The organism is Actinomycetospora sp. 2LY8.5, from assembly GCF_057180585.1.
In genome coordinates this window covers 1-49086 of record NZ_JBXUHE010000045.1, presented here as the reverse complement: position 1 = coordinate 49086, position 49086 = coordinate 1, and the positions used below count along the sequence as shown (strand labels likewise).

General features: G+C 75.1%; 48 protein-coding genes. 38 read left to right on the top strand and 10 right to left on the bottom strand.

Annotated features, from left to right (window positions below; translation table 11 throughout):
• Window positions 1-252: 252 nt before the first annotated feature.
• Complete coding sequence (locus AC2A1K_RS30600; protein ID WP_483900125.1) at window positions 253-1188, top strand: ROK family protein; 936 nt, start codon at window positions 253-255, stop codon at window positions 1186-1188.
• Window positions 1189-1201: 13 nt separating this feature from the next.
• Here AC2A1K_RS30600 and AC2A1K_RS30595 read toward each other — a convergent pair whose 3' ends face one another.
• Together AC2A1K_RS30595 and AC2A1K_RS30590 are read right to left on the bottom strand one after the other, a co-directional pair.
• Window positions 1202-1828, bottom strand: coding sequence for a hypothetical protein (locus tag AC2A1K_RS30595; protein ID WP_483900124.1), 627 nt, complete (start codon window positions 1826-1828; stop codon window positions 1202-1204).
• Complete coding sequence (locus tag AC2A1K_RS30590; protein ID WP_483900123.1) at window positions 1825-2628, bottom strand: alpha/beta hydrolase; 804 nt, start codon at window positions 2626-2628, stop codon at window positions 1825-1827. The genes AC2A1K_RS30595 and AC2A1K_RS30590 overlap by 4 nt, the downstream gene beginning before the upstream one ends.
• Window positions 2629-2876: 248 nt before the next feature.
• On the opposite strand from AC2A1K_RS30590, the gene AC2A1K_RS30585 reads away from it, so the two are divergent.
• The 3 genes from AC2A1K_RS30585 (at window position 2877) to AC2A1K_RS30575 (ending at window position 5582) form a co-directional block, all read left to right on the top strand.
• A complete protein-coding gene (locus AC2A1K_RS30585) occupies window positions 2877-3569 on the top strand; it encodes a lysophospholipid acyltransferase family protein (protein WP_483900122.1) in 693 nt (230 codons plus the stop codon).
• A gap of 24 nt (window positions 3570-3593) precedes the next feature.
• Window positions 3594-4106: a polyadenylate-specific 3'-exoribonuclease AS gene (locus AC2A1K_RS30580; RefSeq protein WP_483900121.1), complete on the top strand. Its 513-nt coding sequence runs from the start codon at window positions 3594-3596 to the stop codon at window positions 4104-4106.
• Between the two features lie 75 nt (window positions 4107-4181).
• Complete coding sequence (locus AC2A1K_RS30575; protein ID WP_483900120.1) at window positions 4182-5582, top strand: class II 3-deoxy-7-phosphoheptulonate synthase; 1401 nt, start codon at window positions 4182-4184, stop codon at window positions 5580-5582.
• Here AC2A1K_RS30575 and AC2A1K_RS30570 read toward each other — a convergent pair whose 3' ends face one another.
• Window positions 5583-6827, bottom strand: a complete 1245-nt coding sequence (locus AC2A1K_RS30570; protein WP_483900119.1) for a protein kinase domain-containing protein — start codon at window positions 6825-6827, stop codon at window positions 5583-5585.
• Between the two features lie 149 nt (window positions 6828-6976).
• Between AC2A1K_RS30570 and AC2A1K_RS30565 the strand changes: the two genes are divergently transcribed.
• Window positions 6977-7228 (top strand): hypothetical protein, encoded by a 252-nt coding sequence (locus AC2A1K_RS30565; RefSeq protein ID WP_483900118.1) that lies wholly within the window; start codon window positions 6977-6979, stop codon window positions 7226-7228.
• Between the two features lie 85 nt (window positions 7229-7313).
• Complete coding sequence (locus AC2A1K_RS30560) at window positions 7314-7676, top strand: Rv2175c family DNA-binding protein (RefSeq protein ID WP_483900117.1); 363 nt, start codon at window positions 7314-7316, stop codon at window positions 7674-7676.
• Here the strand turns inward: AC2A1K_RS30560 and AC2A1K_RS30555 are convergent.
• The 4 genes from AC2A1K_RS30555 to AC2A1K_RS30540 are packed head-to-tail and all read right to left on the bottom strand — an operon-like array spanning window position 7645 to window position 11643.
• Window positions 7645-8016: a hypothetical protein gene (locus tag AC2A1K_RS30555; protein WP_483900116.1), complete on the bottom strand. Its 372-nt coding sequence runs from the start codon at window positions 8014-8016 to the stop codon at window positions 7645-7647. The two genes, AC2A1K_RS30560 and AC2A1K_RS30555, sit on opposite strands and share 32 nt — an antisense overlap.
• The gene (locus AC2A1K_RS30550) at window positions 8013-8999 is read right to left on the bottom strand and encodes a phytoene/squalene synthase family protein (RefSeq protein WP_483900115.1); all 987 of its coding nucleotides are present in this window, start codon (window positions 8997-8999) and stop codon (window positions 8013-8015) included. The genes AC2A1K_RS30555 and AC2A1K_RS30550 overlap by 4 nt, the downstream gene beginning before the upstream one ends.
• A complete protein-coding gene (crtI, locus tag AC2A1K_RS30545) occupies window positions 8996-10498 on the bottom strand; it encodes a phytoene desaturase family protein (protein ID WP_483900114.1) in 1503 nt (500 codons plus the stop codon). The genes AC2A1K_RS30550 and crtI overlap by 4 nt, the downstream gene beginning before the upstream one ends.
• Window positions 10495-11643, bottom strand: a complete 1149-nt coding sequence (locus tag AC2A1K_RS30540) for a polyprenyl synthetase family protein (RefSeq protein WP_483900113.1) — start codon at window positions 11641-11643, stop codon at window positions 10495-10497. The genes crtI and AC2A1K_RS30540 overlap by 4 nt, the downstream gene beginning before the upstream one ends.
• A gap of 132 nt (window positions 11644-11775) precedes the next feature.
• Between AC2A1K_RS30540 and AC2A1K_RS30535 the strand changes: the two genes are divergently transcribed.
• On the top strand, window positions 11776-12663 hold the full coding sequence (locus AC2A1K_RS30535; RefSeq protein WP_483900112.1) for a methylenetetrahydrofolate reductase: 888 nt from the start codon (window positions 11776-11778) through the stop codon (window positions 12661-12663).
• Between the two features lie 43 nt (window positions 12664-12706).
• On the opposite strand, the gene AC2A1K_RS30530 is transcribed toward AC2A1K_RS30535, so the two are convergent.
• Together AC2A1K_RS30530 and AC2A1K_RS30525 are read right to left on the bottom strand one after the other, a co-directional pair.
• Window positions 12707-13432, bottom strand: a complete 726-nt coding sequence (locus tag AC2A1K_RS30530; protein WP_483900111.1) for a DUF3153 domain-containing protein — start codon at window positions 13430-13432, stop codon at window positions 12707-12709.
• Window positions 13433-13467: 35 nt separating this feature from the next.
• Window positions 13468-14088 (bottom strand): GNAT family N-acetyltransferase, encoded by a 621-nt coding sequence (locus tag AC2A1K_RS30525; protein ID WP_483900110.1) that lies wholly within the window; start codon window positions 14086-14088, stop codon window positions 13468-13470.
• 313 nt (window positions 14089-14401) lie between these two features.
• Here AC2A1K_RS30525 and AC2A1K_RS30520 point away from each other — a divergent pair, with 313 nt between their 5' ends.
• Both AC2A1K_RS30520 and AC2A1K_RS30515 read left to right on the top strand, forming a co-directional pair.
• Complete coding sequence (locus AC2A1K_RS30520; protein WP_337702965.1) at window positions 14402-14695, top strand: hypothetical protein; 294 nt, start codon at window positions 14402-14404, stop codon at window positions 14693-14695.
• Between the two features lie 32 nt (window positions 14696-14727).
• A complete protein-coding gene (locus AC2A1K_RS30515) occupies window positions 14728-15294 on the top strand; it encodes an SAV_6107 family HEPN domain-containing protein (protein ID WP_483900109.1) in 567 nt (188 codons plus the stop codon).
• Window positions 15295-15308: 14 nt separating this feature from the next.
• Here the strand turns inward: AC2A1K_RS30515 and AC2A1K_RS30510 are convergent, their stop codons facing one another.
• On the bottom strand, window positions 15309-16151 hold the full coding sequence (locus tag AC2A1K_RS30510) for a ParA family protein (RefSeq protein WP_483900108.1): 843 nt from the start codon (window positions 16149-16151) through the stop codon (window positions 15309-15311).
• 94 nt (window positions 16152-16245) lie between these two features.
• On the opposite strand from AC2A1K_RS30510, the gene AC2A1K_RS30505 reads away from it, so the two are divergent.
• The 29 genes from AC2A1K_RS30505 (at window position 16246) to dapA (ending at window position 48959) form a co-directional block, all read left to right on the top strand.
• Complete coding sequence (locus tag AC2A1K_RS30505) at window positions 16246-16998, top strand: class I SAM-dependent methyltransferase (protein ID WP_483900107.1); 753 nt, start codon at window positions 16246-16248, stop codon at window positions 16996-16998.
• Window positions 16995-18302, top strand: a complete 1308-nt coding sequence (gene dinB / locus AC2A1K_RS30500) for a DNA polymerase IV (protein WP_483900128.1) — start codon at window positions 16995-16997, stop codon at window positions 18300-18302. Before AC2A1K_RS30505 ends, dinB begins: the two co-directional genes overlap by 4 nt.
• Before the next feature lie 127 nt (window positions 18303-18429).
• On the top strand, window positions 18430-18831 hold the full coding sequence (locus AC2A1K_RS30495; RefSeq protein WP_483900106.1) for a DUF3040 domain-containing protein: 402 nt from the start codon (window positions 18430-18432) through the stop codon (window positions 18829-18831).
• 502 nt (window positions 18832-19333) lie between these two features.
• Window positions 19334-19765 (top strand): division/cell wall cluster transcriptional repressor MraZ, encoded by a 432-nt coding sequence (gene mraZ, locus AC2A1K_RS30490; protein WP_483900105.1) that lies wholly within the window; start codon window positions 19334-19336, stop codon window positions 19763-19765.
• A 240-nt stretch (window positions 19766-20005) separates the two neighbouring features.
• A complete protein-coding gene (gene rsmH / locus AC2A1K_RS30485) occupies window positions 20006-20962 on the top strand; it encodes a 16S rRNA (cytosine(1402)-N(4))-methyltransferase RsmH (RefSeq protein WP_483900104.1) in 957 nt (318 codons plus the stop codon).
• Window positions 20959-21624 carry a cell division protein FtsL gene (gene ftsL / locus AC2A1K_RS30480; RefSeq protein ID WP_483900103.1) on the top strand — a complete coding sequence of 222 codons (666 nt, stop codon included), beginning with the start codon at window positions 20959-20961 and terminating at the stop codon, window positions 21622-21624. Before rsmH ends, ftsL begins: the two co-directional genes overlap by 4 nt.
• A complete protein-coding gene (locus AC2A1K_RS30475; protein ID WP_483900102.1) occupies window positions 21624-23540 on the top strand; it encodes a peptidoglycan D,D-transpeptidase FtsI family protein in 1917 nt (638 codons plus the stop codon). Before ftsL ends, AC2A1K_RS30475 begins: the two co-directional genes overlap by 1 nt.
• A gap of 198 nt (window positions 23541-23738) precedes the next feature.
• Window positions 23739-25232: a UDP-N-acetylmuramoyl-L-alanyl-D-glutamate--2,6-diaminopimelate ligase gene (locus tag AC2A1K_RS30470; RefSeq protein ID WP_483900127.1), complete on the top strand. Its 1494-nt coding sequence runs from the start codon at window positions 23739-23741 to the stop codon at window positions 25230-25232.
• Window positions 25229-26713, top strand: coding sequence for a UDP-N-acetylmuramoyl-tripeptide--D-alanyl-D-alanine ligase (locus AC2A1K_RS30465; protein ID WP_483900101.1), 1485 nt, complete (start codon window positions 25229-25231; stop codon window positions 26711-26713). The genes AC2A1K_RS30470 and AC2A1K_RS30465 overlap by 4 nt, the downstream gene beginning before the upstream one ends.
• Window positions 26710-27777: a phospho-N-acetylmuramoyl-pentapeptide-transferase gene (gene mraY, locus AC2A1K_RS30460; protein WP_483900100.1), complete on the top strand. Its 1068-nt coding sequence runs from the start codon at window positions 26710-26712 to the stop codon at window positions 27775-27777. Before AC2A1K_RS30465 ends, mraY begins: the two co-directional genes overlap by 4 nt.
• A gap of 46 nt (window positions 27778-27823) precedes the next feature.
• Window positions 27824-29251, top strand: a complete 1428-nt coding sequence (murD, locus tag AC2A1K_RS30455; protein ID WP_483900099.1) for a UDP-N-acetylmuramoyl-L-alanine--D-glutamate ligase — start codon at window positions 27824-27826, stop codon at window positions 29249-29251.
• Window positions 29248-30579, top strand: a complete 1332-nt coding sequence (gene ftsW / locus AC2A1K_RS30450; protein WP_483900098.1) for a putative lipid II flippase FtsW — start codon at window positions 29248-29250, stop codon at window positions 30577-30579. The genes murD and ftsW overlap by 4 nt, the downstream gene beginning before the upstream one ends.
• A gap of 32 nt (window positions 30580-30611) precedes the next feature.
• Window positions 30612-31739, top strand: a complete 1128-nt coding sequence (murG, locus tag AC2A1K_RS30445) for an undecaprenyldiphospho-muramoylpentapeptide beta-N-acetylglucosaminyltransferase (protein ID WP_483900097.1) — start codon at window positions 30612-30614, stop codon at window positions 31737-31739.
• Window positions 31736-33217 carry a UDP-N-acetylmuramate--L-alanine ligase gene (gene murC / locus AC2A1K_RS30440; RefSeq protein WP_483900096.1) on the top strand — a complete coding sequence of 494 codons (1482 nt, stop codon included), beginning with the start codon at window positions 31736-31738 and terminating at the stop codon, window positions 33215-33217. Before murG ends, murC begins: the two co-directional genes overlap by 4 nt.
• Before the next feature lie 10 nt (window positions 33218-33227).
• Window positions 33228-34106 carry a cell division protein FtsQ/DivIB gene (locus tag AC2A1K_RS30435; RefSeq protein WP_483900095.1) on the top strand — a complete coding sequence of 293 codons (879 nt, stop codon included), beginning with the start codon at window positions 33228-33230 and terminating at the stop codon, window positions 34104-34106.
• Window positions 34107-34403: 297 nt separating this feature from the next.
• Window positions 34404-35807: a cell division protein FtsZ gene (gene ftsZ / locus AC2A1K_RS30430; RefSeq protein WP_483900094.1), complete on the top strand. Its 1404-nt coding sequence runs from the start codon at window positions 34404-34406 to the stop codon at window positions 35805-35807.
• Window positions 35808-35892: 85 nt separating this feature from the next.
• A complete protein-coding gene (gene pgeF, locus AC2A1K_RS30425) occupies window positions 35893-36585 on the top strand; it encodes a peptidoglycan editing factor PgeF (RefSeq protein WP_483900126.1) in 693 nt (230 codons plus the stop codon).
• Window positions 36582-37298 (top strand): YggS family pyridoxal phosphate-dependent enzyme, encoded by a 717-nt coding sequence (locus tag AC2A1K_RS30420; protein ID WP_483900093.1) that lies wholly within the window; start codon window positions 36582-36584, stop codon window positions 37296-37298. Before pgeF ends, AC2A1K_RS30420 begins: the two co-directional genes overlap by 4 nt.
• 84 nt (window positions 37299-37382) lie before the next feature.
• A complete protein-coding gene (locus AC2A1K_RS30415) occupies window positions 37383-38231 on the top strand; it encodes a cell division protein SepF (RefSeq protein WP_483900092.1) in 849 nt (282 codons plus the stop codon).
• A 526-nt stretch (window positions 38232-38757) separates the two neighbouring features.
• Window positions 38758-39693 carry a DivIVA-like cell division protein Wag31 gene (gene wag31, locus AC2A1K_RS30410; protein ID WP_483900091.1) on the top strand — a complete coding sequence of 312 codons (936 nt, stop codon included), beginning with the start codon at window positions 38758-38760 and terminating at the stop codon, window positions 39691-39693.
• Window positions 39694-39761: 68 nt separating this feature from the next.
• On the top strand, window positions 39762-41246 hold the full coding sequence (locus tag AC2A1K_RS30405) for a hypothetical protein (protein ID WP_483900090.1): 1485 nt from the start codon (window positions 39762-39764) through the stop codon (window positions 41244-41246).
• An 87-nt stretch (window positions 41247-41333) separates the two neighbouring features.
• A complete protein-coding gene (locus AC2A1K_RS30400; RefSeq protein ID WP_483900089.1) occupies window positions 41334-42899 on the top strand; it encodes a potassium/proton antiporter in 1566 nt (521 codons plus the stop codon).
• Window positions 42896-43471, top strand: coding sequence for a signal peptidase II (gene lspA / locus AC2A1K_RS30395; RefSeq protein WP_483900088.1), 576 nt, complete (start codon window positions 42896-42898; stop codon window positions 43469-43471). The genes AC2A1K_RS30400 and lspA overlap by 4 nt, the downstream gene beginning before the upstream one ends.
• Window positions 43468-44403 carry an RluA family pseudouridine synthase gene (locus AC2A1K_RS30390; protein ID WP_483900087.1) on the top strand — a complete coding sequence of 312 codons (936 nt, stop codon included), beginning with the start codon at window positions 43468-43470 and terminating at the stop codon, window positions 44401-44403. The genes lspA and AC2A1K_RS30390 overlap by 4 nt, the downstream gene beginning before the upstream one ends.
• 74 nt (window positions 44404-44477) lie before the next feature.
• Entirely contained in the window at window positions 44478-45122 is a 645-nt protein-coding gene (locus tag AC2A1K_RS30385) for a hypothetical protein (protein ID WP_483900086.1), read from the top strand.
• Between the two features lie 190 nt (window positions 45123-45312).
• Window positions 45313-46593, top strand: a complete 1281-nt coding sequence (locus AC2A1K_RS30380; protein ID WP_483900085.1) for an NAD(P)/FAD-dependent oxidoreductase — start codon at window positions 45313-45315, stop codon at window positions 46591-46593.
• Between the two features lie 95 nt (window positions 46594-46688).
• Window positions 46689-47669, top strand: a complete 981-nt coding sequence (locus AC2A1K_RS30375) for a malate dehydrogenase (protein WP_483900084.1) — start codon at window positions 46689-46691, stop codon at window positions 47667-47669.
• Between the two features lie 22 nt (window positions 47670-47691).
• Window positions 47692-48072: a cupin domain-containing protein gene (locus tag AC2A1K_RS30370; RefSeq protein WP_483900083.1), complete on the top strand. Its 381-nt coding sequence runs from the start codon at window positions 47692-47694 to the stop codon at window positions 48070-48072.
• 44 nt (window positions 48073-48116) lie between these two features.
• Window positions 48117-48959: a 4-hydroxy-tetrahydrodipicolinate synthase gene (gene dapA / locus AC2A1K_RS30365; RefSeq protein ID WP_483900082.1), complete on the top strand. Its 843-nt coding sequence runs from the start codon at window positions 48117-48119 to the stop codon at window positions 48957-48959.
• Window positions 48960-49086: the final 127 nt, after the last annotated feature.

Here is a 49086-nt window from a genome sequence, read left to right as displayed (position 1 = left end):
CCCCGAGGCCGCGCCGGCGACCAGCACGGCCACCCCGACGGCCACCCCGACGGCCACCCCCACCGGCCCGCCCGCTCCCGCGTCGACCGCCGCCACCGCGTCGCCGGCGCACGCGACTCCGGCGACCCCCGCCGGCGGCACGGCGCGCCCGTCGGTACAGCGCATCGCCATCCGGCGACCCGAGCGCCCGGCGCGCACGAGCCGTCGCACCACTCGCCCCGGCTCCGACGGCCCACCCGACAGCCCGGCGTCGTGCTGACCGTCGGCGTCGACATCGGCGGCACCTCGGTGCGCGCGGGGGTCGTGGAGCCCGACGGGACGGTCGTCGCCGAAGCCGCCGCGCCCACCCCGGACCACGCCGGCGCCCTCGACGACACCGTCGTGGACCTCGTCGGCGACCTCGCCGCCGGGCGGCCGGTCGCCGGGGTCGGGCTGGCGGTCGCCGGATTCGTCGACCCCGATCGGCGCAGCGTCGCGTTCGGCGCCCACGTGCCGTGGCGCGACGACCTGGTCGTCGACCGTCTCACCGACCGCCTCGGCCTGCCCGTGGTGCTCGAGCACGACGCCAACGCCGCGGGTCTCGCCGAGCACCGGGTCGGGGCGGCGGCGGGTGCGTCGGTGGCGGTGCTCGTGGCCCTCGGCACCGGGATCGGCGCGGCGCTGCTCGTCGACGGCGCGGTGTTCCGCGGGGCGTACGGCGTCGCGCCCGAGCTCGGGCACCTGACCGTCGTGCGTGGTGGGCGCCCGTGCCCCTGCGGCAAGCACGGATGCCTCGAGCGCTACTGCAGCGGCACCGCGCTGGGCCGATCGGCGGAAGAACTGATCGCCGCGTCGGAGGACTTCTCGGTGCTCCGGGCGACGTGGGAGCGTGCCGAGCCGGTCAGCGGGCGGGACGTCGCGCACGCGGCCGAGGCGGGCGACGCGCTGGCCGCCCGGGTGGTCGACGAGTTCGCGGAGTGGCTGGGGCAGGCGCTCGCGCTGGTCGCGGACGTGTTCGACCCCGACGTCGTGGTGATCGGCGGCGAGGTCTCGGCGTCGGCGGCCCTGTACCTCGACCGGGCCCGGCGGCGCTACGCCGACGAGGTCACCGGCAACGGCCACCGGCGGCTCGCGGACGTCCGTCCGGCGATGCTGGGCGGGCGCGCCGGGATCATCGGCGCGGCCCTGGACGCGCGGGAACGCGCCTAGCGACCACGGATCGCTAGAGGATCGCCCCGTCGTCCGGCCCGTCGTCGGGCTCGCGGTGGCGCCGCAGCCCGAACACGAGCCAGCCCAGGCCCGCCGTCATCGCGAGGAGGCCGGGCACGATGCCCAGCCCGACCGGCCCGCCGAGCAGGCCGGGCACCGCGAGCAGGACGACCCCGACCACGAGCAGCGCCAGCCCGAGCAGGCTGGACAGGCCGAGGTGCGGCAGTGGCGGCGGCTCCGGCGGGACGTAGTGCTCGTCCTCGGGCGGTGTGGGCGGGATGTGCCGGCGAGGGCCCTCGGTAGCCGGGTCGACACGCGGGTGGGCGGCGGGCCGCGGCGGGACGGGCGGCGGGTCGGGCGGCGGTGTGTCGGGCGGCGGTGTGTCGGGCGGCGGGGAGCGGCGGGGAGCCGTCCCCAGGCCCGAGGAGGGACCGTCGTCGGAGCGGGCTTCGGGCGCCTGCGGCCGCTCCGGGTGCCCGGGGACGTCCTCGTCCGGCCAGCGCGGCGCGTCGTCGGCCGCCCAGTCGGCGACGATCGAGGCGAACGCGGCGTCGACGTCCTCGGGCAGGTCGGGGCGGCGGGCGGACGGGTCGGGGCGCACCCCGTCGGGTCCGGTGGCGTCGGGGTCGGGCGCGGTCATGCGGAGGTCCCTGAGGTGGAGCCGGCGGAGTCCGTCGAGCGGGCGGCGTGCACGCGGCGGACGAACACCACGCTGTCGGTGAAGATGCGCGGGGCGTCGTTGTCGAGCGTCGCGACGTGGTGGCTGTCGGCCAGGACGACGTCGGTGACGTCGTCGGAGCCGATCCCCTGGAGCACGAGGGTGCTGTTGACCGGCTCCACCACGTGGTCGGTGAGGGAGTGGAACAGCAGGACGGGGCAGCGCACCCGCCCGAGGTCGGGGCGCACGAGCTCCCAGAGGGCCGTCAGCGACACGGCGGCGCGCGTCGGCAGGCGGTCGTAGGCCAGCTCGGTGGCGCCGGGCTTCTTGATGTCTCCTGCGACGCCCGGCACCCAGGGCACCACCCACTGGATGTACGGCGCGATCGCCGCGTCCTTGCGCAGGGTGGTGACCGACGGGTTGACCAGCGCGATGCCGGCCAGGTCGTCGCCGCGCTCCTGCGCGAGGCGCAGCGTGAGCGTCCCGCCCATCGACTGACCGAACACGAACACCGAGCGGTACTCGCGCCGCAGGTCGTCGACGGCGCGCTCGACCTCGGCGTACCAGTCCGGCCAGCGGGTGCGGTTGAGGTCCTGCCACCGGGTGCCGTGGCCGGGCAGCCGAGGCCCGCGGACGCCGATGCCCTCCGCGGCGAGGTGCTCGCCCCACGCCCGCATGCTCTGCGGCGTGCCGGTGAGCCCGTGGCTGAGCACGACGCCGATCTCGCGCGCGCCGTCGCCGGGGTCGGAGGCGAAAGGCTCGGCTCCGGGCAGCACGGGCACGGGGACCTCCGAGCGCCGGACGGCGCGGCGTCAGGCCGCCGTAGTGGCGGGGGAGCGGTTCGGGATCCCTATCGTGGCACGTCCCACACGGTCGGGTCACGCGTCGGGTGGTGTGTCGCGCCGGACGGTCCGCGCCGGCGGCGTACGGGTGGCCGATGTCCGGACGGACGGGGTGTGACCCGTCGCGCGGCGGTGCCGCCGTGTGCCCCCACGACCTAGGCTCGCGGGAGGGACGGACGGGAGGCCCGGTGCTCTACTGGATCATGAAGTATGTGCTGCTCGGGCCGCTGATGCGCGTGGCGTTCCGGCCCCGCGTCGAGGGTGCCGAGAACCTGCCGCGCCGCGGCGGGGCGCTGGTCGCGTCCAACCACCTCGCGGTGATCGACTCCTTCGTCCTGCCGCTGATGGTGCCCCGGCGCATGGCCTTTCCCGCCAAGGCGGAGTACTTCACCCAGCCCGGCCTGGTCGGGACGCTGAAGCGCTGGTTCTTCACCGGGATGGGCCAGGTGCCGATCGAGCGCGGCAACGGCCGCGCCGCGCGCGCTGCGCTCGACACCGGGATCGGCGTGCTGCGCGAGGGCCGGCTGTTCGGCATCTACCCCGAGGGCACCCGCTCGCCCGACGGGCGGCTCTACAAGGGCAGGACGGGCGTCGCCCGGATGGCACTGGAGGCCGGCGTGCCCGTCGTCCCGGTCGCGATGATCGGCACCGACCGGGCGAACCCGGTCGGCTCGCGGTTCTGGCGCCCGTGCCGCATCGGCATCCGTATCGGTCCGCCGCTGGACTTCTCGCGCTACCTCGAGATCACCGACGACCGGCAGGTCGAGCGGGCCATCACCGACGAGATCATGGACGCGGTGCGGGTGCTCTCCGAGCAGGAGTACGTGGACGTCTACGCGAGCACCGTCAAGGACCAGCAGGGCACCCCGCAGGCGGCCTGACCGGCGGCCCGCGACAATGGTGGTGTGGCTCGGTACTTCTACGACTGCGAGTTCATCGAGGACGGGACCACCATCGAGCTGGTCTCGGTGGGCGCGGTCGACGAGCAGGGCCACGAGTTCTACGCGATCTCCCGTCAGTTCGACCCGATGCGGGCGGGCCCCTGGGTCCGCCAGAACGTCCTCGACAAGCTGCCCGCGATGTCGGACCCGGCGTGGAAGAGCAAGCTCGCGATCCGCGAGGAGTTCTACGAGTTCGTGACCGCCGGCGAGGGTCCCGTCGAGCTCTGGGCCTGGTACGCGGCGTACGACCACGTGGCCATCGCCCAGCTCTGGGGCGCGATGCCCGACCTCCCGCGCGCCCTGCCCCGCTTCACCCGCGACCTGCGCCAGCGCTGGGACGACGTCGGGCGCCCCGAGCTGCCGCCCGCGCCGTCCGACGCCCACGACGCGCTCGCCGACGCGCGTCACAACCTCGCGCGCTGGCAGGTGATCGACGAGCACTGGCGTCATCGGCTCGGCAACGGCTCCGTGCCGTAGGCGACACGCCACGCGCCGAGGTCGTCAGGGGGAACACGGTCGGCGCCGCTGACCGCACCATTACGCTGATGTGTCGTGTGGTCCGTCGACCTTCCCGTGGATGCTCTGCCCGGCCTGCCCCCGCTGCCGTCCCACCTGCGTGACCGCCTGGACGACGCGTTGTCGCGTCCAGCGGCCCAGCAGCCCGACTGGCCGGACGCGCAGGCGGTGACGGACGTGCGCACGGTGCTCGAGCACGTCCCGCCGATCACCGTGCCCGCCGAGGTCGACCGGCTGCAGACGCAGCTGGCCGCCGTCGCGCGGGGCGAGGCGTTCCTGCTCCAGGGCGGCGACTGCGCCGAGACCTTCGCCGACAACACCGAGCCCCACCTGCGCGGCAACATCCGCACGCTGCTGCAGATGGCCGTGGTGCTCACCTACGGCGCGTCGCTGCCCGTGGTGAAGATCGGCCGGATCGCGGGGCAGTACGCCAAGCCGCGCTCGTCGCCCACCGACGCGCTGGGCCTGCCGAGCTATCGGGGCGACATGGTCAACTCGCTGGCCGCCCACGCGGAGCGCCGGGTTCCCGACCCGGGCCGCATGATCCGCGCCTACGCCAACGCGGGCGCGGCGATGAACCTGGTGCGCGCGCTGACCTCCGGCGGCATGGCCGACCTGCACGAGGTCCACGAGTGGAACCGTGAGTTCGTGCGCACCAGCGCGGCAGGCGAGCGCTACGAGGCGGTCGCGGCGGAGATCGACCGGGCGCTGCGGTTCATGTCGGCGGCCGGGGTCACCGACCACTCGCTGCGCGGCACGGAGATCTTCGCCAGCCACGAGGCGCTCGTCCTCGACTACGAGCGGGCCTTGCTCCGGCTGGACTCGCGCGTCGAGGCCACCAGTCGCGAGGACGCCCGCCTGTTCTCCCTCGGCGCCCACTTCCTGTGGATCGGGGAGCGCACCCGCGCTCTCGACGGCGCGCACGTCGCGTTCGCCGAGCTGCTCGCCAACCCGATCGGCATCAAGATCGGGCCGGGGACGACACCGGAGCAGGCGGTGGAGTACGTCGAGCGCCTCGACCCACACCAGCAGCCCGGCCGGCTCACCCTGATCTCCCGCATGGGTGCGGGCAAGGTGCGCGACGTGCTGCCCGGCATCATCGAGAAGGTCACGGCCTCGGGTCACCAGGTGATCTGGCAGTGCGACCCGATGCACGGCAACACCGTCGAGGCCTCCACCGGCTACAAGACCCGCCATTTCGACCAGGTCGTCGACGAGGTGCAGGGTTTCTTCGAGGTCCACCAGCGTCTGGGCACCCACCCCGGCGGCGTCCACGTCGAGCTCACCGGCGAGAACGTCACCGAGTGCCTCGGCGGGGCCCAGGACATCTCCGACACCGACCTCGCCGGCCGGTACGAGACTGCCTGCGACCCCCGCCTCAACACCCAGCAGTCCCTGGAGCTGGCGTTCCTGGTCGCGGAGATGTTGCGCGGCTGATCAGCCGGGCAGGCCGAGGCCCCAGCCGACGGCCCCGGCCGCCACGGTCGCGATCGCCTCGAGCAGGAGCCACGCGGCGAGCAGCCGGCGCGAGCGCGCCCGCGCGCGCCGGCGCTCGATCTGCTCGATGGCGACGTCGATGTCGTCGACGGGGACGTCGGTCCGGCGGCGGTCGGAGGGCTCGTCCTCCCCGTCGGGGCCGAGGTCGTCGTCGGGCTCGTCCTCCTGCCAGGCCTCGCCCTCCCAGGTGTCGTCCTGCTCGTCGGCGCGGTCGTCGGGCCGCTGCTCGGCGCGCACCTCGTCGGCGTCCAGATTCAGCAGCCGCGTGCCCCGCAGCGGCCGGGAGCCGCCGGTGCTCGCGCGGCGCGGCGGCAGGGGCACGGGGTGGAACGGCAGGTCGGCGTCGATCCGGACTCCGCGGGCGGCGGCCAGGAACGCGTCGGCGTCGGCGAGCCGCGCGTCCGGGTCGCGGTGGGTCGCGGCGACCACGAGGCGGTCCAACGCACGCGGGACACCGCCGACCACCGACGACGGGGGCGGCACGTCGTTCTGCACGTGGCGGCGCGCGACGGACACCGCGTCCCCGCCGCCGTGGGGCGGCACGCCGGTGAGCAGCTCGAACAGCACGATGCCGGTGGCGTAGAGGTCGCTGCGCGCGTCGGCGCGGCCGTCGGTGACCTGCTCGGGCGCCAGGTAGGCGACGGTGCCGAGAACCATCTCCCCGGAGTCGTCGGGGTCTGTCTCCCACGCGGCGGCGACCAGCCCGAAGTCGGCGACCTTCACCGACCCGTCCCGCCCGATCAGCACGTTCTCCGGCTTCACGTCGCGGTGCACCAGGCCGCGGTCGTGGGCGATCTGCAGTGCCGTGACGATCTGCTCGGCGACGGTCAGCGCGGCTGCGGGGTGCAGCCGACCCTGGTCGCGCAGGACGTCACGCAGCGTGCCGCCCTCGACGAGCTCCAGGACGAGGAAGACGGTGCCGTCGGGATCGCGGCCCTGGTCGTGGACGGCGACGATCCCCGGGTGCGCGAGGCGCGCGGCGGCCCGGGCCTCGCGCTCGAAGCGCCGCACGAACGCGGGGTCGGAGGCCAGCACGCCGTCCAGGATCTTGATCGCCACCGGGCGCTCCAGACGCAGGTCGACGCCCCGGTGCACCACCGACATCCCACCGCGCGCGAGCACGCCGTCCACCCGGTAGCGCCCCTCCAGCACCGTCCCCTCGGGGTGGGCGGTCGGAGCGGCCATGGTGGCGATGCTACGAGGGCGACGCACGACCGGCGGGGATCCGCGGACGCGACGCGCCCTGCTCCGTCGGGTGACGGCCTGGTCCGACCGGCGGGACGGCGTGGCTGCTGCTTCGCCGTGCGGGCGGCGCGGGGTGGTACCGGCACCTGGTGGCGGAGCGGCTGCGGGCCCGCGGCGACGAGGTCGTCGCGCCCGACCTGCCCGCCGACGACCCGACGGCGGGCGTCCCGCGCCACGTCGCGGTGGCGCTCGAGGCGTCGGGCGACGTCCGGGATGTCGTGGTCGCCGGCCGGTCGCTCGGCGGACCGACCGCCACCGAGATCGCCCGCACCACGCCCGTGCGCCGGCTCGCGCCGGCCAACCCGGACGGGCTCGCCGAGGCGCTGGTCACCAGCATCTGACGGTCTCTCCGCGCCGAGCTCGCACGCTCCCTCTCCCGGGCGCGTGCGGGCTCCGAAAGCGCCTCTCCTCTGGCATGGTGACCGCGTGTCCGAGTCCGCCGTCGCCGCCATCGTGGGACATGACATCGAGGTCGAGACGCTCGCCCAGGTCGCCGAGCGTCTCGGTGTGCCACGCACCCGAGTCAGTCAGATGATCAAGCAGGGCCAGCTGCTGGGGGTCCGGGAGGACGACCGGTGGGTGGTGCCCGCCGCGTTCCTCACCGCGGACGGGGTGGTCAAGGGCCTGCCCGGCACCATCCAGGTGCTCCGCGACGGGGGCTACGCCGACGGGGAGATCCTGCGCTGGCTCTTCGCCGACGACGAGTCCCTGCCGGGCATGCCGATCGACGCCCTGCGCTCCGACCGCGGGCGCGAGGTCAAGCGCCGCGCTCAGGCGATGGCTTTCTGAGGGGGCCTCCGAGCACACCCCGGGTCACGTCCCCCAGGACGCCGTGGACCCGCAGGGCCGCCAGGACCCGGGCGGTGCGCCGCGCGCCGAGCCGCCGGACGAGCGCGGGCGCCAGCGCGGGCCCGGTCCATGCCCGGACGCGGTCGTCGCCGTCGGTCTCGGTGATCTCGATGAGCGTGGGCAGGTCGCGCTCGAGGCCGACCTCCGCCCGCCACAGGGTCACGCGGTAGTCGGTCAGCGGGAGGACGTCGAGGTCGGGACCGACGGCGGTGGCGACGGTGGTGGCCACCGCCCTGCAGCGGGTGCACGCTGCGTCGAAGGCGAGGACGAGCTCGCTCATGGCGTCACGCCCAGGTCGCCGCACGGTGCCGCCACCGGGTGCCGCCACCGGGTGCCGACGGCGTGGGCGAGCCGTGGCAGGGCGACCGCCGCCCGCCTCCGGTTCCCCACCGTGACGCGGCGGCCGAGCACGTCGTAGTCGGCGCCGACGATCTCGTCGAGGATGCCGCCGTACAGCAGGCGAGCGGTGCGGACGCAGGGCCGCGACACCGGATGGAGCAGGGCGATGCCGCGCTCGGCGCGCCGGTACACCGCACGGGTCCGCGCGACGAGATGGGCCAGCGCCCGGCGCACCCGTGGGTCGGTGCGCCCGCTCGCCCGGCCGTGCTCGAGCAGCTCGCGGTCGACGCCGAACGCGGCGAGCTCGTCGCGGGGGAGGTAGACGCGGCCGCGGTCGAGGTCCTCGCCGACGTCGCGCAGGAAGTTCGTGACCTGGAAGGCCACGCCGAGGTCGGCGGCGTACGGCGCGGCCTCCTCGCGGGGCACGACCGTGCCGAGCACCGGCAGCACCTGCAGCCCGATCACCGCGGCCGAGCCGTGCACGTAGCGGGCGAGGTCGTCGAACGTCGGGTAGTCGGTGACGGTGAGGTCCATGGCCATCGAGTCCATGAAGTCCTCGAGGTGGCGGTGGTCGATGCCGTAGCGGGCGACGGTGTCCGCCAGCGCCGCGACCACCGGCTCGCCCTCGGCCACCAGCTCGCGCGGGTCGGTGCCCGCGAGCCCGCGGCGCATGCGGGCCCGGACCTCGTCCAGCCGTGCGGCGACGGCGGCCGGTGAGGCGTCGGCGTCGGGGTCGTCGACGACGTCATCGGCCATCCGGGCGAACCCGTACAGCGCGTGGATCGCGGGCCGCTGCGCGGGGGCGAGCAGGCGCGTGGCCAGGAAGTACGTGCGTCCGTGCGCGGCGTTGAGGGCACGGCACCGCGTGTAGGCGGCGCGCAGGGCCGGATCGGTGACGCCGGCCGCGTCCAGTTCGGTGGTCATCCGGTGATCCGCGCGGCGGCCAGCTTCCCGGACACGAGCACGGTCGGGACCCCGACACCCGGCGTCGTGCCGCAGCCCGCGAGCACGACGTTGCCCTCGCCGCGGACGAGGTTGCCGGGGCGGAAGGGACCGGTCTGGGCGAACGTGTGCGCGGCGGAGAACGGGGTGCCGGCGGCGAGGCCGAGCCGTGACCAGTCGTCGGGGGTGATGACGTGCTCGGCGACCGGCTCGCCGAAGGTGATCCCGCGCCCGGCCAGCACGGCACGCAGCTCGTCGCGGTAGCGCGGCCCGATCCGGCCCCAGTCCACCGGCGCCCGGTCGGTGTTCGGCGCCGGCGCGAGGACGCTGATCAGCTCGTGGCCGTCGGGCGCGAGCAAGGGATCGGTGGCCGTCGGGTGCGTGACCAGCAGCGACGGGTCGGACATCAGCCGCCCCTCGGTGATGATCTCGTCGAACGTGCCCGCCCACGCTTCGCCGAACGAGATGGTGTGGTGGCCCAGCCCGGTCCCGGCGGGCACGCCCGCGTGCCACACGTACGCCGACGGCGACCAGCGCACCGGCACCGGCCGTCGCGGGGTGCGCCCGAGAAGGCCGTAGGCGACGGGGAGGTCGCAGGTCAGGACGACGGCGTCGGCGGCGAGCCGGTCGCCGTCGGCGCCCGGATCGCCGGTGGGGACCGTGCGTACCGCGCGCGCCCGGCCCGCGGAGCGCTCGAGGCCGGTCACCGTCGTGCCGTAGCGGAACTCGGCGCCCGCGTCGGCGGCCGTGTCGGCGAGGGCCTGCGGCAGCGCGCGCACCCCGCCCCGGGGGAACGAGACGCCCGCGATCGTGTCCATGTAGGCGATCACGGCGTACGCGGCGAGCGCGCGGGCGGGCGGGACACCGGCGTAGAGCGCCTGGAAGGAGAAGATGCGCCGCAGCCGCTCGTCGGCGAGGAACGCCCCGATCCGTGGGCCGAGCCGCCCGAAGCCACCCATCGCGCCGAGGCGGGCGAGCTCGGGGGAGAGCACGTCGAGCGGGGTGTCGAAGTTGGCGTCGATGAACGTCGCCATCTGTACGCGGTAGAGCTCGGTGAGCCAGGCGCGCAGCCGGCGGTAGCCCTCGGCGTCGGCGGCGGAGACCTTCTCGCGGATCTCCTGCTCCATGGCGCCCGGCTCGGTGTGCACGTCGATCGCCGACCCGTCGGCGAACCGCGCGTGGTAGGCGGGGTGCAGGTCGACGAGCTCGAGCCGGTCGCCGAGCTTCTCGCCGACCGCGCCCAGGGCCTCCTCGATCAGCTCCGGCATCGTGATGACCGTCGGACCGGTGTCGAGGCGGAAGCTCGACCCGTCGGACGGCAGATCGAGCCGTCCGGCGCGGCCGCCCGGCGTCGGGTCGCGCTCGACGACGGTGACCCGCCGTCCCGCGCCGAGCAGATGCAGGGCGGTCGCCAGGCCGGCGAGGCCTGCGCCCACGACGACGACGTGGTCGGTGGGGGACCGGACGGTGCGGGTGCTCACCGCGCACGCCGGGTCGCGGCCACGGCCAGGTCGGCGAGCCGGTCCGCGGCGGGCGCGGCGAGGGCCGGCGCATCGGTGTCCCGGACGGCGTCGAGCGCCGACGCGGTGAGGTCGGCGATGCGCCGCTCGACGTCGTCGACGACCCCGAGGGTCTGCAGCGCCTCGCGGGCGGCGGCGACGTCGTCGGCGTCGAGGTCGAGCTTGCCGAGGGTCCGCTCGACGGCGGCGGCCGTCGCGCGGTCGGTGTGCTGGCGGCTCAGGGCGACGAGCAGGGTGAGCTTGCCCTCGCGGAGGTCGTCGCCCGCGGGCTTGCCGGTGACGGCCGGGTCGCCGAACACGCCGAGCAGGTCGTCGCGCAGCTGGAAGGCGACGCCGAGGTCGCGACCGTAGTGGCGCAGGGCACGCACCGTCGCGTCGTCGGCGCCGGCGATCGCCGCCCCGAGGTGCAGCGGCCGCTCGACGGTGTAGGCCGCGGTCTTGTAGCGGCTGATGCGCAGAGCGGTCTCGGGGCTCGAGTCCGACGTGGCGTGCCCGCGGACGTCGAGGAACTGACCGCCGAGCACCTCGGTGCGCATGGCCTGCCACACCGGGCGGGCGCGCGCGATCGCCGCGGGGCCGAGACCGGCGTCGTGCAGCATGTCGTCGGCCCAGGCCAGCGCCAGGTCGCCGAGCAGGATGGCCACCGCGGCGCCGAACCGCGTCGGGTCCCCGGTCCAGCCGGCGCCGGCGTGCCGGGACGCCCAGCGCGCGTGGACGGTCGGCTCGCCGCGGCGGGTGTCGGAGTCGTCGATGAGGTCGTCGTGGACGAGCGCGCAGCCCTGGATCAGCTCCAGGGCACTCACGGCCCGCAGCACGGTGCCCGGGTCGTCGAGACCCCCGGCGGCGCGCCAGCCCCACCAGGCGAACGTCGGGCGCAGGCGCTTGCCCCCCGCGAGGACGAAGCGCGCCAGGTCGTCGGTGGCCTCCGCGAACTCCTCGCCCACGTCGACGGTGTCCCGGCGGCGACCGGCGAGATAGTCGGCGAGCTCGGCGGTGACGGCCGTGGGCAGGTCGCGTTCGAGGGTGTCGAGGTCGTACCGGCCGTCGGTGTCGAAGGGGTCCGCAGGCCCGTTCCCGACCGTCGTCGAGGCCCCGCCCACCGTCATACGCGCTCTTCCCCTCCGGACGTCCGCCGTGGATGGGAACGAGCGTAGGGGCGTCCGGTGGAACCGGCTGATCGGGCGGTCCCGGTCACAACCGTCCTCCGTGCGAACGGCCTGTCACCGTAGGGTCGACGGATGGCTACTGTGACGGAGCGCATCCAGCGCGGGGTGCCGACGTTCTCGGCGGAGTTCTTCCCGCCCAAGGACGACGAGGGCGAGGCGACCCTCTGGCGGACCATCCGTGACCTCGAGCCCCTGGACCCGGCCTTCGTGTCGGTCACCTACGGCGCGGGCGGTTCCAGCCGCGACCGCACCGTGCGGACCACCGGGCGCATCGCCACCGACACCACGCTGACCGCCATGGCCCACCTCACGGCCGTGGACGCCTCCCTCGACGACCTCCGTCAGGTGATCGGCTCCTACGCCGCGGCCGGGATCCGCAACGTGCTCGCGATCCGGGGTGATCCCCCCGGGGACAAGGACGCCGACTGGGTGCCGCACCCGGCGGGCCTGAGCTACACCGAGGAGCTGGTGCACATGGTGCGCCGCCTCGGGGACTTCTGCTGCGGCGTCGCGGCCTTCCCGTACCTGCACCCGCGGTCGGTCGACGAGGATTCCGACACGCGCTTCTTCATCCAGAAGGTGAAGGCGGGTGCCGAGTTCGCCATCACCCAGATGTTCTATGACGCCGACCAGTTCCTGCGGATGCGTGACCGGATCGCCGCCGCCGGCTGCGAGATCCCGATCATGCCGGGTCTCATGCCGGTCACGACACCGAAGTCGGCCGAGCGCGGCGCGGACTTCGCGGGTGCGCCGCTGCCCACGGCCATGTCCGAGCGGCTCGACCCGCTGGTGGACGACAAGGCGGGCTACCGCGACGCCGGGATCGACCTGTGCGTCGAGCTCTCGCAGCGGATGTTCGACGAGGGCGTCACCAACATCCACTACATCAGCATGAACCGCTCGCCGGCCGTGGTGGACGTGGTCGAGCGTCTCGGCATCGCGGCGCGACCCGGCGCCTGACGCCCCTGTCGGCCGACCCCGTCCGGACGCCGTCCGGGCGGGGTCAGCGGCGTGCGCGGGTGTGTACCTGGGTGCGCGACGACATCGCCAGCACCACCACGATCGCGACGGCGACCGCGACGACCGCGAGCAGCAGGAGCGCCCAGAGGATCCAGGACGGCGCGCTCGGGTCCGGGTAGTCGACCACCGCGTTGACGTCGGTGACGGTGCCGGGCTGGAACGTCCAGCTGATGACGCCGTTCGCGGCCGTGCCGTCGGTCTGGCGGATCTCCCCAGGGAAGGCGATCTTGAGCTGGACGTCGGAGCTCTCCGGCGACACCCGCGTCAGGTCGACCTGCCCGGTGACGACGACGCGGTCGCCGGAACGGCGCATCTGCACGCGGATCGCCTGGCCCGTCGACGGGCTGACGGCCGGCAGGACCCGCGTGACGTCCTCGAACGTCAGGTCGTCGAAGCGCAGCCGGGAGCCGATGTAACCGTCCTGCTCGTAGCGCTCCACCGACACGTCGCCGCTGAGCTCGTCGGGCACCTGCAGCGGCGGGCCCGACCCGTCCGGTGACCCGTCCGGTGTCGCGATGTCGACGACACCGGAGACCCGGTCGTCGGGGGAGACGGCCATGCCGGCGCGTACCCGCACGCACCCGGCACCCAGGACACCGACCAGCGCGAGGAGCACGGCGAGCAGGACCAGCGTGCGACGCGGGCGGCCCCGGGGTGGCACGGACGTCGTCTCGGGTCCGGCGGTCGGGGCGGGAGCGGTGTCGGGCACCCGCGCATGGTGCCAGGCGACCCCGACGGTCCCTCTCAGGCTGGGCCCGGGGTGGCGCCCGGCGTGCTCGAGGTCTGCGTCGGGTCGAGCGGCAGCGGGCGCCCGAGCACGGCGAACGGGCGGGGGTCGCTGGTGAAGCGGTGGTGGCGCAGCACGTCGTGGAAGCCGAGGCGTCGGTAGAGCGACCACGCCCGGGTCGGGTTGTCGGCCTCCGGGGTCGAGAGCAGCACGTGCCGGTCGAGGGGGTGGGCGAGCAGCCGGCGGGCCAGCGCCTCGCCGATCCCGCCGCCCTGGACGTCGGGGCGCACGTGCAGCTCGGTGAGCTCGAAGTAGTCGCCGAGGACGGTCTCGGCCAGCTCGCGGCCCGCGGCCCCGGAGGCCAGCAGGCCGCGGCGCACCTCCTCGTACCACCACTGACCGCGGGCGCCGGGATAGCCGTACGCGATGCCCCACAGCGAGCGGTCGGGCCCGATCGCGGCCGCGGCGTGCCAGCCCGTGCGGCGGGAGTGCTCGATCCACATCGGGCGGCGCTGGCGCACGGTGCCGGGCGGGTAGCCCATCGCGCGGACGTAGACGGTGAGCGCCTCGTCCAGCCGCGCCGCGAGATCGTCGGGTGTCAGGTCGACGACGGACGCGCGGGCGGGGGCGGCGGTCACCGGCCGGCTCCCGGACCAGCGGAGGCGGGGTGCGACACCCCGTCATCTCACCACGGCGCAGCGCGCGGTCCACCCGTCCGTCGTCCGGTGGCGGACGCTTCCGAGGCGTTCTCGACACCCCCTCGGGGCGACTTGACGGCGCCGGACCGAGCGGGTTCACTGGTCGACATCGAACACATGTTCGACAGCTCGGGCGGCGGGGCGGGGGAAGCGCCCCGCCGCCCGGGAGTGCCGCCGGCTCCCCACGGTGGCAGGCACCCACTCGGCCCGAGCCACGGGCCGAGGAGCACAGAGCCGCCGTGGAGGACGCATCGTGGTTCGCAGTCCCTCGCCGGTCCAGGTCCGCTGCGCGGACGGCGACCCCGTCGAGTTCCATCGCCGCCCGAACCGGCGCGACAGTCACTACCTGGTCACGGAGGTGCGCGAACGCTGGATCGAGGAGTCGCGGTGGCCGTTCCTGTCGGCCATGCCCGTCGGCGGCGACCGGTGCCGGTGCTGGCGGGTGCTCGCCTGCCGGTCCGACGAGCCCCATCTGCCGCCCGGTGAGTTCGTGTTGCGCATGCGCTCCGGGCCCGGCGTGTGGGACCTGCGCTGGGCCGGTGCCTGACCCCTGCTCGCCCGCCTCGGAGGAGACCGATCATGACCAGCGCACTCGCGATGCCCGGACTGTTCGACACCACGCCCGACGACCGGCACGACGCTTCGCTCACCCACCCGGCCGCCCTCCCGTCCCCCGCCTCGGGACGCGAGGGCCGTCCGGCGCGCTCCGCCACGCGCGGGGCCACCGGCCGGTCCGCCGGGTCCGCCGTGCCCACCGCCCCGCCGTCACCGCCGCCCTCGCGCACGGTGGTGCAGCTGCTGGGCGCGGCACAGGACGAGCTGCGGGCCGCCCAGGCGGCGGACGATCCCGCCGACCGGTTCTGCTCGGCCCACCTCGGGGCGCTGCGCGCGGCCGCGGCCGTCCTCGCCCTGCGGGCCCGCTCCAAGCGCGCGTCGCGGCCCACCGACGCCTGGACCCTGCTCGCCTCCGTGGCCCCCGAGTACGGCGAGTGGGCGGCGTTCTTCGCGGCCCACTCGGCCACGCGCTCGGCGGTGGAGGCGGGCGTGCGGGGACGCGTGTCACAGCGTGACGCCGACGACATGGTGCGTCAGGCCGACCTGTTCCTCGCCCTCGTCACCCGCACGGTGGCGGGCCGGGGGCGCTGAGGGGTCCGTGCTCGTCAGGGCTCGGGGCCGCGGCGGGCGCGGGCACGCCCCGTACGTCGTCCCGAGCGCGACCGGACGATCCGGCCGAGCAGCGAGTCGAACTGGCTCGAGATCTCCCGGGCGCCCGGGGTGTCCCAGCGCTGGATGGGCACGCCGGCGCCCTGGGCCTGTTGGACGGCGCTGCGGTCGGGCAGCGCGCCGGAGAGCACCAGCGGGCCGAACAGCTCCCGCAGCTCGGCGACGCGGAACTCGTGCTCGGACGACCGCGAGCGGTACTTGTTCACCAGCACGCCCAGCGGCTGGAGGTCCGGGTTGTGCTCGCGCTCGGCCTGCACGGCCTCGAAGGCGCGCTGCACGCCCGACACGGCGAAGATCGTCGGCTCGGTCACCAGCACTGCCCGGTCGACGGCGACCAGCGCGGACCGGGTCAGCTGGCCCAGCGAGGGCGGACAGTCGATGAGCACGAGGTCGTACGCCGCGATCCCCGTCGCGGTGGCGTCGTGGCCGTCGCGGGGCAGGGCGGCGAGCAGCTGCGCGAGCCGCCCGAGCCGGTCGGAGCCCGGGTCGGGGTGGTTGTGGCGCTCGACGTCCTCGGACCCGACCAGGACGTCGACGTCCTCGCCCCAGGCGCTCGGGGAGATCGACGTCGCCAGCACACCCGCCGACGGACGTTCCATGGCGTGCGCGATCGTGGTCTCGGCCGGTTCGGGTTCCAGCGCCGTCGTCGCGTTGCCCTGGGGATCGAGGTCGACCACCAGGGTGCGCAGACCGGCCCGGAGCGCTGCTCCGGCCAGGCCCAGGACGACGGTCGTCTTGCCGACACCGCCCTTGAGGCTCAGCACCGCCGTGACGTGCACGCGGTGAACCTACCGGCCGGACGCGGAGCCTGCCGGAGCCGGACCGTCGATACTGGTGGCGCCGAGCACCCGCCCCACGTTCTACGGTGGCGCGGTGACACGTGCCGCGTCGTTCGTCCCGGTCGACGTCGTCGCGCGCACTCTGCGCGTCGAGCTCACCGCGGCACGCTCCCGGCGCGACGGCGCCGCGCCGCGCGTGCTCGACGTCGGCGGGGGCAGCGGCACCTGGGCGGTGCCGCTGGCCGCGGACGGCTGCGAGGTCACCGTGGTCGACTCCAGCGCCAACGCCCTCGCCGTCCTCCAGAGCCGCGCCCGCGAGGCCGGAGTCGCGGCGGGGGTACGCGCCGTCCAGGGCGATGTGGACGCCCTCGCCGACGCGGTCGGCGCCACCGAAGCCGATCTCGTACTCGGCCACGGACTGCTCGAGTACGTCGACGACCCCGCCGAGGCGTGCCGGGCGCTCGCGGGCGCCGCCGCCCCCGGCGGCGCGGTCTCGCTGCTCGTCGCCGGACGCTTCGCCGCCGTGCTCTCGCGGGTCGTCGCGGGGCGGCTGGTCGAGGCGCGCCAGGTGCTCGTCGACCCGACGGGGCGCTGGGGCCCGGGTGACCCGCTGCGCCGGCGCATGGACGTCGAGGAGATCCGCACGCTGGTCGAGGCCGGCGGGCAGCTGGCTGTCGAACGGGTGCAGGGCCACCGGGTGCTCGCCGACCTCGTGCCCGACGGTGTGCTCGAGTCCGGGGGAGGCTCGTCGGATCCGCTCGCCGAGCTCGAGGACATCGCCGCGGGCACGCCGCCGCTGCGCGACATGGCCGCGCGCCTGCACGTCCTCGCCCGGCGGCCGGGCTGAACGGCGCACCTGCTGGCCGCGACGCCGGTTGCGGCGTCCTGCATGTCGACATGGACGCCTTCTACGCGGCCGTGGAGATCCGTTCGCGGCCGGAGCTGAAGGGCCGTCCGGTCGTCGTCGGGGGAGGGCCCGAGCGGGGCGTGGTGCTCTCGGCGAGCTACGAGGCCCGTGCCTACGGGGTCCGCTCGGCGATGCCGTCGGCCCGCGCGCACCGGCTCTGCCCGCAGGCCGTGTTCCTGCCGCCGGACTTCACCGCGTACGCCGAGGTGTCCCGGGGAGTCATGGCGGTGTTCCGCGAGGTCACGCCGCTGGTGCAGCCGCTGAGCCTCGACGAGGCGTTCCTCGACGTCTCGGGGGCGCTGCGCCGGCTCGGGACCACCCCGCTGGGCGTCGCGGCGGCGATCCGTGACGAGGTGGCCGCGAGCCAGGGGATCACGTGCTCGGTCGGCGTCGCGTCGACGATGTTCGTCGCCAAGCTCGCGTCCCGCGTCGCGAAGCCCGACGGGGTGCACCTGGTGCCGGCCGACGGCGTGCGCGCCTTCCTCGACCCGCTGCCGGTGGGCGCGCTGTGGGGTGTCGGCGCGAAGACCGAGGAGGTGCTCGGCCGGCACGGCATCGCCACCGTCGCCGACGTCGCCGCCGCCGGGCCCACGACCATGCGGCGCGCGGTCGGGGAGGCGCACGCCGCGCACCTGATCTCCCTCGCGCACGGGATCGACGAGCGGCGCGTCGACCCGCAGGGCCGCGAGAAGTCCGCCGGCGCCGAGGAGACCTTCGCCCACGACCTCGTCGCTCCCGCGCTCCGGCGCCGCGAGCTCCTGCGCCTCGCCGACCGCGCCGCCCGGATGCTGCGGCAGCGTGGGATGCGGGCGCGGACCGTCGCGCTCAAGGTCCGCTTCGACGATTTCACCACGGTCACACGCGCACGGACGCTCCCGGCGCCCACCGATCTCGCCCGCGACCTCCACGCCACCGCGGTCGAGCTCCTCGACGCGCTCGGGGAGATCGGGCCGGTCCGGCTGCTCGGTGTGCGTGGCGAGGGCCTCGTCCCGGCCGACCGCGCGCCCGAACAGATCGTCCTCGGTGAGCCCGAGCACGGGTGGTCCGACGCGGAGCGGGCCGCTGACCAGGCGCGTTCCCGGTTCGGCGTCGCAGCCATCCGCCCGGCGAGCCTGCTCGGCGATCCGGACCCGGAGCGCGCGCGATCACCGGTGGAGGCCGGGGACCCGGGGCGGACCGGTCACCGACCGCATCCGCGTACCTTCCCTGCGACATCGCTCCGGCGCCGAACGGATGATCAGTGACGGCAACACGCCGGTCCGGGTAGTCGGACTGCCGACGGACTCGTAGGATGGTGCTGGGTCATCAGGACGATGCCCGCCAGACCTTGACGGGTCGGGCGAATTTCCATTCCGGTGCCGGAGGAGAATCATGCCGCTCTCCGAGCACGAGCAGCGTCTGCTCGAGCAGATCGAGCGCGCTCTCTACGACGAGGACCCGAAGTTCGCGTCCACGGTTCGGGGAGGCAAGCTCCGACGCCCGTCGCGTCGCCGGCGCATCCAGGGCGTCGCGCTCTTCGTGATCGGCGTCGTGATGCTGGTGCTCGGCGTCGTCTTGTTCAGTACCTCGACGGTGGGGATCATCGTCAGCGTCGTCGGCTTCCTCGCCATGTTCGGCGGCGCCGTCCTCGCGATCACCTCGTTCGGCGCCCGCAAGAAGGAGGCGGCCGCCGAGGGTGAGGCCGCCGCATCCGGCGCCACCGGCGAGAAGGAGCGCAGCCGCTTCACCTCGCGCATGGAAGAGCGTTTCCGCCGCCGCTTCGAGCAGGAATAGCCGCCCCACCCGCACGTCCTCCGACGCGCCGCCGACCTTCGGGTCGGCGGCGCGTCGTCGTTTCGCCCGGCGCCCGGGGTTTCGCAGCGAACGTGGTGTTCGCTGCTTCTACGCGCCCGAAGTCCCCGTTCGCTCCGCCGAGCCCCCACCTCGCTCCACCCCGAGCCCCACCTCGCTCCACCCCGGCCCCCACGTCGCCCCACCACGGGAGCCGCGACCTCCCACTCCACCCCCCACAGCACTCCCCACTCCACCCCCACGGCGTGTTCGCCCTGCTCGGGGAGCGGGGAGGGACGCCGCGACCGGCGTGTCGGGTCGACCTCCAGTGGCCGGAGCCGTCAGGGTCACGCGCAGTTCCCCCACCACTCCCCACCGTCGCTGACCAGGCAGAACTCGCTCGATCGGGGATCACCACGCCCGCAGGAGGGTTTGGTTGTGGGGCTAGGTGGGGTATGGTGGTGCGCAGTGGGGCGAATGGGGCCGCACAGGGGAGGTGGGCGCCGTGTTCCTCGGCACCCACACCCCGAGATTGGACGACAAGGGCAGGCTGACGCTGCCCGCGAAGTTCCGTGACGAGCTCGCAGGGGGGTTGATGATCACGAAGGGCCAGGACCACTGCCTCTACGTGTTCCCCCGTGACGAGTTCGAGCAGATGGCCCGCAAGGTGGCCGAGGCGCCGTTCACCGACGAGCGGGTGCGCGCGTACCAGCGCTACCTGTTCGCCGGCACCGACGAGCAGCGTCCCGACTCCCAGGGCCGCATCCCGATCGCGGCCGAGCTGCGTCGCTACGCCGGGCTCGAGCGGGACTGCACCGTGATCGGTGCGGTCAACCGCCTCGAGATCTGGGACAGCGCCGCCTGGGCCCGGTACCAGGACGAGCACGAGGCCGGCTACGCCCAGGCCCAGCAGGAAGTGCTGCCGGGCGTCTTCTGACGCCGACCGCACCGACGACAAGCGAACAGGCGGCGCCCGAGCGGGGCGCACGGTCCGGTGCCGTGAGGCCCCGGCCCGCAGGGCGACGGCCCTGGCGCACCTTCCCCGGCGCCAGGTCCGTCGATCTGCGGACCGGGACGTGACGACATCGGACCCCGGAGCGAGTGGCGACGAGTCGGCGGAGGGCGTTCGGTGGACGAGCACGGGGCGGGTCCTTCAGGGCCCCCGGGGTCGGATCCCGTGGACCGGCAGCGTCACGTCCCCGTCCTGCTCGACCGCATCGTCGCCCTCTTCGACCCCGCCCTCGCCGATCGTGACGCCGTGCTCGTTGACGCCACCCTGGGGGCGGGCGGCCACTCCGCCGCGCTCCTTTCTCGGCACTCGAGACTCACTCTTGTAGGTGTTGACCGCGACCGTTCGGCGTTGCGGCTCGCGTCCGAACGACTCTCCGGTTACGCCGAGCGCACGCACCTCGTGCACGCCGTGTTCGACGCGCTGCCCGAGGTGCTCAACGACCTCGGCTACCACACGGTGCAGGGCGTGCTGTTCGACCTCGGTGTCTCCTCCATGCAGCTCGACGAGGACGAGCGCGGCTTCTCCTACGCCCGCGACGCGCCGCTGGACATGCGGATGGACTCTTCGACCGGTCCGACCGCCGCGGACGTCCTCAACACCTACGCACCCGGCGACCTGATCCGGGTGCTCCACGACTACGGCGAGGAGCATGCGGCCCGACGCATCGTCGAGGCCGTCGTGCGTGCCCGGCGGCGGGCTCCGTTGCGGACCAGCGCGGAGCTCGTCGCCCTCCTCGAGGACGCGATCCCGGCCGCCGCCCGGCGCACGGGCGGCCATCCCGCGAAGCGCACGTTCCAGGCGCTGCGGGTGGAGGTCAACGGCGAGCTCGACGCCGTCGCGACCGCCGTCCCGGCGGCCGTGGACGCGCTCGCGGTCGGCGGCCGGGTGGTCGTCATGTCCTACCAGTCCCTGGAGGACCGCATCGTCAAGCGGGTGCTCGCCGAGCACACCCGCTCGAAGGCACCCCCGGACATGCCGGTGGTGCGCCCGGAGGACGAGCCCGACCTGCGCCTGCTCACCCGCGGCGCCGAGAAGGCCGACGACGACGAGATCGCCGCCAACCCCCGAGCGGCGTCGGTGCGGCTGCGTGCCGCAGAGCGAGTGCGGGAGGCCGCAGCATGAGCACCGCGACCCTGGCCGAGCCCCGCACGGGCACGGGCACGGGCACGACGCGCCCGCGGACCGACCCGCGCCGTGACAGCACGACGAGGAGGTCGACGCGCCCGGCCACCAGGGCCCCGGCGACGGCGGACTCGCGCTCCGGGGGCACCGCGCCCTTCGTCCTCCTGATCATGGTGCTGCTCACGGGCGGCCTGGTGGCGACGCTGTGGCTCTCCACGGCGGCGGCCGCCGACTCCTACCGCCTCGACGAGTCCCGCCAGGTCGCCCGGGATCTGTCCGAGCAGACCGAGCGCCTGCACCGCGACGTCGCCGCCGCCCAGTCGGCGCCCGCGCTGGCCGCCGCGGCCCGCGCGCAGGGCATGGTGCCTGCCGGCGAGCCCGCGGTGCTGCTGGTCGCCCCGGACGGCTCGTCCCAGGTCGTCGGCGACCCGAAGCCCGCCCAAGCAGCGGCCCCGCCGGCCGCGCCCGCCGGCCCCGCGAGCCCGGCCGGCCCCGCGAACCCGGCCGACCCCGCGAACCCCGGCCAGTCCACCGGTGCGCAGGCCGCCACCGACGGCCGGCCGGCCCCGGCGCCCGCCGGCGCCGCGGCGGCCGAGGACCACCTCACCGCGGTGCCGAGCCAGAACGACGACTCCCGGGACGACCCGCAGGCCGGTCGGTGATGGCGCGCAGCGCGCCGACCCTGAGCCGCCCGCCGGCCCGCGGCCCGGGAGGTCGTGCCCCGAGCGGCCGCCGGCCCTCGCCGCCGCCCCCGCCGCCCCGCCGCCCCGCCCGCCGGCCGTCCGCCCGCCCGCCGGACCCGCGGCGCCGGCTGCGTGTCGGCCGGGTGCTGCTGGTGGCCGTGCTGCTGCTGTGCACGCTGAAGCTGGTCGAGGTCCAGGGCATCCGGGCGAGCGAGCTGTCGGCGGACGCCGCGCAGCAGCGCACCACGCGCCTCAACGTGCCGGCCGAGCGCGGCGCGATCCTCGACCGCTACGGCACCCCGCTGGCGTTCAGCGTCGAGGCGAAGGCACTCGTCGCCAACCCGCGGCGGATCACGAACGACTGGAACGACCCGGCCGTCCGCTCCCAGCCGGGCTCGCCGACCCCGGACCAGCGCAAGTCGGCGATCGCCGTCGGCATGGGCCGCATCCTCGGTCTCGACCCGGGCCCGATCTTCGCGTCGCTGACCTCGGACCGCAGCTACGTCGTGCTCGCCCCGCTGGTCGACCCGGGGGCGGCGCGGCAGGTGCGCGAGGCGTTCCCGGAGATCGCCGAGGAGGACCGCGAGTCGCGCCAGTACCCGGCGGGTGATGTCGCCTCGACCGTGGTCGGCAGCGCGTCCTGGAACATGGACCGCCAGAAGATCCGCGGCTCGATCGGGCTGGAGAGCGCGCTCGACACCACGCTCGCGGGCACCGACGGGTTCCGGGTCGTCGACACCGCCGAGGGCAGCGATGCCGTCATCCCCGGCACCACCCGCGCCGAGCAGCCCGCGCAGGCCGGCCGTGACGTCGTCCTCACCCTCGACACCGATCTGCAGTACGCCGTCGAGCAGCGCCTGCGCGACTACACGGCCAAGGTCGGGGCCCGCAGCGGCAGCGCGGTGGTCCTCGACGCCCACACCGGCCAGGTGCTCTCGATGGCGAACTCGGGCGGGTTCAATCCCGCGGCGCCCGGCGCGGCGGGCGCGCAGCTGAGCAACCCCTCGGTCACGTCGCCGTTCGAGCCGGGCTCGGTCAACAAGCTCGTGACGATGGCGGCGGCGATCGAGAACGGCGTGGCTCGCCCCGAGGACGTCCTGCAGGTCCCGGGCAGCATCCGCGTCGCCGACCGGACGATCAGCGACGCCTGGTCCCACGGGACGATCAACCTGACGCTCAACGGGGTGCTCGGCCGCTCGTCGAACGTCGGCACGCTGATGACCGCGCAGCGCCTCGGCCCGGACCGGTTCAACGTGATGCTGCGGGCGCTCGGGATCGGCCAGCGCACCGGGATCGAGCTGCCGGGCGAGAGCCCCGGGTCGGTGCCGGCCCGCGAGGACTGGTCGGGCAGCACGTTCGGCAACCTGCCGATCGGCCAGGGTCTGTCCATGACGACCCTGCAGATGGCGAGCATGTACCAGGCGGTCGCCAACGACGGCGTCCGCGTGCCGCCACGGGTGGTCGAAGCCGAGGTCGGCGGGGACGGCGTGCGCATCCCGTCGGCGGCGCCCGAGGGCGTGCGCGCGATGAGCCCGGAGACGGCCCGCACGATGCGCGACATGCTGCAGTCGGTGACCCAGGACGGCACCGGGGGCAACCGGGGCACCGGCCCGGCGGCGGCGATGCCGGGCTACCCGGTGGCGGGGAAGACCGGGACCGCCCAGCAGGTCGACCCGGGCTGCGGCTGCTACTCGCAGTCGAACTACTGGATCACCTTCGCCGGCATGTTCCCGGCGCAGGACCCGCGCTACGTCGTCGCGCTGATGCTCGACCGCCCGCCGGGCGGCGACTCCGCGGCGCCGTTGTTCCACGACATCGGCGCGTACCTCGCGCAGCACGGGGCGGTGCCGGCGTCGACCGCCCCGCCGCGCGAGGTGCCGCTGACCCTGCCGTAGCAGACCGCACCGGCCGCAGGGCCTTCACGGAGGCCCCGGAGACGGTGAGTAGCCTGCGCCATCGTGTCCGCCGCACCGCCGAGGACCTTCGACGACGCCGCCGGCCCCGCCCGGAGGCGGGTCGGTGACGGCGACGCCGGCGGCGCCCCCGACCAGACCGACGCGGACCCGTTGCGGCCTCGTCGGACGGAGCCCGTGATGATCACTGCCGTGGCCGAGCGCATCCGCTCCACCCGCCCCGAGGACGGGCCGGTGGAGATCGTCGGCGACGACGCCGCGCGCGTCACCGGGGCCACGTTGCGGGCGCACGAGGTCCGGCCCGGCGACCTGTTCGCGGCGCTGCCCGGCGCCCGGGCGCACGGCGCGGACTTCGCGGGCCAGGCCCTCGATCGCGGCGCGGCGGCGGTGCTCACCGACGCGGCCGGTGCCCAGCGCGCGGCCCTGCGCGACGGGAACGTCCCCGTCCTGGTCCACGCCGACCCGCGCGCCGCGGTCGGCCCGGCGTCCGCCCTGGTCTACGGCGACCCCTCGACGCGCCTCGACGTCCTCGGCGTGACCGGCACCAGCGGCAAGACGACCACCGTCTACCTGCTCGAGGCGGCGCTCGCGGCGGCCGGCGCGACGACGGGGCTCATCGGCACCGTCGAGACGCGCCTGGGCGGCGAGCGGTTGCCCAGCGGGTTCACCACCCCCGAGGCGCCCGACCTGCAGGCCCTGCTCGCGCGGATGGCCGACGACGGCGCGACGCACGTGGCGATGGAGGTCTCGAGCCACGCCCTCGCGCTGGGGCGGGTCGCCGGCACCGGCTTCGCGGTCGGCGCCTTCACCAACCTGTCCGCCGAGCACCTCGACTTCCACACCGACATGGAGGACTACTTCGCGGCCAAGGCGCGGCTGTTCGACGGGCGCTCGCGGGCCGAGGTGGTCTGCGTCGACTCCCCGTGGGGCCGTCGTCTCGTCCGCGAGGCGACCGTGACGGTCGGCTCGCCCGACGCCGACTGGCGCGCCGAGGACGTCGTCGCCCTGCCCGACGGCACCCAGCGCTTCACCGTGCACGGCCCCGAGGGGCTCGTGCTGCCGGTGGCCGTGCGGCTGCCCGGCGCCTTCAACGTCACCAACGCCCTGCTCGCGCTGGCCTGTGGCGCGGCCAGCGGCCACGACCCGGCCGTGCTCGCCGGCGGGCTCGCGCAGGTCCGGGTGCCGGGCCGGATGCAGCGGGTCGAGGCGGGGCAGCCGTTCCTCGCGGTCGTCGACTACGCCCACAAGCCGGGGGCGGTCGAGGCGCTGCTCGAGACCCTGCGCGCCGGCGCAGCGGACTCGGGCGGGCGCCTGCTCACCGTGCTCGGCTGCGGCGGCGACCGTGACCGCGCCAAGCGTCCCGTGATGGGCCGGCTCGGCGCCCGGCTCTCCGACCACCTCTGGGTCACCGACGACAACCCGCGCTCCGAGGACCCGGCCGCCATCCGCGCCGAGGTGCTCGCCGGCGCGCGCGCCGTCGACGGCGCCGTCGTCGACGAGATCGGCGACCGCCGCGAGGCGATCGCCGCCGCCGTCGCCGACGCGCGCCCGGGCGACGTGGTCGTCGTGGCGGGCAAGGGCCACGAGACCGGCCAACAGGTGGGCGACGAGAAGTTCCCGTTCTCCGACGCCGACGAGCTGGAGCGAGCCATCGTGCGAGGCGGTCGCCCGTGATCGAGCTGACCCTCGCCGACGTCGCCCGCGCCACCGGTGGGCGGCTGCACGCCGCCACCGGGGAAGAGCGGGTCACCGGCTCCGTCGAGTTCGACAGCCGCGCGGTCACGGCCGGCGGGCTGTTCGTCGCGCTGCCCGGCGAGCGGGTCGACGGCCACGACTTCGTCGACGCCGCCCTGGCGAACGGTGCGGCCGGCGTCCTCGCCGCCCGGGAGGTGGACGGCGAGGGCGGGGTACCCACCGTGATCGTGCCGCCGATCCGGCAGGTGTCGTCGTCCTACGTCCTGGCCGCCGACACCGACGGCGCCGGAGCCGGTGTCCTCGCCGGCCTCGCCGCGCTCGCGCGCCACGTGGTCGACGTCCTCACCGCCGACGGCCTGCTCGTCGTCGGGATCACCGGGTCGTCGGGCAAGACGTCGACGAAGGACCTCACCGCGCACCTCCTCGAGGGGGCCGGCGAGACCGTCGCCCCGCCCGGGTCGTTCAACAACGAGCTCGGCCACCCCTGGACCGCGCTGCGCGCCACGCCCTCGACCCGCCACCTCGTCCTCGAGCTCTCCGCGCGCGGGCCCGGGCACGTTGCCGCCCTGTGCCGCGTCGCGCCGCCGCGCCTCGGTGTCGTGCTCAACGTCGGGTCGGCGCACCTGGGCGAGTTCGGGTCGCGCGAGGCGATCGCGCAGGCCAAGGGCGAGCTGGTGGAGGCGCTGCCCGCCGACGGGGTCGCCGTCCTCGGCGCCGACGACCCGGTGGTCGCCGCCATGGCGCGCCGCACCGCCGCGCGGGTGGTGCACGCCGGGCGGGCGCCCGAGGCGACGGTGCGCGCGGTGGACGTGACGGTCGACGAGGCCGGGCGCGCCGCGTTCCGTCTGGTCACCCCGGCCGGCGAGGCCCTGGTGCGCCTGGGGCTGCACGGCGCCCACCACGTCGACAACGCCCTCGCCGCCACCGCGGTCGCCCTCGAGGCGGGCCTGGGCGTCGACGCGATCGCCGAGCGCCTCGGCGCGGCGGCGGCGCGCTCGCGGTGGCGCATGGAGCTCACCGAACGCCCCGACGGCGTGCGGGTGCTCAACGACGCCTACAACGCGAACCCCGAGTCGATGCGGGCCGCGCTCGCGACGCTCGGGGCGATGGGCGGGCGCCACACCGCGGTGCTCGGGGTGATGGCCGAGCTCGGTGACGACGCCCCGCGCGCCCACACCGAGATCGGTCGCGAGGTCGCCCGTACCGGAGTGGAGCGCTTGATCGTTGTGGGTGACGGCGCCCGGCCGCTCCACGAGGCAGCGGCGTCGGGAGGAGTCGACTCCCGCCTGGTGCCCGACGCCGCCGCGGCCGCCGCCCTGGTGAGCGCGGACGTCTCCCCGGGCGACGTCGTGCTGATCAAGGCGTCGCGGTCCGCGGGGCTGGAGACGGTGGCCGAGGCACTGACCACCGCACGCGCAGCGGAGCGGAGCCGGACCATCGAACGGGGAGGAGCTCCATGAGGGGCGTGCTGGTGGCGGCGGGGGTCGCGCTGGCCGTGTCGATCCTCCTGACCCCGTACGTGATCCGCCTGTTCATCAAGCAGGGGTTCGGGCAGGAGATCCGCGAGGAGGGCCCGCAGAGCCATCGCGGCAAGCGGGGCACGCCGACCATGGGTGGCGTCGCGATCCTCGCGGCGGTGTGGATCGGCTACCTCGTCGCTCATCTCGCGGTCGACGTGGCGATCTCGGCGTCGGCGCTGCTGGTGCTGATGCTGATGACGGCGCTGGGGGTCGTCGGGTTCCTCGACGACTTCATCAAGATCCGGCGCCAGCGCAACCTGGGCCTGAACAAGACCGCCAAGCTGGTCGGCCAGTTCGTCAGCGCGGTGGTGTTCGCGGTGCTGGCCCTGCAGTTCCCCGACGAACAGGGCCTGAGACCCGTCTCCACGAACCTCTCGTTCGTGCGCGACATCGCGGTCGTCGGCTTCGGCGCGGTCGGGTTCGTGCTGTTCTGCTACCTGATCGTCACGGCGGCCTCGAACGCGGTGAACCTGACCGACGGGCTCGACGGCCTCGCCGCGGGCACGTCGGCGATGGTCCTGGCGACCTATCTGATCGTGTCGTTCTGGCAGTTCCGCAACGCGTGCGGCGTGCAGATCGAGGCGGGCTGCTACCAGGTCCGCGACCCCCTCGACATCACCCTCGTCGCGGCCGCGGCGATGGGCGCGTGCATCGGCTTCCTGTGGTGGAACGCCGCGCCCGCACGGATCTTCATGGGCGACACCGGCTCGCTGGCGCTCGGCGGGCTCTTCGCCGGGCTGGCCATGGTCACGCGCACCGAGCTGCTCCTGGTCGTGCTCGGCGGCGTGTTCGTGGTCGAGGCGCTCTCGGTGGTCATCCAGGTCGCGGTCTTCCGTACGACGCGCCGCCGCCCGTTCCGGATGGCGCCCTTCCACCACCACTTCGAGCTTGCGGGCTGGGCGGAGACCACGGTCATCATCCGGTTCTGGCTGCTCGCGGCGATCTGCTGCGCGCTGGGGCTGGGCCTGTTCTACAGCGAATGGCTGGCGGCCTCGGGTGGCTAGCCGGCCGCGAAGCAGGAGGGGGAGCACGAACTGGCCGGGCCGGCACGTGGTGGTCGCCGGGGCGCGGCGGACCGGGGTCTCGGTCGTCGACGTCCTGCTGCACCTCGGCGCGACCGTGACCGTCGCCGACGGCGACCCGGCCCAGCTCGACGCGCTGGGCGACCGTCCCGTGGCCCGCACGCAGGACCTCGCGGGGCTGCCGGACGGCTCCGATCGTCCCGACCTCGTGGTGACGAGCCCCGGCTTCCGCCTCGACTCCCCGCTGGCGGTGGCCGCACGGGCCGCGTCGGTGCCGATGGTCGGCGAGCCCGAGCTGGCCTGGTGGCTGGGCGACGACCTGGCGGTGTGCCCGGACGGGCCGCCGCGCTGGCTCGCCGTCACCGGCACCAACGGCAAGACGACCACGACGACGATGCTCGAGGCGATCCTGCGCGCGGCGGGGGAGGACACCGTCGCCTGCGGCAACATCGGGCTGCCCGTCGTCGACGCGCTGCGTGCCGGGCACCGGGTGCTCGCCGTCGAGCTCTCCAGCTTCCAGCTCGAGTGGTCGCCGTCGGTGCGCCCGTTCGCCGGAACGGTGCTCAACCTCGCCGAGGACCACCTCGACTGGCACGGCTCGATGGCCGCCTACGGCGCGGCGAAGGCCAAGGTGCTGCGCGGGGAGGTCGCCGTCGCGGCGCTCGACGACCGCGAGGCGGCGGCGCTGCTCGCCGCCGCGCCCGCGCCGCGCCACGTCGGCTTCACCCGCGGCGAGCCGGCGCCGGGCGAGCTGGGGATCGCGGACGGGTACCTGGTGGACCGGGCCTTCGGCGACCGCGTCCGGCTCGCGGCCGTCGCCGACATCGCCCCGCCCGGCCCGCCCGGGGAGGCCAACGCGCTCGCCGCCGCCGCCCTCGCCCGGGCGCACGGCGTGTCCCCGGAGGCCGTCGCCGCCGGGCTGCGCGCGGTCGCGCCGGGCCCGCATCGCGGGGCCGTCGTGGCCGAGGCCGGCGGGGTTCGCTGGGTCGACGACTCGAAGGCCACCAACCCGCACGCCGCCGCGGCCTCGCTGGCCGCGCATCCGAGCGTGGTCTGGGTGGCGGGCGGGCTGCTCAAGGGCGCCGACGTCACCGACGTCGTCGTGGCCCACCGCGCGCGGCTCGCCGGGGCCGTCGTGCTCGGCCGTGATCGCGCGGACGTGGCCGCCGCGCTCGCGCGACACGCCCCCGAGGTCCCCGTCGTGGACGTGGGCGGGGGTGACGATGGGCCCGTGAGCGAACCCGAGCACGGCATGCTGGCTGCGGCGCGGGCCGCCGCGACCCTGGCGCGGCCCGGCGACACGGTGCTGCTCGCCCCGGCAGCGGCGTCGATGGACATGTTCCGCGACTACGCCGCCCGCGGCGACGCGTTCGCCGCCGCGGCGCGCACCGTCGCCGGTGGGGCGGGCGCGCACAGCGCGGCCAGCCCCGACGTCGAGACCTCGTCGAGCTCGTGAGCGCGCCGGCCCGCGGGCCGGGCCGGTCGGGTCGTGCGGGGCGGGGCCCGTCCCGCCCCGGCGTCCTCGCCGCCGCCCGCACGGCGCTGCACCAGTGGCTCGAACGCCCGCTGACGTCGCTGCACCTCGTGCTCGCGGTGTTCGGGCTGCTCACCGCGCTCGGGCTGGTGATGGTGCTCTCGGCGTCGGCGGTGTCGTCCTACGCGGCGGGCGGGTCGTCGTACGGGGTGTTCTTCCGCCAGGCCGTGTTCGCGCTGATCGGGGTCGCCCTGTTCTGGCTGGGTCTGCGCGTGCCGCCGCGCCAGCTGCGGGCGGCGAGCCCCTGGCTGCTCGCCGGCTGCCTGGTCCTGCTGGTGCTCGTGCTCGTCCCGGGGCTGGGGGCGGTGGTCAACGGGTCACGCAGCTGGTTCCGCGTCGCCGGGCTGTCGCTGCAGCCCTCCGAGCTGACGAAGATCGCGCTCGCGCTGTGGGGCGCGCACGTCCTGGTGCGCCACCGCCCCCACCCGCGGACCTGGCGCGCCGCGCTGATGCCGCTGCTGCCCGTCTCGCTGGGGGTGCTCGGCCTGGTGCTCGCCCAGCCCGACCTGGGCACCACGGTGTCGCTGATGATCATCGTGTTCGCGCTGCTGTGGTTCGCGTGCGCGCCGCTGGGGCTGATGGCGTTCATCGTGTCGAGCGGCGTCGTGGCCTCGGTGGTGCTCGGGGTCGTCGCCACCTACCGGCAGAGCCGCATCACCGCGTTCCTCAACCCGGAGGCGGCCGATCCGCTCGGCCCGGCCTACCAGGCGCGGCAGGCCCTGTACTCGCTCGCCGACGGCGGCCTGTTCGGCGCGGGACTCGGCCAGGGCCGCGCGAAGTGGGACTACCTGCCCAACGCCGACAACGACTTCATCTTCGCGATCATCGGCGAGGAGCTGGGATTCGTCGGCGCTGCCGCCGTGATCGCGCTGTTCGCGACGCTCGCCTACGTCGGCCTGCGGATCGCCGTGCGCAGCGTGGACCCGTGGATCCGCGTGGTCGCCGCGACGCTCACGGTCTGGCTCGCCGCGCAGGCCTGCATCAACATCGGCTACGTCGTCGGTCTGCTCCCGGTGACCGGCATCCCGCTGCCGCTGGTGTCCTCGGGCGGCACGTCGCTCGCCCTCGCGCTGCTCTCGGGCGGCCTGCTCGCGAACTTCGCGCGACACGAGCCCGAGGCCGCCCGGGTGCTGCGCGCTCACGGGCAGGGCCGTCTCGCCCGCACGCTGCGGCTGCCCGAGCCCGAGGTCGCGTCTCGGCCGGGAGGGCGGGAAGGGCCCCGGGCGGGACCCCGGGGAGGGGGCCGGTGACGGGCCGCTCCGGCGATCCGGACCATAGGGGCATGGACATCCCGCTCTCCGTGGTCGTGGCCGGCGGCGGCAGCGCCGGGCACGTCGAGCCCGCCCTCGCCACCGCCGACGCGGTCCGCCGGCTGCGCCCGGACGCGCGCATCACGGCCCTGGGTACGGAGAAGGGTCTCGACACCCGCCTGATCCCGGCGCGCGGCTACCCGCTCGCGCTGATCCCGCCGGTGCCGCTGCCCCGTAAGCCGAACGCGGACCTCGCCCGCCTGCCCTACCGCGTGGTCCGCTCGGTGCACCGGACCCGCGCGGTGCTGCGCGAGGCCGGCGCCGACGTCGTCGTCGGCTTCGGCGGCTACGTGGCGCTGCCCGCCTACCTGGCGGCCGCCTCGATGCGCCTGCCGATCGTGGTGCACGAGGCCAACGCGCGCGCGGGGATCGCGAATAAGGTCGGCGCCCGCTTCGCGCGCGAGGTCCTCGCCGCCGTGCCGGGCAGCGGGCTCGCCGGGGCGCGGGTCATCGGCATCCCGCTGCGTCGGGCGATCACCGACCTCGACCGCGCCGGCCTGCGCGCCCAGGCCCGCGAGCACTTCGGGCTCGACCCGCAGGCCCCGGTGCTGCTGGTCTTCGGCGGCTCGCAGGGCGCGCGCTCGCTCAACGAGGCGGTCTCGGCCGCGGTTCCCGCGCTCACCGCCGCCGGGGTCTCGGTGCTGCACGCCCACGGTCCGACGAACGCGCCGACCGTCGAGGCCGTGTCGTCGTCCCACCCGCCCTACGTGCCCGTGCCCTACCTCGAGCGCATGGACCTCGCCTACGCCGCCGCCGACGTCGCCCTGTGCCGGTCCGGCGCGATGACCGTCGCCGAGGTGTCGACGGTCGGGCTGCCGGCGATCTACGTGCCCCTGCCGCACGGCAACGGCGAGCAGGAGCTCAACGCGACGCCCGTCGTCGAGGCCGGTGGCGGCGTGATCGTGCCCGACGCGGAGCTCACCGGGGAGAAGGTCGCGGAGATCGTCACCGGCCTGGTCTCCGACCCCGCCCGGCTCGCCGCGACCGCGGAGGCGGCCCGGCGTTCGGGCCACGCGGGGGCGGACGAGACACTGGCCCGGACAGTGCTGGACGTGGCGGGTCACGTCGGCGCGAGCGCGACGGGGAGGACGCAGCCATGAGCCCGACGGACCAGGCAGAACAGGTGACCGAGTCCGGCGTGCCGCCCCTGCCCAGGCTGCTCTCCCGCGTCCACTTCATCGGCGCAGGCGGCGCCGCCATGAGCGGCATCGCGCGCATCCTGCTGGCGCGCGGCGCCATGGTGTCGGGCTCCGACGCCAAGGACTCCCGCGCGGTGCTCGCGCTGCGCACGCTCGGCGCCGAGGTCACCGTCGGCCACGACGCGCACAACCTCGACCTGCTGCCCGGCGGCCCGACGTGCCTCGTCACGACGAAGGCCGTGCACCAGGCCGACCCGGACAACCCCGAGCTCGTCGAGGCCGCCGCACGCGGCATCCCGGTGCTGCACCGGTCCGCGGTGCTGGCCGAACTGATGGCCGACCACCGGGCCGCCTGCGTCTCGGGCAGCGCGGGCAAGACCTCGACGACCTCGATGCTCGTGGTGGCGCTGCAGGCATGCGGCGAGGACCCGTCGTTCATGATCGGCGGCGACCTGCTCGCGTCGGGCTCGAGCGCCCACCACGGCCTGGGCGACGTCTTCGTCGCGGAGGCCGACGAGAGCGACGGCTCGTTCCTCGCGTACTCGCCGGCCGTCGCGATCGTGACCAATGTCGAGCCCGACCACCTCGACCACCACGGCACCGCCGAGGCCTACATGGCGGTGTTCGACGCCTTCGCGGCCCGGATCGAGTCGGGGGGCGCGCTCGTGGTCTGCGCGGACGACGCCGGGGCCGCGACGCTCGGCGACCGCGCCGCGGAGTCCGGGATCCGCGTGCGCCGCTACGGGCGCGCCGCCACGGGTCCCGACGACGTCGCGGTGCTCGACTACCGCGCCGAGGGCTCGGCGGGGATCCTGCGCCTGGCGCTCGCCGGGCAGTCCCACGAGCTGCGCCTCGGCGTGCCGGGGGAGCACCAGGCCCTCAACGCCTGCGCCGCCCTGCTCGCCGGGCTCGACCTCGGCGCGCCGATCGACGGCCTGCTCGGCGGGCTCGCCGGATTCGACGGGGTGCGCCGCCGCTTCGAGTACCGCGGCACCGCGGCCGGCGTGCGGGTGTACGACGACTACGCCCACGCACCCACCAAGGTCGCCGCCCAGTTGCGCGCCGCCCGCCCGGTGCTCGGCGAGCACGGCCGCCTGGTCGTGGCGTTCCAGCCGCACCTCTACTCGCGCACCCGGGACTTCGCCGCCGAGTTCGGCGCCGCGCTGTCGCTCGCCGACGAGGTCGTGGTGCTCGACGTCTACGGCGCGCGCGAGCAGCCCGAGCCCGGCGTGAACGGCGAGCTGATCGCCCGCCAGCTCACGCTGCCCGACGAGAACGTGCACTACGAGCCCTCGTGGGGCCAGGTACCGGCGCTGCTCGCCGACCTCGCGCGCCCGGGCGACCTCGTCGTGACGATGGGCGCCGGCGACATCACCGTCCTCGGCCCCGAAGTGCTCTCCGAGCTCGAGCGCCGCGAGGCGCAGGCCGAGACACGGTGACCGGTCCACCATGACCGGCCCGGCCCGCCCCACCGGACGACCCGCTCGCACCGGCCGCGGGAACCGGCCGGGACGGGCGGGTCGCCCCGAGCAGCGCGAGAACGGTGCGCGCGACCGCCGGCACGGCGGCGCCGGCGCGCGTCCCGAGGGCGCGGCGGCCGGCTCACCCGGACGCGCGCGCCGTCCCCGCCCGCCGGTCTCCGGGCCCGCCCGGCGGCGCCGCGGGCTCTGGGTCGGCCTCGCCGTGGGGTTCCTGCTCGTGGCGGCGGTCGTGTACCTGACGGTCTGGTCGCCGGTGCTCGACCTGCGCGAGGTGCAGGTCGTCGGGGCCGCCCCCGACCAGGTCGATCCCGTGCGCGCCGCCGCGGCCGTCGAGCCCGGCACCTCGCTGCTGTGGCTCGACACCGACGACGTCGCCGAGAGCGTGCGCGCACTGCCCCGTGTCGCGACGGTCGACGTGTCGCGTGACTGGCCCGGCACCCTCGTCGTCACCGTCACCGAGCGGGAGCCGGTGCTGGCCGCGCCCGCCCCGTCCGGCGGGGTCGTGCTCGTCGACGCCACCGGGTTCGGCTACCGCACGATGCCCGCGCGCCCGGCGGGCGTGCCGGCGCTGAGGCTGCCGCCCGGGATGCTCCCGTCGCCCGACGAGCCCGGCACGCGCGCGGCCGCCGACGTCGTCGTCGCCCTCCCGGCGACCCTGCGCGCCGATCTCGTCGAGGTGCGCGCCAACGGCCCCTACGAGGTCGCGTTCGTGCTCACCGGCGACCGCGAGGTCCGCTGGGGCGCCGCCGCCGACAACGAGCGCAAGGCGCAGGTGCTGGGCGCGCTGCTCACCCGCCCGGGCTCGGTCTACGACGTGTCGACCCCGGACCTCGCCGTCGTCCGCTGACGCGTCTCGGCTTCTGACCGAAGGGGCCCTTCGGTCGGTAACCCCCCGGACGCGCCCGCGCCCCCGAAGCGTCGAGTGCTGGTCGAGGGTTCGCGGGCCGCGACGACCGCCCGGCGAGCGGGTGACGCGAGGTCGGGACACGCCCGGCGCGCCTCGTGGAAATGCGGCGTGGGGCCTGCCTACCGTGCGCGTGTCGCGGAGAAGCCCTCACCGTAAACCTCCACTCGAGGTCGAGGGTTGCGACACGCCGGACCCGGACGACCAGCGTCGCCTAGACCCAGCTCGAAAGGCGGATCCATGACGCCCCCGCACAACTACCTGGCCGTGATCAAGGTGGTCGGCATCGGTGGTGGCGGCGTCAACGCCGTCAACCGCATGATCGAGGTCGGCCTCAAGGGCGTCGAGTTCATCGCGGTGAACACCGACGCGCAGGCGCTGCTGATGTCCGACGCCGACGTCAAGCTCGACGTCGGCCGCGAGCTCACGCGCGGGCTCGGCGCGGGCGCGGCACCCGACGTGGGCCGCCGCGCCGCCGAGGACCACCGCGAGGAGATCGAGGAGGTCCTCAAGGGGGCCGACATGGTCTTCGTGACCGCGGGCGAGGGCGGCGGCACGGGCACGGGCGGCGCGCCGGTGGTCGCGAGCATCGCGCGCAAGCTCGGCGCGCTCACGATCGGCGTCGTCACCCGGCCCTTCAACTTCGAGGGCAAGCGCCGCGCCACCCAGGCCGAGAACGGCATCACCGAGCTGCGCAACGAGTGCGACACGCTCATCGTGATCCCCAACGACCGCCTCCTGCAGCTCGGCGACGTGGGCCTCTCGCTCATGGACGCCTTCCGCAGCGCGGACGAGGTGCTCCTCTCCGGTGTCCAGGGCATCACCGACCTCATCACCACGCCGGGTCTGATCAACCTCGACTTCGCCGACGTCAAGAGCGTCATGTCCGGGGCGGGCAGCGCGTTGATGGGCATCGGTGCCGCGCGGGGGGAGAGCCGCTCGGTGGAGGCCGCGGGCAAGGCGATCAACTCGCCGCTGCTCGAGGCGAGCATGGACGGCGCCTACGGCGTGCTGCTCTCCATCGCCGGCGGGTCGGACCTCGGTCTCTTCGAGATCAACGAGGCCGCCTCGCTCGTGCAGGAGGCCGCGCACCCCGAGGCGAACATCATCTTCGGGACGGTCATCGACGACTCGCTCGGCGACGAGGTCCGGGTCACCGTGATCGCCGCTGGCTTCGACTCCGGCTCGCCGACCCACAAGAAGCTCGAGCCGCAGGCGCTCGCGTCGGCCTCGGGGTCCTCGACCGCCACCGCGTCCGCGCAGGCCGGGCAACTGAACAGCGGCCAGGGCGCGCCCCCCGTCACCGCGGGGAACCCGTCCCCCTCCTCGGCCCCGACGGTGCCGGCCGCCCCGGCCGTCGACCGCGGCGCGCTCGACCGGCCGGCCGGCTCCACGACCGGCAGCACGACCGGCAGCACGACGGCGGCCACGGCCACCGGCGCTACCAACGGCGCCGGTTCGGGCGGTCCCGCCCCGAGCGACCCCGCGGGCGAGGCGGCGGCGTCGAAGCCTCCGGAGACCTCGACGGGCGCTGCCGCGTCGGGCACCTCCGCGGCGTCGGGCACCGCCCCGACCACCGAGCGGTCGACCGCTCGTGCCGCCGACGAGGACGACGTGGACGTCCCGTCGTTCATGAGAAGCTGAGGGCGTGGCTGCCGGCTCTGGTTCCGCGACCGCGCACGACGCCGACGCCGGTGGGTCCGGCCCGTCGGTCCGGGTCCGGCGGGTCCTGACCACCCGCGCCGGCGGGCGGTCCGCGCCGCCGTACGACCGGTTCAACCTCGGCGACCACGTCGGGGACGATCCGTACGCCGTGGCCGCCAACCGGCGCCGTCTCGGTGAGGGCATCGGGCTGGGGCCGGAGCGCGTGGCGTGGATGAACCAGGTCCACGGCACCGACGTCGCGGTGGTCAGCGCGCCCGGCGGGGAGACGCCGACGGCCGATGCGCTCGTCACCGACCGCCCGCGCCTGGCCCTGGCCGTCGTCGTCGCCGACTGCGTGCCGGTGCTGATCGCCGACCCGGGCGCCGGGGTGGTCGCGGCCGCGCACGCCGGGCGCCGCGGGGCTGCCGACGGGGTCCTCGAGCGCACGCTGGAGGCGATGGCCGGGCTCGGTGCGGAGATCGAGAGGGTCGAGGTGCTCCTCGGCCCGGCGATCTGCGGCGAGGACTACGAGGTGCCCGCGGCCATGCGCGACGAGGTCGAGGCGGCCCTGCCCGGCAGCGCGGCCACCACGCGCATCGGGACGCCGTCGCTCGACCTGCGCGCCGGCCTGCGCCGCCGCCTCGCCGACCTCGGGATCACCCGCGTCGACGTCGACGCCCGCTGCACCTTCGAGGACGACCAGCTCTTCAGCCACCGGCGCGCCCAGCCCACGGGGCGGCTCGCGGCGGTGACATGGTGGGAGTACCCGCGGCCGTGACGGACGACCGTCGTGCCCAGCTCGCCGACGCCCTGACCGCCCTGCGCGAGCGCGTGGCGGACGCCGCCCGTGCGGCGGACCGCGACCCCGCCGAGGTCGGCCTGCTCGCGGTCACCAAGACCTGGCCCGCCGCGGACGTCGCGCTGCTCACCGACCTCGGGCTCGTGGCCTTCGGGGAGAACAAGGAGCAGGAGGGGGCGGCCAAGGCTGCCGAGCTCGCCGAGCTGCGCCCGGACGCCACACCGCGCTGGCACGTCGTCGGGCGCCTGCAGCGGAACAAGACGCGCAGCCTCGTGCGGTGGGCCCACGCCGTCGACTCGGTCGACTCGGCGCGGCTCGTCGACGCCCTCGAGGCCGCCGTGGCCAAGGCGATCGACGCGGGGGAGCGGACCGATCCGCTCGAGGTGCTCGTCCAGGTGAGCGTCGACGCGGACCCCGCCCGGGGCGGCGCGACCGTCGACGAGGTGCCCGTCCTTGCCGACCGCGTCGCCGGCTGCACCCACCTGCGCCTCGGTGGCGTCATGACCGTCGCTCCGCAGGACGTCGCACCGGAGGAGGCCTTCGCCACGGTGTGGGAGCTGGCCGAGCGGGTACGCGCGTCGCACCCGGGCGCCACGACGCTGTCGGCGGGGATGTCGGGGGATCTCGAGGCGGCGGTCTCGTACGGGTCCACGTGCGTGCGTGTCGGAACGGCGTTGCTCGGCCGACGGTGAGCTAGCGTTCCGTGTGAGTGAACGACACGGATGTGACTCACCGCGTGTGGCGCGCGGGGTCTCCGTCGGACAGGGGAGACGGCCATGACCACTCTGCACCGGGTGAAGGCGTACTTCGGGATGGTCCCGGCCGACGAGCTGGACGACTACGACGGCTACGGCGACGACCGGTACGACCGCGATCGGCTCTCGGCCGAGCGGCACTCCGGCGACCGGCACCGCTACGGCGCGGACCGGTACGACGAGCGCTACGACGACCGATACGACGCTCGCGACTCCTACGACGGCGGCTACTACGGCCGCGGCCGCACGGAGGACGTCCGGGACGCCCGGGATGCCCGCGAGTCGCGGTACGACCGCTACGACCGGTACGAGGACTCCCGCGAGCGCCGGACGCCGCGTCCGCGCGACCCGGAGGTCACCGAGATCCGCCGCGACGACGACGCGACCGACGCGCTCGCCCGCGCCGGCCGCAACCGCAGCTGGGCCGCCGGCGGCGGGGCGGGCCACACCTCGGTACGCCCGACCACGCCGCGCACCCCGCCGTCGCTGTCGTCCGCGTCGTCCACCTCCGCGTCCGGCTCCCCGACCTCGTCCGCCGCGACGACGTCGGGGAAGAGCGCCGGCGCCTCGGACGCCGACCCGCCGAGCTCGCCCGCCGAGATCACCTCGCTGCAGCCGAAGAGCTACAACGAGGCCCGGGTGATCGGCGAGCGCTACCGCGACGGCATCCCGGTGATCATGAACCTCACGGAGATGGACGACGTCGCGGCCAAGCGCCTCGTCGACTTCGCCGCCGGTCTGGCCTTCGCGCTGCGCGGGTCGATCGAGAAGGTCACCAACCGCGTGTTCCTGCTCTCACCGCCGAACGTCGAGGTCTCCGCGACGGAGCGCCGGAAGCTCGCCGAGACCAACTACGCGTCGACGTCCTGACCTACGCTCCGGCCGACGAGCGAACCCGCCGTCCTTCGTTCTCGGGTCATCCGCTACGTTCTGCGTCTTCTCGATGAATCCGGGTCACATCGACGGGTCCGTGAGCGATGGAGGCCACGCGGGTTCCTGCGCTCGATCGCCGCCGGTCCAGAGGGTTCGCTGCGCGGCCGAACGGGCGACGTCGGGCGCGGCGCGCCGGATGGCCTGTCCCGTGCGCCGAGCGTGTCGCCCCGGCTACCCGGAGCCCGGCGGGCTCGCGATCCGCTCCTGTCACCGCACGTAGAGGTTCACGAAGCGTCACGACCCGACCGGCGGATCGCCGTTCGGCTCGGAAATCGGTAGGTCTGTGGGTTTCCTCACGGCCGTTCGTGGCGCTGCGTCACCAATCGGGCGGCGAGGGCAGCGCGTCACTGGACCCGTCCATTATGGTTCTGTCGCTCGCAGAGGTCATACTCTGCGGGTGGCGGAGCTCGAAGAGCCCGAGGTACCTGGGGTTCCGCAGCCGAGGAGTGCTTGAGGAGATCCGATGCCGCTGACCCCCGCCGACGTTCACAACGTCGCGTTCAGCAAGCCGCCGATCGGGAAGAGGGGCTACAACGAGGACGAGGTCGACGCCTTCCTCGACCTCGTCGAGGCCGAGCTGGGCCGGCTGCTGGAGGAGAACAACGACCTCCGCGAGCAGGTGGAGCAGCTCGAGCAGCAGCTCTCGTCGGCGCACGCCGACCTCGACGACGCCCGCAGCAAGGCCGGCGCGGCGCAGAGCGCGGGCGCCAACTCGGGCCCGCAGACGCAGGTCTCGGCCCCGCCGCCGAGCCGTCCCGTCGAGGACGCGCCACGCACCGTGCAGCAGCCGATGCCGCCTCAGCAGCCCCCGATGCCCGCCCAGACGCAGCAGGCCGTCGTGCCGCCGCCGTTCGGGATGTCCGAGCAGAGCCAGGGCGGCGCGAACGGTGGCGACCACCACGTGCAGGCCGCCAAGGTCCTCGGGCTGGCCCAGGAGATGGCCGACCGTCTCACCGCGGAGGCCAAGTCCGAGGCGGACGGGATGCTCGCCGACGCGCGCACCAAGTCCGAGCAGCTCCTCTCCGAGGCGCGCACCAAGTCGGACAGCATGGTCAACGAGGCGCGCACCCGCGCCGAGACGATGCTGAACGACGCGCGGACCCGCGCCGAGACGCTCGAGCGCCAAGCGCGCGACAAGGCCTCGACCCTCGAGCGCGACGCGCAGCGCAAGCACAACGAGACGATCAGCCTCATCGAGCAGCAGAAGGGCGGGCTCGAGAAGAAGATCGACGAGCTGCGCACCTTCGAGCGCGAGTACCGGACACGGCTGAAGACCTACCTCGAGTCGCAGCTCCGCGACCTGGACGGTCGGGGCTCGGCGGCGCCGGACAACGGCCGCAACGGCACCGGCGGGTACGCGACCAGCGGCTACGGCTCCCGCGCCGAAGCCGGCAGCTGACGGACGCCGCGCGGCCCGCTCCCGCCTGACGCGGAGCGGGCTCGTGGCCCTATGTGGGGGTCCCGACCGTGCTGCTCCTCGTCCTGCTCTGCGTGCTGATCGCCTTCGGGCTCCTGGTCGTCGCGGTGGTCACCTCGGTGGCCTCGTGGGCCTGGGGCTCGGTGGTGGCCAGCGTGCTGGCCGCCGCGCTCCTCGTCGCCGACGTCGTCCGTCGACGCCGGCGTGAGCGCGAGAGCCGCAGCCAGGCCGCCGCTCCGGCGGCGACCGGGTCCTCGGGACCGATCGCGTCGCCATCGTCGTCCTCCGGGTTCGCCCCGGGCGTGCACTCCTCCGACCCGGGACAGGGCTCCCCGGAGGCGGCGCCGACGTCGGTCACCGCAGGATCCCCGCCGCCTCCGGGAGCGCCGGGCGGGCCCGGACCCCAGGGACCTGCGCATGCCGGGCCGCAGGGCCCCCCCGCCGGACAGGGCCCGGGGGCGCCGGGGTCCGGTCCGCAGGGTCCGGGAGCGGCGAGTGCCGCGGGTGCCGCCGGTACCTCGTCGGGTGGCGCTCCCGACGGGCCGCACGGGCCCGACGACCCGGGCGACGACGCACCGGCCGGTGCGGACGAGCGGAACGGTGACCGCCCGCGCGGAGCCGCTGCCGGTGGCGCGGCGGCGCTCGGAGCCGCGGGGCTCGCGGCGGGTGCGGCCGCCGCCTCCCGCCCGTCCGGGCCGCAGCAGCCTCCGGCCGCGGGTTCGTCCGGGCCGGCCGGGTCGTCCGGGCCGGCCGGTCCCCCCGGGTCCTCGGCGAGCTCCCGGTGGGCGACCACCACGGCCCGCCCTGATTCGCAACCCTCCCGCGTGCCCGGCGCGCCCCAGGGCTCGCGCATCCTCGGGATGCTGCCGATGCCGGGGACCCCGGCGGAGGCCCGCCTCGGCGGTGGTGCTCCCGCCGCGCCGGGTGCTTCCGCCGCGCCGGGTACCCCCGCCGCGGCGGCCGCGGGTGCTCCGCCCTCCGGACGCCCCGACGGCGAGAGCGGTGACGACGCGGCGACCACCCGCATCGACATGAACGACATCTCCCGGGCGCGTCACGGGGCCCCTGCGCAGCAGGGTCCCGGCGACGCGGCGGCCAACGGCGCCCCGGGCCGCCCACCGCACGGGGCGGGCGGACAGCCGCCCGGACAGCAGCCCGGACAGCAGCCGCCGGGCGCACCCCCCGCCGGTCAGGTCCCCGCCGGACCGCCGCCCGGTCAGAGCTTCGCCGGCCGGCCTCCGGGCGCTCCGCCTCCCGGTGCCCCCTCCGCCCCGCCGCCTCCGCCCCCCGCCGCGCAGCCGGAGGAGGAGGCCGTCGACGACGCCACCCGCCAGGCGGTGGCGGGCCTCGACGACGAGGTCCTCGTGATCGACGAGGAGCCGCTGTTCCATCTCGGGCGCTGCAGCTACCTCTACGGCCGCGAGGTCATCCCGCTGCCCGTGGGCGAGGCGGTCGAACTCGGGTTCACGGGCTGCTCCTGGTGCACACCGGTCGCGGCGCTCACCGGGGCGCAGAGCGCCGACAGCAGGCGGTGAACCGGCTCACCGACCGGAGCTTCCGGACGGTTCCGGGCATCGCCGCTCGCTAGGGTCGTCCCTTCCACCGGGGAGGGGTGACGACGCATGGACCAGCTGCCCCTCCTGCTCGGGATCGGCGCGGCCGTCGTGCTCGTCTCCGTCCTCGCCGTGCGGGTGTCCACCCGCGTCGGCCTGCCCTCGCTGCTGATCTACCTCGGGATCGGGGTGGCACTCGGGGAGTCGGGGCTCGGCATCCGCTTCGACGACGCCGCCCTCACCCAGGCGCTCGGGGTGGCGGCCCTGGTCCTCATCCTCGCCGACGGCGGCCTGTCCACCCGCTGGAACACCGTCCGTCCCGCGCTCGGCCTCGGGATCGCGCTCTCGACGGTCGCGGTGGCGGTGAGCATCGGCGTCACCGGCGTCGCGCTCTGGTCGCTCCTCGGTCTCGACCCGCGCGTCGCGTTCCTCTGGGGTGCCGTGCTGTCCTCCACCGACGCCGCCGCGGTGTTCAGCGTGCTGCGCAACCTCGGGCTGAGCGGGCGGCTGGTCGGCTCGCTCGAGCTCGAGTCCGGGCTCAACGACGCCCCGGTCTTCCTCGCCGTCGTGATCCTCTCGTCGGCGACCTCGCTGAGCTGGCTCGACCCGCTGCTCGTCGTCTACGAGCTCCTCGTCGGTGGCCTGCTCGGGGCCGCTCTCGGGCGCGTCGGCGCGCTCGGGCTGCGGCGCGCGGCCCTGCCCGCGACCGGGTTGTACCCGCTGGCCACGCTCGCGGTCTGCATCCTGGCCTTCGCCTCGGCGCAGCTGCTGCACGCGTCCGGGCTGCTCGCGACCTACGTCGCCGCGCTGGTGCTCGGCAACTCCACGCTGCCCCACCGCGAGGGTTCCCGTTCGTTCGCGGAGGGGCTCGGCTGGCTCGCCCAGATCGGGCTGTTCGTGCTCCTCGGGCTCTACGTCTCCCCCGACCGCCTCTCCGGTGCCGTCGTGCCCGCGCTGATCGCCGGGGCCGTGCTGCTCTTCGCCGCCCGCCCGCTGTCGGTGGCCGTGGCCGCGATCGGGTTCCGGGTGCCCTGGCGCGAGCAGATCTTCCTGTCCTGGGCGGGGCTGCGCGGTGCCGTCCCGATCGTGCTCGCGCTCGTCCCGCTCACCGAGGGGCTGCCCGGTGCGCGGGATCTCGTCGACGCCGTGTTCGTGCTCGTGGTGGTGCTGGTGCTCCTGCAGGGCACGACGCTGCCGTTCGTGGCGCGCAGGCTCGGTCTCGCGGGGGACTCGCGGGTCGAGGAGATCGAGGTCGACGCCGCACCCCTGGACACGCTGCGCGCCGATCTCCTGCAGATGACCGTCCCGGTCGGCTCGCGGATGCACGGCGTCTACGTCCGCGAGCTGCGCCTGCCCGAGGGCTCCGGGCTGAGCCTCGTCGTGCGCGACGGCACGAGCTTCACGCCGCAGGGCGAGAGCCGGATCCAGGAGGGCGACCAGCTGCTCGTCGTCACCACCGAGACCGCGCGCGACGCCGCCGAGGAGCGGCTGCGGTCGGTCGACCGTTCCGGGCGCCTGGCGCGGTGGCGCGGCGACACCGGTGGCACGCCGTCGCTGCGGCCGGGCGAGGCCCGGAGCACCGAGCGTGGCACCCCGCCGAGGGACGGGACGGGTCCTGGGACGATGGGACGGTGAGCAGCGCACCTCCCGCCGACAGCCCGCCCGAGGCGGACCGGCCGCCCAAGCGCATCGGGATGCTGGCGGCGATCGCGGTGACGATCGTGCTCCTCGACCTCCTCACCAAGGTCGTCATGGTGTCGTGGCTGGCCGACGGCGAGCGGGTACCCCTGATCGGCGACCTGGTGTCGTTCACGCTCATCCGCAATCCGGGGGCGGCGTTCTCCTTCGCCACGGGCATGACCTGGGTGCTGACCCTGATCGCGGTCGCCGTGGTGATCGGGATCGCTCGCTTCGCCCGCCGGCTGCGCTCGAAGGGTTGGGCGCTCGCGCTGGGCCTCGTGCTCGGCGGGGCGCTCGGCAACCTGATCGACCGGTTCTTCCGCGGCCCGGGCCCGCTGCAGGGCCACGTCGTCGACTTCGTGTCGGTCGGCTGGTTCCCGGTGTTCAACGTGGCCGACTCGGCGATCACCGTCGGCGGCGTGCTGCTGGTGGTGCTGGCCCTGCTCGGTCGGGACCTCGACGGCACCCGCGCGGGCTCGAAGGACCCGGAAGACTCGAAGGATCCGGACGACGAGGCGGCCGCATGAGCCTGCGCACGCTGCCCGTGCCCGACGGGCTCGACGGGATGCGCCTCGACGCTGGCCTCGCGCGGATGCTCGGCATGTCGCGCAGCGCCGTCGCCGACCTCGCCGCCGGGGGCGCGGTGCGCGTCGACGGGTCGACGGCGGGCAAGTCGGACCGGCTCGTCGCGGGCGCCTGGCTGGAGGTCGAGCTGCCGGAGCCCGCCGACGCCGGGACGGGCGGCGTCGTCACCGCCGAGGCCGTCGAGGGCCTGGTCGTGCTGCACGAGGACGCGGAGATCGTCGTCGTCGACAAGCCCATCGGCGTCGCCGTTCACCCCAGCCCCGGCTGGTCGGGCCCCACGGTCGTCGCCGGGCTCGCGGCACTGGGCATCCGCATCGCCACCAGCGGCGCCGCCGAGCGCCAGGGCGTGGTGCACCGCCTCGACGCCGGCACGACCGGGGTGATGGTGGTCGCGAAGTCCGAGCGCGCCTACTCCGTGCTCAAACAGGCGTTCCGCGACCGCACGGTGTCGAAGGTCTACCTCGCGGTCGTGCAGGGCCACCCCGACCCGAGCGAGGGCACCATCGACGCGCCCATCGACCGGCACCCCAAGCAGGACTGGAAGTTCGCGGTGGTCACCGACGGGCGGCCCAGCGTCACCCACTACCGCACGCTCGAGGCGTTCCGGGCCGCGTCGCTGCTCGAGGTCGAGCTCGAGACGGGGCGGACCCACCAGATCCGCGTGCACTTCTCGGCGGTCCGCCATCCCTGCGTCGGCGACATCACCTACGGCGCCGACCCGACGCTGGCGCGGACACTCGGGCTCGCGCGGCAGTGGCTGCACGCCCACCGCCTGGGCTTCCACCACCCCGCCGACGGCCGCTGGGTGGAGTTCGTCAGCGAGCCGCCCCGTGACCTCGCCCAGGCGCTCGAGACGCTTCGGGCGGCGAGCTGAGCACCCCCGAGGACGACTCGGACGAGGACGACGACGGGCCCCTGCGCTGGCCGACCGTCGCGATCGCCCTCGCCGTGGTCCTCGTCGTCGCGCTGGTGACGGCGTGGGTGGCCGGGTCCGGCTCGTCGGGGCCCTCGGGCGCGATCCCCGGCAGCACCGACGCGACGCGTCTCGGCCCGGCGCCGGGCGAGTCGGTCGCCGGTTACCTGGAGCGCACGCGCGCCGTCCCGCCCGCACCGTCCGGCCCGCGCCCGGCGCTGGTGACCTTCGCCGCGGAGCACGACGTCGCCGGGGCCGCCGCCCTCGTGAGCGGTGCGAGCGCCCGGGAGGCGGTGTTCCGCGTGCCGCTGCCGCGGGTGCAGACCGCGCTGCGCCAGGTCACCCTGGGCACGGCCGACCCGGTCGCCGCGCTGCGGCTGGCGGAGGCGCAGGCCGCCAACCGGGCGGGTGAGCAGGCCCGCACCTCGACCGGTCGTTCCGCCGAGATCGCCGCGACCGAGTCGGCGCGTCTCGCGGCCGGCTGCCCGTGCACGCTCGCGGTGGTCGTGGAGACCGATCCCGCGCTGGCGCCTGCGCTCGCCGCGCGGCCGGGGGTGCGCGCGGTGGAGGTGGCGCCGGCCGGGGCCCGGATCGGCGCGCTCGCGGTCTCGCCGCTGCTGCCCGAGCAGACCGACACCGTCGGGCCCGTGCCCGATGACGGGCCGGTCCCGCCGCCGTGATCCCGCCGCCGTGATAGCGATGGCGTGTCGAGCCGGTGACGGAGCCGACAGGGGACGAACCGGGGTCGGCTCCCGGGGCCCGGCGTGACGGAGGACCATGGCGGGTAGAGCGGTGAGGAACCGCCCGTCGGGTCGGCCCTGAATCGTCACGGCCAGCACCGATGGTCAACGCGAGAGGAGTGCGGGCACCATGACCGCCGATCCGTCGTCCCGCGACGAGCCCACGGGCACGTCGATCACGGACGCCGACCCGCGGCCGCACGTCGTCGTGCTCGGCGCCGGTTTCGCCGGCCTCTCCGCCGTGCGCGCCCTGCGCAAGGCCCCGGTCCGGGTCACCCTCGTCGACCGGCACAGCTACAGCACGTTCCAACCGCTGCTCTACCAGGTGGCGACGGGCGCGCTGAACCCCGGCGACATCACCTACGGCGCCCGCGGGTTCGCCGCCCGCACGGGGGCGCACTTCCGCAAGGGCGAGGTCACCACGGTCGACCCCGGGACCCGCACGGTCTCGCTCGACGTCGGCCCCGACCTGCACTACGACTACCTGGTCATCGCCCACGGCGTCACCACCAACTACTTCGGCGTCCCGGGCGCGGCCGAGAACGCGTTCCCGATCTACACGCGCGCCGAGGCCCTGGCCGTGCGGGACCGCATGACCGGCTACCTCGACCACATCGCCGCCACCGGCGAGGCCCGCGGCGCGTCGGTCGTCGTGGTCGGCGCGGGCGCCACCGGCGTCGAGATGGCGGGCACGCTCGCCGAGCTGCGGAACTCGGTGCTGCCCAGCCGCTACCCGGAGCTGGACCCGAACGAGGTCCACGTCGTGCTCGTCGAGATGACCGACCGGGTCCTGCCGCCCTTCGCGCCCCGGCTGCGCGAGTACGCCGCCGAGCAGCTGCGCGCCCGCGGCGTCGAGCTGCGCCTGGAGTCCGCGGTCAAGGAGGTCCGGCCCGACTCGGTGCTCCTCGCCGACGGCACGGAGCTCGACGCCCAGATGACGATCTGGGCCACGGGCGTCGCCGCGCACGAGCGGGTGAAGAGCTGGGGCCTGCGGCAGGGCAAGGGCGGCCGCATCGTCGTCGGCGGCGACCTGCGGGTCCCGGACCACCCGGAGATCCTCGCCGCGGGCGACATCGGGGTCATCGAGGACGACGCGCTGCCGCAGCTCGCGCAGCCCGCGCTGCAGACCGGCCGGCACGCGGGCCGCACCCTCGTTCGCCTCGTCGCCGGGGAGCCGACCGAACGGTTCCACTACAAGGACAGAGGCACGATGGCGACCATCGGCCGCCTCTCGGCGGTCGCGGACATCGCGCACGGGCCCAAGCTCGTGGGCGTGCTCGCCTGGCTCGTGTGGATGTTCGTGCACGTCTTCGCGCTGCTCGGCAACCGCAACCGGATCATGGTCTCGCTGGGGCTGGCGTTCCGGTACCTCGCGCAGCGCCGCGGGGTCATGGTCGTCGGCGACGACTGAGGCTCCAGTTGCGCGCGCCGCGACCCGGCGTGCGAGGCTGCCGGACCGCAGAGCCGCGATCGACCCCTGAACCGAGAGAAAGCAGGAGCACAGGCATGGCGCCCACCCCCGTCAACGTCACCGTCACCGGAGCCGCCGGACAGATCGGCTACGCGCTGCTCTTCCGCATCGCGGCCGGCGACCTGCTGGGGGAGGGCGTGCCGGTCCGGCTGAAGCTGCTGGAGATCCCGCAGGCCGTGAAGGCCGCGGAGGGCACGGCGCTGGAACTCACCGACGGTGCGTTCCCGCTGCTCGACGGCATCGACGTCTACGACGACGCCACCAAGGCGTTCGAGGGCACCAACGTCGGCCTGCTCGTCGGCGCCCGGCCTCGCACCAAGGGAATGGAGCGCGGCGACCTGCTCGAGGCCAACGGCGGCATCTTCAAGCCCCAGGGCCAGGCGCTGAACGGTGCCGCGGACGACGTCAAGGTGCTCGTCGTCGGCAACCCGGCCAACACCAACGCCCTCATCGCGCGGTCCAATTCCGACGTGCCGGCCGACCGCTTCACCGCGATGACCCGCCTCGACCACAACCGCGCCGTCGGCCAGCTCGCCGCCAAGTTCGGCGTGCGCGTCGGCTCGGTCTCCAAGCTGACGATCTGGGGCAACCACTCGGCCACCCAGTACCCCGACGTCACCTACGCCGAGGTCGACGGCAGGCCGATCGGCGACCAGGTCGACCGGAGCTGGCTCACCGACGAGTTCATCCCGCGCGTCGCCAAGCGCGGCGCGGAGATCATCGAGGCGCGCGGCGCGTCGTCGGCGGCGTCAGCGGCCGCGGCGGCCATCGACCACGTGTACACCTGGGTCAACGGCACTACGCCGAACGACTGGACCTCGGCGGCCATCGTCTCCGACGGCTCCTACGGCGTACCGGAAGGCCTGGTCTCCTCGTTCCCGGTGACGGCGTCGAACGGGAAGTTCGAGATCGTCCAGGGTCTGGAGATCAGCGACTTCTCGCGCGAGCGCATCGACGCGTCGGTGAACGAGCTGGTCGAGGAGCGCGACGCGGTCCAGAAGCTGGGCCTGGTCTGAGACCCTCTGACATCCTGACCCCGTGAGCAGCGAACCTGTCGAGGTCTTCCGCGGCGACGAGCTCGCCGAGGGCGACCCGACCCCCGGCATGCGGCGCGAGGTGGCGTTCTCGTCGGACTCGTTGTGGGCCGGGCTCGTGCACACCGAGCCCGGCGCCGCCTCGGGCTGGCACCACCACGGCGAGCACGAGACGAGTCTCTACGTGGTGCGCGGTGCCATGCGGCTGGAGTTCGGGCCCGGCGGCGAGGACGTCGTCGAGGCCGGGCCGGGCGACTTCCTGCGCGTCCCGCCGCACACCGTGCACCGCGAGTCGAACCCCACCGGGGACCGCTCGACGGCGGTCATCGGGCGTGCCGGCGACGGCCCGCCCACGATCAACGTGGACGGGCCGGACCCGGCGTGAGACCCGCATGGACCCCGCCCGGGCCCGTGGGGCAACCTGAGGCCATGAGTCTCGGAGCCGTCCTCACCGCCATCGTGACCCCGTTCACCCCCGACGGCGCGGTGGACGAGAAGACCTTCGTCGACCTCATGGGCCACCTGTACGCGAACGGCTCCGACGGGCTCGTGGTGTGCGGGACCACCGGCGAGGCGTCCACGCTCTCCACCGAGGAGCACCTGCGTCTCGTCGAGCTGGCCGTCGAGCACCGGCCGGCCGGGAAGACCGTCGTCGCCTCGACCGGGTCGAACGACACCCGCCACGCATGCGAGATGACCCGGCGGGCCACCGAGCTGGGCGCCGACGCGATCCTGTCGGTGACGCCGTACTACAACAAGCCGAACCGGCGCGGGATGCTCGCCCATTTCGGCGCGATCGCGCGGGCCACCGACAGGCCCGTCGTGCTCTACAACATCCCCTCGCGCTGCGTGGTCGACCTGCCCAACGAGCTCCTCGCCGAGCTCGCGCAGATCGAGCGGATCGACTACGTCAAGCAGGCCAACAACGCCAACCTGGCGCCGGTCGACGGCCTCGGGATCTACGCGGGCAACGACGACCTGTTCGGCTCGGTCCTCGAGATGGGCGGCTGCGGCGGCATCCTCGTCGCGAGCCACGTCGTCGGGAACGAGATGCGCCGCATGGTCGACGAGCCCGACCAGCGCGCCGAGATCGAGGCGTCGCTCAAGCCGGTGTTCGACGCGCTCGGGGTCACCACCAACCCGATCCCGATCAAGGCCGCCCTCGACCTCGTGGGCCGGGGCGTCGGGGGCCTGCGCCTCCCGCTCCTCGAGGCCGACGAGCACGAGCGCGAGGTCGTCGCGTCCGCCCTGCGCGGCGTCGGGCTGCTCTAGCTAGTGCTGCATCAAGCAACGTCGGCGTCGTATCCCTGGGCTTGATCAGGATCTTGTGAGTCGGGAGGCTGTCGCCGGAGGTGGTGGGCGATGGCACGGCCCGCGGAGGTGTTCGCTCGGGAGCTGT

Bases quoted from the DNA above. Each gene is read 5' to 3' on its own strand.
- AC2A1K_RS30470 (WP_483900127.1), top strand. From the start codon at position 23,739: ATGATCACTGCCGTGGCCGAGCGCATCCGCTCCACCCGCCCCGAGGAC.
- AC2A1K_RS30475 (WP_483900102.1), top strand. From the start codon at position 21,624: ATGGCGCGCAGCGCGCCGACCCTGAGCCGCCCGCCGGCCCGCGGCCCG.
- AC2A1K_RS30570 (WP_483900119.1), bottom strand. From the start codon at position 6,827: ATGGCCGCTCCGACCGCCCACCCCGAGGGGACGGTGCTGGAGGGGCGC.
- AC2A1K_RS30595 (WP_483900124.1), bottom strand. From the start codon at position 1,828: ATGACCGCGCCCGACCCCGACGCCACCGGACCCGACGGGGTGCGCCCC.
- AC2A1K_RS30550 (WP_483900115.1), bottom strand. From the start codon at position 8,999: ATGACCACCGAACTGGACGCGGCCGGCGTCACCGATCCGGCCCTGCGC.
- ftsL (WP_483900103.1), top strand. From the start codon at position 20,959: ATGAGCACCGCGACCCTGGCCGAGCCCCGCACGGGCACGGGCACGGGC.
- AC2A1K_RS30515 (WP_483900109.1), top strand. From the start codon at position 14,728: ATGACCAGCGCACTCGCGATGCCCGGACTGTTCGACACCACGCCCGAC.
- mraY (WP_483900100.1), top strand. From the start codon at position 26,710: ATGAGGGGCGTGCTGGTGGCGGCGGGGGTCGCGCTGGCCGTGTCGATC.
- ftsZ (WP_483900094.1), top strand. From the start codon at position 34,404: ATGACGCCCCCGCACAACTACCTGGCCGTGATCAAGGTGGTCGGCATC.
- murG (WP_483900097.1), top strand. From the start codon at position 30,612: ATGGACATCCCGCTCTCCGTGGTCGTGGCCGGCGGCGGCAGCGCCGGG.
- murC (WP_483900096.1), top strand. From the start codon at position 31,736: ATGAGCCCGACGGACCAGGCAGAACAGGTGACCGAGTCCGGCGTGCCG.
- AC2A1K_RS30380 (WP_483900085.1), top strand. From the start codon at position 45,313: ATGACCGCCGATCCGTCGTCCCGCGACGAGCCCACGGGCACGTCGATC.
- AC2A1K_RS30400 (WP_483900089.1), top strand. From the start codon at position 41,334: ATGGACCAGCTGCCCCTCCTGCTCGGGATCGGCGCGGCCGTCGTGCTC.
- wag31 (WP_483900091.1), top strand. From the start codon at position 38,758: ATGCCGCTGACCCCCGCCGACGTTCACAACGTCGCGTTCAGCAAGCCG.
- AC2A1K_RS30390 (WP_483900087.1), top strand. From the start codon at position 43,468: ATGAGCCTGCGCACGCTGCCCGTGCCCGACGGGCTCGACGGGATGCGC.
- AC2A1K_RS30555 (WP_483900116.1), bottom strand. From the start codon at position 8,016: ATGAGCGAGCTCGTCCTCGCCTTCGACGCAGCGTGCACCCGCTGCAGG.
- AC2A1K_RS30535 (WP_483900112.1), top strand. From the start codon at position 11,776: ATGGCTACTGTGACGGAGCGCATCCAGCGCGGGGTGCCGACGTTCTCG.
- AC2A1K_RS30435 (WP_483900095.1), top strand. From the start codon at position 33,228: ATGACCGGCCCGGCCCGCCCCACCGGACGACCCGCTCGCACCGGCCGC.
- dapA (WP_483900082.1), top strand. From the start codon at position 48,117: ATGAGTCTCGGAGCCGTCCTCACCGCCATCGTGACCCCGTTCACCCCC.
- AC2A1K_RS30375 (WP_483900084.1), top strand. From the start codon at position 46,689: ATGGCGCCCACCCCCGTCAACGTCACCGTCACCGGAGCCGCCGGACAG.
- AC2A1K_RS30540 (WP_483900113.1), bottom strand. From the start codon at position 11,643: ATGACGGTGGGCGGGGCCTCGACGACGGTCGGGAACGGGCCTGCGGAC.
- AC2A1K_RS30415 (WP_483900092.1), top strand. From the start codon at position 37,383: ATGACCACTCTGCACCGGGTGAAGGCGTACTTCGGGATGGTCCCGGCC.
- AC2A1K_RS30495 (WP_483900106.1), top strand. From the start codon at position 18,430: ATGCCGCTCTCCGAGCACGAGCAGCGTCTGCTCGAGCAGATCGAGCGC.